General features: G+C 72.5%; 51 protein-coding genes (2 of these 51 running past the window's edge). 27 read left to right on the top strand and 24 right to left on the bottom strand.

Features of this window, described 5'->3' with window-relative positions:
- From ACFPA8_RS08965 to ACFPA8_RS08985, 5 genes are all read right to left on the bottom strand, one after another.
- On the bottom strand, positions 1–791 hold the beginning of the coding sequence (locus ACFPA8_RS08965; RefSeq protein ID WP_386446259.1) for an ABC-F family ATP-binding cassette domain-containing protein. The gene continues 1,117 nt to the left of window position 1, outside the view; 791 of the gene's 1,908 nt are visible here — the first part of the coding sequence; the start codon lies at positions 789–791; the stop codon falls past the left edge of the window.
- 439 nt (positions 792–1,230) lie between these two features.
- Positions 1,231–2,127, bottom strand: a complete 897-nt coding sequence (locus ACFPA8_RS08970) for an EamA family transporter (RefSeq protein WP_386444999.1) — start codon at positions 2,125–2,127, stop codon at positions 1,231–1,233.
- Positions 2,124–2,645, bottom strand: coding sequence for a YbaK/EbsC family protein (locus ACFPA8_RS08975; protein ID WP_386445002.1), 522 nt, complete (start codon positions 2,643–2,645; stop codon positions 2,124–2,126). Before ACFPA8_RS08975 ends, ACFPA8_RS08970 begins: the two co-directional genes overlap by 4 nt.
- A gap of 223 nt (positions 2,646–2,868) precedes the next feature.
- Entirely contained in the window at positions 2,869–4,497 is a 1,629-nt protein-coding gene (locus tag ACFPA8_RS08980) for a penicillin-binding transpeptidase domain-containing protein (protein WP_386445004.1), read from the bottom strand.
- 212 nt (positions 4,498–4,709) lie between these two features.
- Entirely contained in the window at positions 4,710–6,467 is a 1,758-nt protein-coding gene (locus tag ACFPA8_RS08985) for a dolichyl-phosphate-mannose--protein mannosyltransferase (protein WP_386445007.1), read from the bottom strand.
- 238 nt (positions 6,468–6,705) lie between these two features.
- Here ACFPA8_RS08985 and rsmI point away from each other — a divergent pair, with 238 nt between their 5' ends.
- The 5 genes from rsmI (at position 6,706) to ACFPA8_RS09010 (ending at position 12,360) form a co-directional block, all read left to right on the top strand.
- Entirely contained in the window at positions 6,706–7,590 is an 885-nt protein-coding gene (gene rsmI, locus ACFPA8_RS08990) for a 16S rRNA (cytidine(1402)-2'-O)-methyltransferase (RefSeq protein WP_386445010.1), read from the top strand.
- A gap of 241 nt (positions 7,591–7,831) precedes the next feature.
- Positions 7,832–8,659: a TatD family hydrolase gene (locus tag ACFPA8_RS08995; protein ID WP_386445013.1), complete on the top strand. Its 828-nt coding sequence runs from the start codon at positions 7,832–7,834 to the stop codon at positions 8,657–8,659.
- Between the two features lie 196 nt (positions 8,660–8,855).
- A complete protein-coding gene (locus ACFPA8_RS09000) occupies positions 8,856–10,433 on the top strand; it encodes a ubiquitin-like domain-containing protein (RefSeq protein WP_386445016.1) in 1,578 nt (525 codons plus the stop codon).
- 140 nt (positions 10,434–10,573) lie between these two features.
- A complete protein-coding gene (rsmA, locus tag ACFPA8_RS09005; RefSeq protein ID WP_386446262.1) occupies positions 10,574–11,410 on the top strand; it encodes a 16S rRNA (adenine(1518)-N(6)/adenine(1519)-N(6))-dimethyltransferase RsmA in 837 nt (278 codons plus the stop codon).
- Positions 11,407–12,360, top strand: a complete 954-nt coding sequence (locus tag ACFPA8_RS09010) for a 4-(cytidine 5'-diphospho)-2-C-methyl-D-erythritol kinase (RefSeq protein ID WP_386445019.1) — start codon at positions 11,407–11,409, stop codon at positions 12,358–12,360. Before rsmA ends, ACFPA8_RS09010 begins: the two co-directional genes overlap by 4 nt.
- A 36-nt stretch (positions 12,361–12,396) precedes the next feature.
- Here ACFPA8_RS09010 and ACFPA8_RS09015 read toward each other — a convergent pair whose 3' ends face one another.
- The 4 genes from ACFPA8_RS09015 to ACFPA8_RS09030 all read right to left on the bottom strand — a co-directional run bounded on the left by ACFPA8_RS09015 (position 12,397) and on the right by ACFPA8_RS09030 (position 15,708).
- Entirely contained in the window at positions 12,397–13,233 is an 837-nt protein-coding gene (locus tag ACFPA8_RS09015) for an SDR family NAD(P)-dependent oxidoreductase (protein WP_386445022.1), read from the bottom strand.
- 142 nt (positions 13,234–13,375) lie between these two features.
- Complete coding sequence (locus ACFPA8_RS09020; RefSeq protein ID WP_386445025.1) at positions 13,376–13,669, bottom strand: hypothetical protein; 294 nt, start codon at positions 13,667–13,669, stop codon at positions 13,376–13,378.
- A complete protein-coding gene (locus ACFPA8_RS09025; protein WP_386445027.1) occupies positions 13,666–14,481 on the bottom strand; it encodes an SAM-dependent methyltransferase in 816 nt (271 codons plus the stop codon). The genes ACFPA8_RS09020 and ACFPA8_RS09025 overlap by 4 nt, the downstream gene beginning before the upstream one ends.
- Before the next feature lie 345 nt (positions 14,482–14,826).
- Positions 14,827–15,708, bottom strand: coding sequence for a helix-turn-helix domain-containing protein (locus ACFPA8_RS09030; protein ID WP_386445030.1), 882 nt, complete (start codon positions 15,706–15,708; stop codon positions 14,827–14,829).
- A gap of 182 nt (positions 15,709–15,890) precedes the next feature.
- Between ACFPA8_RS09030 and ACFPA8_RS09035 the strand changes: the two genes are divergently transcribed.
- Positions 15,891–16,325, top strand: coding sequence for an ATP-binding protein (locus tag ACFPA8_RS09035; RefSeq protein ID WP_386446264.1), 435 nt, complete (start codon positions 15,891–15,893; stop codon positions 16,323–16,325).
- Positions 16,326–16,512: 187 nt separating this feature from the next.
- Here ACFPA8_RS09035 and ACFPA8_RS09040 read toward each other — a convergent pair whose 3' ends face one another.
- The 4 genes from ACFPA8_RS09040 to ACFPA8_RS09055 are packed head-to-tail and all read right to left on the bottom strand — an operon-like array spanning position 16,513 to position 20,760.
- Complete coding sequence (locus ACFPA8_RS09040) at positions 16,513–17,910, bottom strand: serine hydrolase domain-containing protein (RefSeq protein ID WP_386445033.1); 1,398 nt, start codon at positions 17,908–17,910, stop codon at positions 16,513–16,515.
- 47 nt (positions 17,911–17,957) lie between these two features.
- Entirely contained in the window at positions 17,958–18,770 is an 813-nt protein-coding gene (locus tag ACFPA8_RS09045) for an energy-coupling factor ABC transporter ATP-binding protein (protein ID WP_386445036.1), read from the bottom strand.
- Positions 18,758–19,546, bottom strand: coding sequence for a cobalt ECF transporter T component CbiQ (gene cbiQ / locus ACFPA8_RS09050; RefSeq protein WP_386445039.1), 789 nt, complete (start codon positions 19,544–19,546; stop codon positions 18,758–18,760). The genes ACFPA8_RS09045 and cbiQ overlap by 13 nt, the downstream gene beginning before the upstream one ends.
- Positions 19,543–20,760, bottom strand: a complete 1,218-nt coding sequence (locus ACFPA8_RS09055; RefSeq protein ID WP_386445042.1) for an energy-coupling factor ABC transporter permease — start codon at positions 20,758–20,760, stop codon at positions 19,543–19,545. Before ACFPA8_RS09055 ends, cbiQ begins: the two co-directional genes overlap by 4 nt.
- A gap of 338 nt (positions 20,761–21,098) precedes the next feature.
- On the opposite strand from ACFPA8_RS09055, the gene ssgD reads away from it, so the two are divergent.
- Both ssgD and ACFPA8_RS09065 read left to right on the top strand, forming a co-directional pair.
- A complete protein-coding gene (gene ssgD, locus ACFPA8_RS09060; RefSeq protein ID WP_386445045.1) occupies positions 21,099–21,512 on the top strand; it encodes a spore wall synthesis regulator SsgD in 414 nt (137 codons plus the stop codon).
- Between the two features lie 440 nt (positions 21,513–21,952).
- Positions 21,953–25,384, top strand: coding sequence for a S41 family peptidase (locus tag ACFPA8_RS09065; protein WP_386445047.1), 3,432 nt, complete (start codon positions 21,953–21,955; stop codon positions 25,382–25,384).
- Positions 25,385–25,445: 61 nt separating this feature from the next.
- On the opposite strand, the gene ACFPA8_RS09070 is transcribed toward ACFPA8_RS09065, so the two are convergent.
- Genes ACFPA8_RS09070 through ACFPA8_RS09080 form a run of 3 tightly spaced genes read right to left on the bottom strand, consistent with a single transcriptional unit; the run spans position 25,446 to position 28,917 of the window.
- Entirely contained in the window at positions 25,446–26,330 is an 885-nt protein-coding gene (locus tag ACFPA8_RS09070; RefSeq protein ID WP_386445049.1) for an SDR family oxidoreductase, read from the bottom strand.
- A complete protein-coding gene (locus ACFPA8_RS09075) occupies positions 26,327–27,325 on the bottom strand; it encodes an alpha/beta fold hydrolase (RefSeq protein ID WP_386445052.1) in 999 nt (332 codons plus the stop codon). The genes ACFPA8_RS09070 and ACFPA8_RS09075 overlap by 4 nt, the downstream gene beginning before the upstream one ends.
- Positions 27,325–28,917 (bottom strand): flavin-containing monooxygenase, encoded by a 1,593-nt coding sequence (locus tag ACFPA8_RS09080; protein WP_386445055.1) that lies wholly within the window; start codon positions 28,915–28,917, stop codon positions 27,325–27,327. Before ACFPA8_RS09080 ends, ACFPA8_RS09075 begins: the two co-directional genes overlap by 1 nt.
- Positions 28,918–29,211: 294 nt before the next feature.
- Between ACFPA8_RS09080 and ACFPA8_RS09085 the strand changes: the two genes are divergently transcribed.
- Entirely contained in the window at positions 29,212–30,120 is a 909-nt protein-coding gene (locus ACFPA8_RS09085) for a MerR family transcriptional regulator (RefSeq protein ID WP_386446266.1), read from the top strand.
- 498 nt (positions 30,121–30,618) lie between these two features.
- On the opposite strand, the gene ACFPA8_RS09090 is transcribed toward ACFPA8_RS09085, so the two are convergent.
- Entirely contained in the window at positions 30,619–31,794 is a 1,176-nt protein-coding gene (locus ACFPA8_RS09090; RefSeq protein WP_386445058.1) for a LysR family transcriptional regulator, read from the bottom strand.
- Positions 31,795–32,017: 223 nt separating this feature from the next.
- On the opposite strand from ACFPA8_RS09090, the gene ACFPA8_RS09095 reads away from it, so the two are divergent.
- The 6 genes from ACFPA8_RS09095 (at position 32,018) to ACFPA8_RS09120 (ending at position 39,545) form a co-directional block, all read left to right on the top strand.
- Positions 32,018–33,154 (top strand): aminotransferase class I/II-fold pyridoxal phosphate-dependent enzyme, encoded by a 1,137-nt coding sequence (locus ACFPA8_RS09095; RefSeq protein WP_386445061.1) that lies wholly within the window; start codon positions 32,018–32,020, stop codon positions 33,152–33,154.
- A 98-nt stretch (positions 33,155–33,252) separates the two neighbouring features.
- A complete protein-coding gene (locus tag ACFPA8_RS09100) occupies positions 33,253–34,296 on the top strand; it encodes a polyprenyl synthetase family protein (protein WP_386445064.1) in 1,044 nt (347 codons plus the stop codon).
- Positions 34,293–35,465 (top strand): UbiA family prenyltransferase, encoded by a 1,173-nt coding sequence (locus tag ACFPA8_RS09105; RefSeq protein WP_386445067.1) that lies wholly within the window; start codon positions 34,293–34,295, stop codon positions 35,463–35,465. Before ACFPA8_RS09100 ends, ACFPA8_RS09105 begins: the two co-directional genes overlap by 4 nt.
- The gene (locus ACFPA8_RS09110) at positions 35,459–37,291 is read left to right on the top strand and encodes a prenyltransferase/squalene oxidase repeat-containing protein (RefSeq protein WP_386445070.1); all 1,833 of its coding nucleotides are present in this window, start codon (positions 35,459–35,461) and stop codon (positions 37,289–37,291) included. The genes ACFPA8_RS09105 and ACFPA8_RS09110 overlap by 7 nt, the downstream gene beginning before the upstream one ends.
- The gene (locus ACFPA8_RS09115) at positions 37,288–38,577 is read left to right on the top strand and encodes an FAD-dependent oxidoreductase (protein WP_386445073.1); all 1,290 of its coding nucleotides are present in this window, start codon (positions 37,288–37,290) and stop codon (positions 38,575–38,577) included. Before ACFPA8_RS09110 ends, ACFPA8_RS09115 begins: the two co-directional genes overlap by 4 nt.
- 65 nt (positions 38,578–38,642) lie before the next feature.
- Positions 38,643–39,545, top strand: coding sequence for a TauD/TfdA dioxygenase family protein (locus tag ACFPA8_RS09120; RefSeq protein ID WP_386445076.1), 903 nt, complete (start codon positions 38,643–38,645; stop codon positions 39,543–39,545).
- A 51-nt stretch (positions 39,546–39,596) separates the two neighbouring features.
- Here the strand turns inward: ACFPA8_RS09120 and ACFPA8_RS09125 are convergent, their stop codons facing one another.
- Positions 39,597–40,658 (bottom strand): sulfotransferase, encoded by a 1,062-nt coding sequence (locus ACFPA8_RS09125; protein WP_386445079.1) that lies wholly within the window; start codon positions 40,656–40,658, stop codon positions 39,597–39,599.
- Positions 40,655–41,458 (bottom strand): exodeoxyribonuclease III, encoded by an 804-nt coding sequence (locus ACFPA8_RS09130; RefSeq protein ID WP_386445082.1) that lies wholly within the window; start codon positions 41,456–41,458, stop codon positions 40,655–40,657. Before ACFPA8_RS09130 ends, ACFPA8_RS09125 begins: the two co-directional genes overlap by 4 nt.
- Before the next feature lie 23 nt (positions 41,459–41,481).
- Here ACFPA8_RS09130 and ACFPA8_RS09135 point away from each other — a divergent pair, with 23 nt between their 5' ends.
- Positions 41,482–41,958, top strand: a complete 477-nt coding sequence (locus ACFPA8_RS09135) for a GNAT family N-acetyltransferase (RefSeq protein ID WP_386445085.1) — start codon at positions 41,482–41,484, stop codon at positions 41,956–41,958.
- On the opposite strand, the gene ACFPA8_RS09140 is transcribed toward ACFPA8_RS09135, so the two are convergent.
- Positions 41,940–42,881 carry an acyltransferase domain-containing protein gene (locus ACFPA8_RS09140; RefSeq protein WP_386445088.1) on the bottom strand — a complete coding sequence of 314 codons (942 nt, stop codon included), beginning with the start codon at positions 42,879–42,881 and terminating at the stop codon, positions 41,940–41,942. The two genes, ACFPA8_RS09135 and ACFPA8_RS09140, sit on opposite strands and share 19 nt — an antisense overlap.
- A 374-nt stretch (positions 42,882–43,255) precedes the next feature.
- Here ACFPA8_RS09140 and ACFPA8_RS09145 point away from each other — a divergent pair, with 374 nt between their 5' ends.
- The 5 genes from ACFPA8_RS09145 to ACFPA8_RS09165 all read left to right on the top strand — a co-directional run bounded on the left by ACFPA8_RS09145 (position 43,256) and on the right by ACFPA8_RS09165 (position 47,037).
- Positions 43,256–44,065, top strand: coding sequence for an SAM-dependent methyltransferase (locus tag ACFPA8_RS09145; protein WP_386445091.1), 810 nt, complete (start codon positions 43,256–43,258; stop codon positions 44,063–44,065).
- The gene (locus ACFPA8_RS09150) at positions 44,062–44,829 is read left to right on the top strand and encodes a hypothetical protein (RefSeq protein WP_386445094.1); all 768 of its coding nucleotides are present in this window, start codon (positions 44,062–44,064) and stop codon (positions 44,827–44,829) included. Before ACFPA8_RS09145 ends, ACFPA8_RS09150 begins: the two co-directional genes overlap by 4 nt.
- Positions 44,830–44,938: 109 nt before the next feature.
- Positions 44,939–45,454, top strand: a complete 516-nt coding sequence (locus tag ACFPA8_RS09155) for a GNAT family N-acetyltransferase (protein ID WP_386445097.1) — start codon at positions 44,939–44,941, stop codon at positions 45,452–45,454.
- Positions 45,455–45,569: 115 nt separating this feature from the next.
- Positions 45,570–46,067, top strand: a complete 498-nt coding sequence (locus ACFPA8_RS09160; protein WP_386445100.1) for an HIT family protein — start codon at positions 45,570–45,572, stop codon at positions 46,065–46,067.
- An 85-nt stretch (positions 46,068–46,152) separates the two neighbouring features.
- Complete coding sequence (locus tag ACFPA8_RS09165) at positions 46,153–47,037, top strand: phosphatidylinositol-specific phospholipase C (RefSeq protein WP_386446269.1); 885 nt, start codon at positions 46,153–46,155, stop codon at positions 47,035–47,037.
- Between the two features lie 140 nt (positions 47,038–47,177).
- Here the strand turns inward: ACFPA8_RS09165 and ACFPA8_RS09170 are convergent, their stop codons facing one another.
- Together ACFPA8_RS09170 and ACFPA8_RS09175 are read right to left on the bottom strand one after the other, a co-directional pair.
- On the bottom strand, positions 47,178–47,480 hold the full coding sequence (locus ACFPA8_RS09170) for a hypothetical protein (protein ID WP_386445103.1): 303 nt from the start codon (positions 47,478–47,480) through the stop codon (positions 47,178–47,180).
- Positions 47,481–47,579: 99 nt separating this feature from the next.
- A complete protein-coding gene (locus tag ACFPA8_RS09175; protein ID WP_386445106.1) occupies positions 47,580–47,828 on the bottom strand; it encodes an SCO4226 family nickel-binding protein in 249 nt (82 codons plus the stop codon).
- Between the two features lie 702 nt (positions 47,829–48,530).
- On the opposite strand from ACFPA8_RS09175, the gene ACFPA8_RS09180 reads away from it, so the two are divergent.
- The 5 genes from ACFPA8_RS09180 (at position 48,531) to ACFPA8_RS09200 (ending at position 54,190) form a co-directional block, all read left to right on the top strand.
- Entirely contained in the window at positions 48,531–49,895 is a 1,365-nt protein-coding gene (locus tag ACFPA8_RS09180; protein WP_386446272.1) for an MFS transporter, read from the top strand.
- A complete protein-coding gene (locus tag ACFPA8_RS09185) occupies positions 49,892–50,854 on the top strand; it encodes a shikimate dehydrogenase (RefSeq protein WP_386445109.1) in 963 nt (320 codons plus the stop codon). Before ACFPA8_RS09180 ends, ACFPA8_RS09185 begins: the two co-directional genes overlap by 4 nt.
- Positions 50,855–50,916: 62 nt before the next feature.
- Positions 50,917–52,731, top strand: coding sequence for a bifunctional sugar phosphate isomerase/epimerase/4-hydroxyphenylpyruvate dioxygenase family protein (locus tag ACFPA8_RS09190; protein ID WP_386445112.1), 1,815 nt, complete (start codon positions 50,917–50,919; stop codon positions 52,729–52,731).
- A gap of 90 nt (positions 52,732–52,821) precedes the next feature.
- Positions 52,822–53,514, top strand: coding sequence for a TetR/AcrR family transcriptional regulator (locus ACFPA8_RS09195; RefSeq protein WP_386445115.1), 693 nt, complete (start codon positions 52,822–52,824; stop codon positions 53,512–53,514).
- Positions 53,515–53,677: 163 nt separating this feature from the next.
- Positions 53,678–54,190: a hypothetical protein gene (locus ACFPA8_RS09200; RefSeq protein ID WP_386445118.1), complete on the top strand. Its 513-nt coding sequence runs from the start codon at positions 53,678–53,680 to the stop codon at positions 54,188–54,190.
- Between the two features lie 19 nt (positions 54,191–54,209).
- On the opposite strand, the gene ACFPA8_RS09205 is transcribed toward ACFPA8_RS09200, so the two are convergent.
- Positions 54,210–54,716, bottom strand: coding sequence for a metallophosphoesterase family protein (locus tag ACFPA8_RS09205; RefSeq protein ID WP_386445121.1), 507 nt, complete (start codon positions 54,714–54,716; stop codon positions 54,210–54,212).
- A 745-nt stretch (positions 54,717–55,461) separates the two neighbouring features.
- On the bottom strand, positions 55,462–56,505 hold the full coding sequence (locus tag ACFPA8_RS09210; protein WP_386445124.1) for a GAF domain-containing protein: 1,044 nt from the start codon (positions 56,503–56,505) through the stop codon (positions 55,462–55,464).
- 948 nt (positions 56,506–57,453) lie between these two features.
- Between ACFPA8_RS09210 and ACFPA8_RS09215 the strand changes: the two genes are divergently transcribed.
- Positions 57,454–57,534: the 5' end (the start) of a beta-ketoacyl synthase N-terminal-like domain-containing protein gene (locus ACFPA8_RS09215; RefSeq protein ID WP_386445126.1), read on the top strand. Its footprint extends 1,917 nt past the window's final position; only the first 81 of its 1,998 coding nucleotides appear in the window; the start codon lies at positions 57,454–57,456; the stop codon falls past the right edge of the window.

A 57,534-nucleotide genomic window follows, 5' to 3' on the forward strand; every position in this document is an offset into this window, starting at 1 on the left:
GCGTTGGCCGCCTCGACGCGGAAGCGCGGCTTGCTCGTGCGCGCGGGGGCGCCCCGGCGCAGCCACGCGAGCTCCTTGCGCACGAGGTTCTGCCGCTTGCTCTCCTCCTGGGCGGCGATGCGTTCCCGCTCGGCGCGTGCGAAGACGTAGTCGGAGTAGCCGCCTTCGTACTCGTGCACGGAACCGCGCTGGACGTCCCACATGCGCGTGCACACCTGGTCGAGGAACCAGCGGTCGTGCGTGACGCAGACGAGCGACGAGCGGCGCGAGCGCAGATGCCGGGCCAGCCAGGAGATGCCTTCGACGTCGAGGTGGTTGGTGGGCTCGTCGAGGACGATCAAGTCCTGCTCGGCGATGAGGAGTTGCGCGAGGGCGATGCGGCGCCGCTCCCCTCCGGAGAGCGGGCCGACGACCGTGTCGAGGCCCTGGGCGAAGCCGGGCAGGTCGAGGCCGCCGAAGAGACCCGTCAGCACGTCGCGGATCTTCGCGTCGCCCGCCCACTCGTGGTCGGCCATGTCCCCGACCACCTCGTGCCGTACGGTCGCGGCGGGGTCGAGCGAGTCGTGCTGGGTGAGCACGCCCAGGCGGAGGCCGCCCGAGTGGGTCACGCGGCCGTCGTCCGCCTCCTCCAGCTTCGACAGCAGCCGGATCAGGGTGGTCTTGCCGTCCCCGTTCCGCCCGACGACGCCGATGCGGTCGCCCTCGCTCACCCCGAGCGAGACACCGTCGAGCAGCGCCCGGGTGCCGTAGACCTTGCCCACGGCTTCCAGATTGACGAGGTTGACGGCCATTTCTCTCCTGTCGCGCGCTGCTCCCCCGGCCTCGGGCACGGGAAGCTCCAGCATCAGCCCTCCAGGGTACTGAGGTGGCCGCCGGCTCCGTCTGCCGCGCCGGGTGGAGCCCGTCCGGCGCGGGAGAACCGGTCCGCGGACGGCCCGTCTTCCGGGAGATGCGTGCCGACAGGCAGCCGGAGAACGGTGCGACCGGAGAGGACGTGGCCGGGCGCGACCGGAGAGGACGCACCGGAACCCCGCCCCAACCCCGCCGCGCAGCAGCCCGGTTCGAGCGCAGGGGGACGGCGGTCCTGAGCGCCGCACAGACCGAGGGGCCCGCATCGTGTCCGTGCGCGTGGCTCCGGTCACCGGTCACGCCGGCGTCGGCGCTCCCTTCCGGGCCGACGCGGCTGCCCGGCCGTCCCGGCCGTCCCGGCTGCGGGTCCGGCGTCCGCGCTCAACTCCCGTGCAGCATCAGCGCGATGCCGCCGACCATCAGCACCGACGCGGCGACCCGCGGGGTGCCGAACCGCTCCTTGAAGAAGAGCGCCCCTATGACCGCGCCCGCGATGATCGACGACTCGCGTAGAGCGGCGACGGGCGCGAGGGGCGCGCGGGTCTGCGCCCACAGCACCAGCCCGTATGCGACGACGGAGAGTGCGCCCGCCGTCAGGCCGCGCAGTGCGACGGGGCGCAGCCGGGCCCGGAGCGCACCGCGACGGGTGAGGAGCGCGTACACGGGGATGGGGACGCCCTCCAGCAGCATCAGCCATGCGACATAGCTGAGGGCTGAGCCCGAAGCGCGCACGCCGACGCCGTCGATGACGGTGTAGGAGGCGATGGCCAGCCCCGTGGCCACGGCGGCGGACAGCGCGGGCAGCCGGGAGACAGCACGGGGGGAGGGTTCCGGCCCGCTGCGGGCGGGGCCGTCGGCGGGGCGTTCCCGGCGTATCCCCCACAGCGCGACTCCCAGCAGTCCCGCCGTGGCGAGGGCCACCCCGGTCGACTGCCAGACGTCGGGCCACTCGTGGAGGAAGACGGCGGCGAGGACGGTCACGACGAGCGGAGCCGTACCACGCGCGATCGGATACATCTGCCCGAAGTCCCCGAGCCCGAACGACCGCATCAGCAGCAGCTGGTAGACGACGTGGAGCGCCGCGGAGAGCAGCAGCGGCGGCCACGCCGCGGCGGCGGGCGCGGGCACGGAGAAGGCGAGCACCAGGCCGCAGAGCGCCCCGCCCGATCCCACGAGGGTGAAGGCGATGAGCTGGTCCTCGATGTGGTGCGCCAGGGCGTTCCACGAGGCGTGTGTGACCGCGGCGGCCAGGACGGCCGCGACGACCAGCGGCGTCACGACACGTCGGCGGGCTGCTCGCGCACGTCCACGACCGACCCGCGGGCGTGGGCGATCAGCGCGTCGGGGGCGAGCGCGAAGACCGTGTGCGGAGTGCCCGCGGCGGCCCATACGACCTCGTGGTCGAGCAGCCGGCGGTCGGCGAGCACCCGCATGTCGGTCACGTGTCCGAAGGGCGGCACACCGCCGATCGCGTAGCCGGTCGCCTCGCGCACCAGGCCGGCGTCCGCCCGCTGCACGCTGCGGACGCCCAACTCCGCCTGTACGAGCCGCACGTCGACGCGTGAGGCGCCGTCCATCAGCACCAGGACCGGTTCGCCGTCTGCCGCGAAGACCAGCGATTTGACGATCTGGCTGAGCTCGCAGCCGATGGCCCGGGCGGCCTGCGCGGCGGTGCGGGTGGCCTCGGGGAAGGCACGGATCTCGACTTCGCCCGGGGGTCCCCCCGGCGAAGCGAGGGGGCCCAGCGCCGACAGGGCGGCGACGAAGCGGGGGTGGGCTGACGGTGCCTGGTTCATGCGGCCGACGCTACCTCCCGGCGGCGGACGGGGGCGACGCGGTTTCGTGCCGTCTGTCTCGGGCGCGTGTTCCCGTACGGGCGTCGGTTCCCGTGCGGGCGCGGAACCGCACTGGCCGCAACGTGCCGCGAGCGGCGCCCCCTTGGGGGAGCGCCGCTCGCCGTGCGTGTGGCCTGCCGGCCGCGCTGCTGCGCCTCGGTTGCGGCGCAGTCGCGGGGCGGGGTCAGCCCGCCGCCGCGTCCAGGATGTCGCGGACGACCGGTCCGGCGTTGTCACTGCCGTGGCCCGAGGCCGGGACCACCGCTGCCGCCGCGAGGTCCCCGTTGTACGCGGTGAACCAGGCGTTGGGCTTCTTCTGGCCGTCGACCTCCGCGGACCCCGTCTTGGCGCCGACGTCTCCGCTGAGCCCCGCCATGGGCTTGGCTGCCGTACCGCTGGCGGCCGTCAGTTTCATCAGGTTCTTCAGGTCCGCCTGGGTCTGCGGCTTCATGTTCCTGGCCGCCTTGGCGATCGTACGGTCGTCCAGCGACGGCGAGACGATCAGCGGCTGCTTGAACGTGCCGTTCTGGACGGTCGCCGCGACGGAGGCCATGTTCAGCGGGTTCATCCGCACGGCGCCCTGCCCGATGAGGGACGCGGCCATCTGGGCGTCCGACTGGGTGGGCACGCTGCCGTCGAACGTGCCGGTGCCCACCTGCCAGTTCTGGCCGATGCCGAAGACCTCGCCGGCCTCCTTGCTCAGGTCGGAGTCGTCGAGCTTCTCGGCCTGGCTGATGAAGGCGGTGTTGCAGGAGCGGGCGAAGCTCTGCGCGAACGTGCCGTTCTCGATCTCGAACTTGTCGTCGTTCTGGAACTTCCAGCCGCCGTACGTGTGGTACTTGGGGCAGGGGTGCGCCTTGCCGGGCGACGCGAGGCCCTTGTCGAGCAGCATCGCGCTGGTGATGACCTTCATCGTGGAGCCCGGCGCGAGGGAACCGCGCAGCGCCGTGTTGAAGCCGTCAGCCGGCGAGTTGGCGATGGCGAGCACTTCGCCGGTGCTGGGCCGGAGGGCGACCGCGCCGGCCTTGGCCTTGCCCTTGACCGCCTGCTCGGCGGCGACCTGGAGGTCCTTGTCGAGGGTGGTCTTGAGGGTGCCGGGCTCGCCCTTGGAGAGGGTGCGCAGGGTGGTGCCGGTGTCCTCGCCCTTGGCGTCGACGATGCGCGTCTCGACACCGGGGGTGCCGTCCGTCTTGTCGCCGTAACGCTTGCGCAGGTCGTCGAGGACGCCGGCGAGCATCGGGTGAGCTTCCTTCGTGAGCGGGGCACCGTTGCGGTCGACGGCCTTGATGGGCGGGGTGCCCGCCTTGCCGGTCCTGACCGACTGGCCTTCCTTCAGCTTCGGGTTGATCACCGTCGGCTTCCAGTCCACGACCGGGTCGCCGCTCTTCTTGTCGCGGACGACTTCCAGCGAGGAGCTGTAGTTCCAGGTGGCGCGCTGCTTCTGGTACGCGACCTGCGCGTTGACGTCGAAGGGAACCTTCGCTCCGGAGGCGGAGCCCTGCGACAGCCCGACCTTGGAGACGTGGGCCTCGTCGCGGTAGCCCTTCAGTTCCTTCGCCGCGGCGGCTGTGTCGTCGGTGAGCTTCGCGGCCTTCGCGGGGTCGCCCGAGGACCAGGCCGCGAGGAACCGCTTCGCCGTGGTACGGACCTCCGCCGCGCTGGGCGGTCCCGTCTCGACCTTGTCGGGGCCCTTCCCGTCGGACGAGGCGACGCCTCCGTTGCCGCCTTCCTTGCTTTCACCTCCGACGAGGGCATAGACGCCGAAGCCGGTGGCGGCGACGACGACTGCGGCGGCGCCTCCGATCAACGCCATCTTCTGAGTGTCACGCATTAGAGATTCTGCCCCTCCACCCCGCCTCAGCCGACGCGCCAAGGACCTGTGCGAGGCACCCTAGAGCACGCGGGCAACATCACGTACCCCGCGTATCCCTGTTAGGGCGCATATGGCCGGGAAGCGGATTCGAATAATCACCGGATCGAGACTCCGGACGCCGAACACACCCTACGCGAGCGGGAGTCGGGTGATCAGATCCAGGTGTCGAACCACATGCGCTGCTGCCACTCGTCCATGGGAATCGTCTGCCCGGTGTAGATCGGCCAGAAATAGATGAAGTTCCACACGATGAGCAGCACGAGTACGCCGGACGCGACGATTCCCGCCGTGCGTCTGCGCTCCCCCACTCCCGGCGGACCGGCGAGCGCGCCGATCATCATGCTCAGGGCAAGGCACAGGAACGGCACGAAGACGACCGCGTAGAAAAGGAAAATCGTCCGCTCCTGGTACATGAACCAGGGCAGATAACCGGCCGCGACGCCGCACAGCACGGCACCCGCACGCCAGTCCCGCCTGAAGAGCCAGCGGTAGAGGACGTAGAGCAGGGCGAAGCAGGCGGCCCACCACAGCAGCGGCGTTCCCAGGGCGAGGACTTCGCGTGCGCAGCCCTCGCCCTGCGCGGTGCAGCCGTCCTTGCCCGCCTTGGGCGACTCGTAGAAGTAGGAGACGGGACGGCCGAGCACCAGCCAGCTCCACGGGTTGGACTCGTAGGTGTGACCGGACGTGAGGCCCACGTGGAACTCGTAGACCTCCGACTCGTAGTGCCACAGGCTGCGCAGCGGCCCGGGCAGCCAGCCCCACGGGCCGGCCGCCCCCGCCTTGTCCGCCCAGTCGCGGAAGTAGCCGCCGGAAGTGGCGAACCAGCCCGACCAGGACGCGACGTACGTGCCGAACGCCACCACGACGAGGGAGGCGAAGGCGGGCAGGGAGTCCCGCCGGACCATCGCCGCGAAGGGCCGCGGCGCCCCCGCCGTGCGGCGGGCGCCCATGTCCCACAGGACGGTGAGGAGCCCGAACGCGGCGAGGATGTACAGGCCGTTCCACTTGGTGGCGCAGCCGAGGCCCAGGCAGAGACCGGCCAGGAGCCGCCACGGGCGCGGGCCGAGCCGCAGCCGGGCGCCGGTCCGGGCGTCGGGACGGACGCCGGCCCGGCCTGGCCGGGCCCCCGGGTCCCGCGGCTCGGGAGGATCGTCCGCGGGGAGCGCACGGGCGACGGCGGCGCGGGTTCTGTCCCGGTCGATCAGCAGGCAGCCGAAGGCGGCCAGCACCCAGAACATCAGCACCAGGTCCAGCAGCGCGGCGCGGCTCATCACGAAGTGCAGGCCGTCGACGGCCATCAGCGCGCCCGCGAGGCAGCCGAGGACGGTGGAACGGAACAGACGCCGTCCGATCCGGCAGAGCATCAGCACCGACAGCGTGCCGAGCAGGGCCGTCATGAAGCGCCAGCCGAAGGGGTTCAGTCCGAACATCCACTCCCCGAGGCCGATGACCCACTTCCCGACCGGGGGGTGGACGACGTAGGCGCCCTCCGGTGAGAGCGGGATGCGCTGGGGGTCGTCGAGGATGCGCTCGTTGGCCTTGTCCGGCCAGCTGCCCTCGTAGCCGTGCTGGAAGAGGGACCAGGCGTCCTTGGCGTAGTACGTCTCGTCGAATATCACGGCGTGCGGGGAGCCGAGCTGCCAGAAGCGCAGCACCCCCGCGAGCAGCGCGACCAGCAGCGGGCCGCCCCATGCCGCCCAGCGTGCAAGGCGGGCGGCGGCGTACGGCGAGAGACCGAACAGAGCGCCGATGCGCAGGTCCGGCCCGGGGAAGGGCGGCACCAGCCGCTCCCGTGTGCCGACGCGCGGGCGTCCCGCATAGCCGAAACCGCGCAGCCGGGTCTGCCAGGTCGGCAGGCTCTCCGGGGTCTCCGCGCGTGGGACGTCTGCCGCGGTGTCACTGGTCGTCACCGGGCCATCGTAGGGAACGCTCCGGCGCTGGGGGTGGCCGCACGGGAACACGCGCAGCGCCGCACAGCATGAACTGCGCCCGGCGGGGGGCCGCCCGTCCCGTGCTGCCGGACGGTCCGGCGGTGCCGCACCCCGCGCTCCGGCGGGGTGCCGGCCGCGGCGTACGCCGTCCCGGGGCGGGCCCGCAGCGTCCCCGGCCACGTCCCGGCGGCGCCTCCCGTGCTGGGAGGATGGAGGGGTGACTGGAACGCTCGTACTCGCCGGAACGCCCATCGGGGACGTCGCGGACGCACCGCCGCGCCTCGCCCGTGAGATCGCCGGGGCGGACATCGTCGCCGCCGAGGACACCCGGCGGCTGCGGAGGCTCACGCACGCGCTCGGCGTACGGACCGGGGGCCGGGTCGTCTCCTACTTCGAGGGCAACGAGGCGGCCCGTACGCCCGAGCTCGCCGAGGCCCTCGCCGGTGGGGCGCGGGTGCTTCTGGTGACGGACGCCGGCATGCCGTCGGTGTCCGACCCGGGGTACCGGCTCGTGGCCGCGGCGGTGGAGCGGGGAATCGCCGTGACGGCGGTGCCCGGGCCGTCGGCGGTGCTGACGGCGCTGGCGCTCTCGGGGCTGCCGGTCGACCGGTTCTGCTTCGAGGGCTTCCTGCCGCGCAAGGGCGGCGAGCGGCAGGCACGGCTGCGGGAGGCGGCGGGCGAGCGGCGCACGCTGGTGTACTTCGAGTCGCCGCACCGGCTCGAGGCCACTCTCACGGCGATGGCGGAGGTGTTCGGCACCGGCCGGCGAGCCGCGGTGTGCCGGGAGTTGACGAAGACGTACGAGGAGGTCCGGCGCGGGCCGCTCGGGGAACTGGCGGACTGGGCGGCGGCGGGCGTACGCGGTGAGATCACCGTCGTCGTCGAGGGCGCCGCGCAGGAGGACGGGCCGCAGCCGGACGGACCGGAGCTGGCGGGCAGGGTGGCCGTACGCGAAGAGGCGGGTGAGCGCCGCAAGGAGGCGATCGCCGCCGTGGCGAAGGACGCGGGCGTACCGAAGCGCGAAGTGTTCGACGCGGTCGTGGCGGCGAAGAAGGCGCCGCCGGGGCCGACTTCACCGGGCACGTCCGGGGGCGCGCCGTAGCAGGCCCGCCGCGGCACCTCGTGGAGAACGGCGCGGACCCACGTCATTCGCGAAGGGCCGGACCCGACGGATCGGCTCCCGACCCGGCTCGCCCGTCCCGGGGTCGGGCTTCCGCACCCGCGACTGCCCGGCCGGCTCCAGCTGTCGGCTCGCCGACGTTCAGCCCCCGCCGCCGCCTTCGACCGCGGGGGCCGTGCAGGGCCCGTCCGGGCCCGGACGGGCAGGTCCTAGGATCGCGGGCATGCCGACTTCCACGCAGCAGCCCGCACCTCCGCTGCCCGAGCCGCTCCGCGTGCCGGTCGCCGACTCGCACACCCACCTCGACATGCAGGACCCCTCCGTCGGGGAGGCGGTCGCGGCAGCCGCCTCGGTCGGGGTGACCACGCTCGTCCAGGTCGGCTGCGACCTCGAACGCTCCCGGTGGGCCGCGGAGACGGCCGCCGCGTTCCCCTCGGTGCACGCCGCCGTGGCCCTGCACCCCAACGAGGCGCCGCGCGTGGGCGACCGGGCCTCCCTCGACGCGGCGCTCGCGGAGATCGAGAAGCTGGCCGCGCTGCCCCAGGTGCTCGCGGTCGGGGAGACGGGCCTGGACTACTTCCGTACGGGCGAGGAGGGCGTCGCCGCCCAGCAGCACTCGTTCCGCGCGCACATCGCCATCGCCAAGCAGCTGGGGCGCGCACTCGTCATCCACGACCGCGACGCGCACGAGGACGTGCTGCGCATCCTCGACGAGGAAGGCGCCCCGGAACGCACCGTCTTCCACTGCTACTCCGGCGACGCGGCGATGGCACGGCACTGCGCCGCGAGGGGCTGGTACATGTCCTTCGCGGGGAACGTCACCTTCAAGAACGCGCAGCCGCTGCGGGACGCGCTCGCCGTCGCGCCCGCGGAACTCGTGCTCGTGGAGACCGACGCGCCCTTCCTGACGCCGGCTCCGTACCGCGGACGGCCTAACGCCCCCTACCTCGTTCCGGTCACGCTGCGCGCGATGGCGGAGACGAAGGGGATGTCCGAAGACGCCCTGGCAGAGCACGTGGCGGCCAACACCGCGCGCGCCTTCGGCTATTGACGAACACCCCCCTGTAGGCGCCGAATTCGGGTGAAGACAACTCTGTGTAGTGACTCCGCTTTGGAGAGTGACGCAAGTCCGGCTACAGTCCGCGCGACATCCCGCCGGAAGTTGGAGTGCGTCGTTGAGCCAGTCGCAGTCACAGGGAAGTCACCGCGCGGTGCGCCGTGCGGGGCGAGGCACGCGCGTGCAGGTCATGCCCGACCCGCGCGTGCCGGAGCAGGGGTACGGGCCCGCACCACGGGGACACGCCGTACGTCCCGGACGACCCGCGGTGTACGTCCCGCCGGTGTACGCGCAGCCCCCCGGCCGGCTCCTCGGACACGAACCCCGGCCGTACGGACGGACGTCCGGAAGCGGCGCCAAGCCTGAGCGCACGCCGCCGTTCCTCTCTCCCGACGGCTACGAGCGGAACCCCTACGACACGTACCGGCCGTCGTACGAGACCCCGCCGGCGTCCGGCGCGGACACCCGGACCGCCTCCGCACGAGCCGCCGCACGGCCGGCCGACGCGTCCCGCACCCGCTCCGTGCCCCGTCCGGGCGCCGTCCCCGTCCCCGGTCCGGGCCCCGTGCGCCGGAACGCGGAAACCGTCCGCGCGGCCCCCGCCCCGGTGGTGCGCGCCCCCGGCGGCAGGGCCGCCGCCCGCCGCGCCGAACGGGCCCGCAGAGCGGCCCGGCGCCCCGAGACGCTGCGCCGGCTGGTGCCGCAGGCCCTCGTCGTGGCCTTCCTGGCCGGCGGCACGACCGCCTTCGTCGCGCACGACAAGACAGTGCGGCTGAGCATCGACGGGCAGTCCCGCACCCTGCACACGTTCGCCGACGACGTCGGCGAACTCCTCGAGGAGCAGGACGTGCACGTGGGCGGCCACGACGACGTCGGCCCCGCCCCGCGGCAGGCCCTGGCCGACGGCGACGAGATCGCCGTACGCCACGGACGGCGCGTGGACCTCACCCTGGACGGCAGGCGCAGCAGGGTGTGGACGACGGCCCGCACCGTGACGGGGGCGCTGCGGCAGCTGGGGGTCCGCGCCGAGGGCGCTCGCCTGTCGACGGCACCCGACGCCCGGATCGGGCGGGACGGCATCACCCTGGAGGTCGTGACCGAGCGCAGCATCACGTTCCTCGCCGACGGGCACGAGGAGACCGTCACCACGAACGCGGCCACCGTGCTCGAAGCGCTCGGCGACGCGGGCCTCGAACTCGGCGGCCTGGACGTCACATCCGTGCCGATCGACAGTTTCCCGCACGAGGGGCAGACCATCACCGTCATGCGGATCACCGGCCGCGAGAAGGTCAAGGAGGAGCGCACCCCCTTCAAGACGCTGCGGCAGGCGGACCCGTCCCTGATGCAGGGCACGGAGGTCGTCTCCCGGGCCGGAAGGCCCGGCCTGCGGCGGGTCACCTACCGGCTCCGTACGGTCGACGGCGTGCGCGAGAAGCCGAGGCGCATCGCCGTCGAGGTGCTGCGCCGCCCTCGCGAGCAGATCATCCGCGTCGGCACGAGGCCGCTGCCGCAATCCGTGCCCGGCGCGGACCATCTGGACTGGACGGCTCTCGCGCAGTGCGAGTCGGGCGGCAGGCCGGACGCCGTCGACGCCTCGGGGCGCTACGGGGGGCTGTACCAGTTCGACCACCGCACGTGGAACGGCCTGGGAGGAAGCGGCCGTCCGGAGCACGCTCCGCCGGAGGAGCAGACGTACCGCGCCAAGAAGCTCTACGTGTCGCAGGGGGCGAGTCCGTGGCCGTTCTGCGGCCGTAAACTGGCGCGGTGAACGCAGTCCCCGCCCCCGGCCACCACCCCGGCCACCACCCCGACCGCGAAGCCGGTCCCGAAGCCGGTCCCGGGTCCGCTTCCGGCTCGGGTCCGGGACCGGACAGCGGCGGCTCCGACGCCCTCCTCGGCCCCTCCGACATCCGCGAACTCGCGGCGACACTGGGGCTGCGGCCGACCAAGCAGCGGGGGCAGAACTTCGTCATCGACGCCAACACCGTGCGCCGCATCGTGCGTACGGCCGAGGTGGGCGCGGACGACGTCGTCCTGGAGATCGGTCCCGGGCTCGGCTCGCTGACCCTCGCCCTGCTGCAGGCCGCGCGGCACGTGACGGCGGTCGAGGTCGACGACCAGCTCGCGGCGGCGCTGCCCGGGACCGTACGGTCCCGGCTGCCGCTGCGCGCCGGCGACTTCACGCTCGTGCATGCGGACGCGATGCAGCTGGACGTGCTGCCGGGCCCGTCCCCCACCGCGCTGGTCGCCAACCTCCCGTACAACGTGGCCGTTCCTGTGCTGCTGCACATGCTGGCCACGTTCCCGACGCTGCAACGCGTCCTGGTCATGGTCCAGTCGGAGGTCGCAGACCGGCTGGCGGCACCGCCCGGTTCGAAGGTCTACGGGGTCCCCTCGGTCAAGGCCGCCTGGTACTGCGAGGTCAAGCGGGCGGGCGCCGTCGGCCGCAGCGTCTTCTGGCCCGCACCGAATGTGGACTCCGGCCTCGTCTCGCTCGTACGCCGGGACCCTCCGCGCACGAGCGCCCGGCGGGACGAGGTCTTCGCCGTCGTCGACGCCGCGTTCGCCCAGCGCCGCAAGACCCTGCGCTCGGCGCTCTCGGGCTGGGCGGGATCGGCGGCCGCCGCCGAGGAGGCGCTGACCCGGGCCGGGGTCTCCCCGCAGGCGCGGGGGGAGGCGCTCACCGTGGAGGAGTTCGCCGCCGTCGCGGAGCAGCACGCACAGCACAGGGAGACAGCCGCGTGAGTGACGCCGAGCGCGTGAACGGCGCCGGGTACGTGACCGTACGGGTGCCCGCGAAGGTCAACGTCCAGCTCTCGGTGGGGGGTCTGCGGGCCGACGGTTTCCACGGCTTGGCGAACGTCTTCCTCGCCGTCGGCCTGCACGACGAGGTCACCGCCTCCCCCGCGGACGGTCTCCAGCTGACGGCCGAGGGCGCAGACGCGTCCCAAGTGCCGCTGGACGAGAGCAATCTGGCGGCCCGCGCCGCGCGGCTGCTCGCCCGGCGGCACGGACGGACACCCGGTGTGAGGCTGCACATCGCCAAGGACATCCCCGTCGCGGGAGGCATGGCCGGCGGCAGCGCCGACGCGGCGGGCGCGCTGCTGGCGTGTGACACGCTGTGGGGCACCCGTACTCCGCGTGAGGAACTCCTCGCCATGTGCGCCGAGTTGGGTTCGGATGTGCCGTTCTCCCTCGTCGGCGGTGCCGCGCTGGGGCGTGGCCGGGGCGAGTTGCTGACGCCCCTGGAGACCGGCGGCACCTTCCACTGGGTGTTCGCGGTCGCGGACGGCGGCCTCTCCACGCCCGCCGTCTACCGCGAGTGCGACCGCCTGCGCGAAGCGGAGGGCGGGGGCGCCACCGTCGAAACGGTCCCCGAGCCGGAGGCGTCGGAGGATCTGCTCGCCGCGCTGCGCAGCGGTGACGCCCGCGCGCTGGCGGGTGCGCTCTCCAACGACCTTCAGGCGGCGGCGGTTTCGCTGCGCCCGTCGCTCGCGGACACCCTCAAGACCGGTGAGGCCGCCGGGGCGCTCGCCGCCCTCGTCTCCGGCTCGGGCCCGACGTGTGCGTTCCTCACCGGGGACGCCGGCTCCGCCCGTGACGTGGCCGCCGCGCTGCAGGCCTCGGGACACTGCCGCACCGCACGGACCACCACCGGCCCCGCTCCCGGTGCGACGGTGGTCCGTACCGGCTGAGGGCAGCGGCGGCGCAGCGCCCCGGCCCTGCGGGGCCTACGCCCCGGCGTCCCGGGTCGCCTGCTGGAAACCGGAGTTGACGGACGTGATGCCGCCGTCGACGGGCAGGGTGATGCCCGTGATCCACGCGGCGTCCGCCGATGCCAGGAAAGCGACGGCGGCCGCGATGTCGTCGGGGCGGCCGACCCGGCCCAGCGGGTAGACGGAGCCGAGGTGCTCCAGCACCGCTTCCCGCCCTGCCCACGCGGCTGTGTGCACAGTGCCGGGTGCGACGAGGTTGACCCGTACCCCGCGGGGGCCGCCCGCTCCGGCCAGCGTGCGGGTGAGGCTCGTCAGCCCCGCCTTGGCCGCGCTGTAGGCGTGGTTGCCGAAGTCCTGGAGACCGTTGACCGAGCCGATGTTGACGATCGCGCCGCGACCGCCCGCCGCGGCGAGGTGCGGCATCGCCGCACGTGCGCAGCGGAAGGCTCCCGTGAGGGTGGTGTCGAGGTCCTGCTCCCAGGTCTCGTCCGGTTCGTCCTCCAGCAGCTCCGCGTCGGGGTGGCAGGAGTAGGCGTTGTTGACCAGGACGTCCAGACGCCCGAACCGCTCGACGGCGTGTGCCACGGCGGCCTCGACGCTGCGCCTGTCGCCCACGTCGCACACCAGCGCCTCGGCGGTGCCGCTGGAGCCGTTCTCCGCGTCCCCGACGGTCCCGCTCGCGCTGCCGCCGCTGTCGCGGCGGATCTCCTCCGCCGTGCGCCCGGCCCGTCCGCCGTCCACGTCCGTCACCAGCACCCGGGCGCCCTCGGCCGCCAGTCGCCGGGAGACGGCCGCACCGATGCCCTGTCCGGCCGCCGTCACCAGTACCGCAAAGCCCTCGAATCGCCGCATCGGGCGAGGTTAGCGCCGTACCCGGCCGGACGGCGAGGGGCGTACGGCGTGAGGCGTACGGCGAGGACCGGGCCGCGCGGGCCGGGCCGCGAGGACCCGGCACAACGCACCCCGCGCGGCGAGGGCCCGCGGCGCCCGGTTCTCAGTCCTCCCGCTCGCCGTCGCCCGGGTCCGCCGTGTCGTTGCGGCGTGCCCGTGTGAAGGGGAGGACCGCTGCCAGGTGTTCGGCCTCGGCGTGCGCGGGCTCGAAGCCGTAACCGGGCGCCGGGGCCACCGGTTCGGCCTCGCTTCCGTAGCGGCCCGCGCCCATGAACACCGCCAGCGCCTGCTCCAGGGTCTCCCCGGTCGTCCGGGCACGGATGCGGGCCGCCTCCAGCTGCTGCCGTGTCGGCCTGCGCCCGGGCCCGGGGGGACCCTTGCCGACCGGAGCGTTCATGGCTTCCTGCCCACACCCGCGTAGAGCGTGGCACTGCGCAACTGGTCGGCGTCGGCGGGGAGTTCATGCGTGCCGTCGGGGCGCCACTCGTGAGCCGCGGTCACCCCCGGTTCGAGCAGCTCCAGCCCGTCGAAGAAGAGCCCGACCTCCTGGTGGGAGCGGAGCTGCACCGTCGTGCCCGCCGCGTCGTAGACCTTCTTCACGCCCTGCCAGGCGGCAGCGTCGAAGTCGGTGGTGCAGTGCGAGAGGACGAGGAAGCTGCCGGAGGCGAGCCGGTCGAGCAGGCCGCGGACGATCTCGTACGGCTTGTTCTCGTCGGGGACGAAGTGCAGGAGCGCGACGAGGGAGAGCGCCACCGGCTCGTCCAGGTCGATGATCTCGCGCAGCCGAGGCGAGTCGAGGATGTCGTCCTCGCGGATGTCGGCGCTGATGTAGGCGGTACGTCCCTCGGGTGTGCTGCGCATGAGGACGTGGGCGTACTCGAGCACGGTGGCGTCGTGGTCGGCGTACACGACGCGGGCGTCGGGCGCCACGCCCTGAGCGACCTGGTGCAGGTTGGGCGAGGTGGGGATGCCGGTGCCGATGTCGACGAACTGCCGCACGCCGTACTCGGAGGCGAGGGTCCGCGTCGCGCGGTGCATGAACGAGCGGTTGGTCTCGGCGGTGAGGCGGATGTGCGGGCAGACCGTCAGCACCTTCTCGGCGGCCTCCTCGTCGACGGGATACCAGTCCTTGCCGCCGAGGTAGTAGTCGTACATCCGGGCAGAGTGCGGCCTGCTGGTGTCGATCTCCGGCTTGCCGGACGTGGTCATCGTTCATCCCTTTTCTGCCGTGTGGGCCGGCGGGAGCGCACGGCGAGTGCTCCCGCGCGACCGGTCGTGTGGTCTGTGGTTCCGGGGATGGTGCTGGGGACGTGCGCTGGTCGGGCGCTCGTCCTCGTTCTGGTCGGCGCCGGTCGGTGCTGATCGGTGCCGGTCGGTGCCGGTCGGTGCCGGTCGGTGCCGGTCTGCTATTGGTCGGTGCCGGTCCTGGTCCGTGCGGTGTGCCGCCGGCCCGGCGGGTGCCTGCCGGGCGGGCGGCGCGGCCGGGCGCCGCCCGCGGGTCGCCGCCAGGCGGCCCTCAGCCGTCGGGCGACCCGAACTCCGGTGCGGGAATCGTCATTTCGAGAACTCCTTGCGCAGGTTCATCAGGTACGTCTGCGGATCGGGCACGTACTCGGCGGCCAGCAGCGAGACGCGGGTCAGCGCCTCCAGGTGCGTGACCACGTCGGGTCTCTGGTCCAGGTACACGGCGCTGGTGAGTCCCACCTCGGTGTAGACGATGTCCTGCAACTCCCGTTCGCGGAAGCGGAAATACGTCAGATGACCGCCCGTCGCCGGATGGGCCCCCGCCGCCATGGGGACGATCCGCAGCGTGATGCTCGGATGCCCGGCCGCCTCTATGAGCCGGTCCATCTGACCCCGCATGACGTCCGGGCCGCCCACGTCCCGCCGCAGCGCCGCCTCTTCGAGCACCACCCACAGCGTCGGGGCGTCCGGCCGCTCCAGCAGCGCCTGACGGCGCACCCTCAGGTCCACGCGGTGCTCCAGCGCGTCCTCCGACGCGTTGGGGAAGCCCGCGCGGATGACTTCGCGCGCGTAGTCGCGTGTCTGCAACAGGCCGGTCACGTAGTGGGGTTCGTAGACCCGTATCACCTGGGCGTCGGTCTCCAGGCTGACGTACGCCCGGAACCAGTCGGGCAGTGCGTCGCGGAACGGGTACCACCAGCCGGGGGCGTTGGCCCGCTCGGCCATCGAGATGAACTCTCCGACCTCCGCGTCGCCGACGCCGTAGAGCCTCAACAGCTCCTTGACGTACGGGACTTTGAGGCCGACCTGCGCGTTCTCCATGCGTCTGATCGTCAGGTGGTTGACCCGCAGGACCTTGGCGGCGTCCTCCACGCGGACGCCCGATCCCTCACGCAGCTCCTTGAGCCGCTTTCCGAGGATGATGCGCAGCACCGTGGGGGCACTCGACCCGCTCGGCAGTGCATCAGTCACGCCCCACCTCCGGGGATCGGCGTCGACAGTGGTGCTTGTTCTCAGCGTCGCTGACAGTGTCGGACATCTGTCGGGGCGTCAACTTCCGTCTCTCCACTGGGTCTTCACTCTGAAATTATCAGAAGGAAGCTTGCGAGTTGAAGACCGCAGCGCTCATAGTGAACTCCGTGCTCCCCTTGAGCGTGCCCCCCACGCACCTCCCACCGCGCCATCCGTCCGACACGACCACGGATTCAACAGCGCTCCGGCTGCCGGCCGAGGACGTCAGCGTGCCTCGAGCCCGCCATGCGCTGGACCGCTGGCTCCGCGAACGGGGCGCCTCGCCCGACTTACGCGAGCAGGCGGCCCTCGTCATCTCGGAGCTGGCCACGAACGCCGTGAAACACACCGACAGCAGCTGGATCGTGTGCGCCGCCACCTCCTCGCCGTACGGCGGGGTGCAGGTGGAGGTCCACGACGACGACTCCGGCAGCCGTTCCCCCTGCCGCCGCACGCCGACGGCCGAGAAGGAGGGCGGCCGCGGGCTGCACATCGTCGAGGCGCTGGCGGAGAGTTGGGGCGCGACGGCGTCGGCCGTCACACGCGGCAACGTCGTCTGGGCCAGGCTCCAGGACTGACCGCGGCGCAGGCCCGCCGAGGGGACGGCAGGACGTCTGCCACGCTCCCCCGCGGGCTGCCGGTCACCCGTCCCGCACCGACGGCGTGCCGCGCCACCGCCACGTTCAGGGTCACTGCGCCGCCGGGCACGGCGGGTTCCGCCGGAACGTTCGCGTCAGCACCCCCGCCACCGGCGGCACGCCCGCGTCACAGACACGCGCGCAGCGCCCGCACCACGGCGTGCGTACGCGGGTCCGACGTGACCGAACGCTGCATGGCGGCGGTGACGTACGCGACGGCCGTGCCCGACTCCGGATCGGCGAACGCCAGCGAACCGCCGCGTCCCGGATGCCCGAAGGAGCCCGGCGCGAGCATGGGGGCCGAGGGGCTGTGCAGCATGAAGCCCAGTCCGAAACGGGAGTTGACGACGAGCACCCGGTCCGGCCCGCTGGACTCCTGCGAGCGGGCCTGAGTGAGCGTCGCGGGCGTGAACAGCCGTTTCCCGGACGCCTGTACGCTCCGCACCGTCCGCCGCCCCTCTCCCGCTCCCGGCCCGGCTCCTGGCCCCGCCGCGGGTACGGCGCCCTCCGCCACCGGCGCGCGGGAAGCGTCGGGCAGCGGGCCGATGAGCGCGGCGTAGAAGCGCGAGAGCGAGCGGGCGGTGGCGATCGCGCCGGAGCCCGGGAGCCCCGCGGCGAGGCATTCGGGGGCGTTCTCGTCGGGACGCGGGCCGATCGAGTCGAAGGCCCGCCGCGTCAGCGAGGCGTGGTCGCCGTACGCCTCGGTCACGGCCCGCTTCGGGCGTACGCGCAGCCCCGACGCGGCGGACGGTTCGGGGGTGGGCACGTCGGCGAGCCGGGCGAGGTCGACGGCGGCGGGTGCCGCAGCCGGTGCCGGCGGCGAAGCGGGCGCCTCGGAGGGGTGCTCGGCCGCGCCCGTTCCCGGGCGGGGGAGGCCGAACCAGATGTCGAGTCCCAGCGGCCGGGCGACCTCCTCCGCGAACCAGCGCCCCAACGGGCGTCCCGTGGCCCGCTGTACGAGCTCGCCGAGCAGCCAGCCGAAAGTGTGCGGGTGGTAGCCGTGCTCCGTGCCGGGTTCCCAGAGAGGCGCCTGGGCGGCCAGCGCGGAGGGGCCGCTGACGCCGTCGAAGGCCTGCTCCGGGGTGAGGGGGGCCTCCAGCGCGGGCAGTCCCCCGCGGTGCGCGAGCACATGCCGTACCAGGAGACGGTCCTTGCCGTTCGCCTTGAACTGCGGCCAGTAGGTCGCCACGGGCGCGTCCAGGTCCAACTGGCCGCGCTGGTGCAGCAGATGGAGTACGGCCGCCGCCGGGCCCTTGGATGCGGAGCGTACGACGGCCGCGGTGCCGGACTGCCAGGCCCCGCTCCCCGTCCCCCGGTCGCCCTCGGCGTCCGGTGCGGGATTCCTGCTGCCGCCCCACAGGTCGACGACGATCCGTCCCTCGCGGTGCACCGTCAGCGCGGCGCCGGTCTCCCCGCGCGTGCGGAAGTTCTCGGCGAACGCCTCACGGACCGGCTCGTATCCGTCCGCCACCTCGCCCTGGACGTCCACAGCGTCATCAGCGTTCCCAGCGTTCTGCGCGCTCACGCCCTCGTCCGTCCGCTCGTGCCGTCTGCCTGTGCCCCTACATGGTGCTACCGGCCCGGGACCGTCACCGATCCGGGGTCGAAGCCGAAGGGCAGCTCGAGACGGTGCTGGACCATCAGCCCTTCGTCGCACAGGAGTTGCTGCGTACCCCCGTCGGCGACGATCACTCCGTCGCTCAGCACCACGGAACGGGGGCACAGCTGAAGGGCGTACGGCAGGTCGTGGGTGACCATGAGCACCGTGACGTCCAACGTGCACAGGATGTCCGCCAGTTCGCGCCGGGAGGCCGGATCGAGGTTGGAGGACGGCTCGTCCAGCACGAGGATCTCCGGCTGCATCGCCAGCACCGTGGCCACGGCGACACGGCGCCGCTGCCCGAAGGAGAGGTGGTGCGGCGGCCGGTCGGCGTGCGCCTCCATGCCGACCTGTGCCAGTGCGTCGTGGACCCGCGAGGCCAGCTCCGCGCCGCGCAACCCTGCGGTGGCGGGTCCGAAGGCGACGTCCTCGCGGACCGTCGGCATGAACAACTGGTCGTCCGGGTCCTGGAAGACGATGCCGACGCGGCGTCTGACCTCGGCGACGTTGCGCGGCTCCAGGGGCAGTCCCGCGACGCTGACGGAGCCGGCACCGGCGGTGAGGATGCCGTTGAGGTGCAGCACGAGGGTGGTCTTGCCCGCGCCGTTGGGGCCGAGCAACGCGACGCGCTCACCGCGCCGGACGGTCAGGTCGACCCCGAACAGCGCCTGGTGGCCGTCCGGATAGGCGTAGGCGAGGCCGGAAACCTGGAGGGAGGGCGGCAGTTGCTCCTGGGGCTGCGCGCGGCCGGTGCCAGCGTCGTCGGTACTCGTCACAGCGTCCATCCCAGCAGACACACCGCGAGCGCCGCGAGCGGGAGGGCCGCGGCCCGGCCCCACTGGGCGCGCGTCGCGTCCACCTCGTCGATGACGGGCATCGTGCCGGCGTAGCCGCGGCTGACCATGGCGAGGTGGACGCGCTCCCCACGCTCGTACGAGCGGATGAACAACGCGCCCGCCGACTTGGCGAGGACGCCCCACTGCCGGACACCGCGCGCCCGGAAGCCCCGGGACAGGCGGGCGACGCGCATCCGCCGCATCTCGTCCGCGATGACGTCGCCGTAGCGGATCATGAAGGAGGCGATCTGCACCAGCAGCGGCGGCAGCCTCAACCTCTGGAGGCCGAGCAGCAGTTCCCGCAGCTCCGTCGTGGAAGCGAGGAGGACGGACGCGGCGACGCCCAGGGTTCCCTTGGCGAGGATGTTCCAGGCGCTCCACAGCCCGGACACCGACAGGGACACCCCGGACAGCCCCGGCACACCGCCCAGTTCGGTGTAGGGGCCCTCCGCGACGAACGGCATCAGCAGAGCGAAGCCGACGAACGGGACCTCGATCAGCAGCCGTTGGAGCAGATGCCCGTACGGCACCCGGGCCGCCGCGGCGACCGCTGCGAGCAGCACCGCGTACAGCCCGAACGCCCACACCGCTTCGCGCGGCGTCGCGACGACGAGGAGGACGAAGGCGAAGACGGCGGCGAGCTTGCAGTGCGCGGGGAGGGAGTGCACCGGTGAGTGGCCGTGCAGGTAGAGCTTGTGCGCATGGCCCGCGTGACGGGTGCTCATGTGCCGGTGCGGGCGGCGTCGGCGTGCGCACCGGCGTCCGCGGCGTCGGGAGTGGTCTCCGGCTGCCTGCGGCGTACGGCCACGAAGACCCCGCTGCCCACGGCGAGGGTCACGCCGGCACCGATGACGCCCGCCAGTCCTCCGGAGAGGCGCGCGTCGGCGATGTCCTCGATCCCGTAGTCGGCGAGCGGGGAGTCCGCGGCGGCGTGGTCCCGGGCCTTCTCGTCGATGCCGTTGTCCGCTGCGACCTTCTCCAGGCCGTCGGGACTGGCGGACGCGTAGAAGCTGACGATGCCCGCGCAGAGCACCGTGACCAGCAGACCGCCCAGCCACAGGCGCCGGTTGCTGCGGGGCGGGGCCGGCGCCTGCGCGGGCTGCGCGGGAGCCGGGTCCGCGGGCTGCGCGGGAGCCGGGTCCGCGGGCTGCGCCGCCGGCGGCTCGGTGCGCCCGGCACCGCTCGGCGTCCCGGCGGTGCCGTCGCCCGGTGTCGCGACCGCAGCGGTACGCAACTTCAGCGGACCGGACGCCAACTCCCGTGCCCCGTACACGAGATCCGGACGTACGGCGATGACCGCACCTACCGTGGCGGCCGTGATGGCGGCCTCGCCGAGGCCGATCAGCACATGCACACCCGCCATGGCGGCGAAGACCTTGCCCAGAGCCACGTCGGCCGTGCCGCCGACCGCGTAGAGCCCCGTGAAGGCGATCGCCGACGCGGGCACCGAGACCAGGGCGGCGACGAAGGAGGCGGCGGTGACGCTGCCGCGGCGGCGCGGCAGGACACGGAGCAGCCCGCGGAGCAGCCCGTAGGCGACGAGGACCGTCACCACGCCCATGAGGACGATGTTCACGCCCAGGGCGGTCAGTCCGCCGTCCGCGAAGAGCAGGCCCTGCATCAGCAGGACGACGGAGATGCAGAGCACGCCCGTGAACGGCCCCACGAGTATCGCGGCGAGTGCCCCGCCGAGCAGGTGCCCGCTGGTGCCTGCCGCGACGGGGAAGTTGAGCATCTGGACGGCGAACACGAAGGCGGCGACGAGCCCGGCCAGGGGTGCCGTGCGCTCTCCGCCCATGGCCGTGCTCGGGCCCAAGGCGCCGCTGCCGCCGCCCAGTTCACGGCGGGCGCCGCGCAGTGAGAGGGCCACCGCGCCTGCGGCGACCGCTCCCGCGGCGACCGACACAGGGGCGTCGATGAATCCGTCGGGGACATGCATTACGCCGCTCCGCTTCTCGAGCCAGCTGATGGTTCCGGACACTGCACAACTGTTTGATGATAGGGGCTACCTGCAAACGTATTGCAAGAGCGGTGACATGGCTGAAACCGCCGGTACGCAATCACCGGAGGGGGTTGCGAACCATGCGGAGGCACTGAGACGGGTAGAGGGGGGTGGGGGAATTCGCGGCCGGCGACCGGTCACTCACCCCCAAACCGGACTCTGTGGCGTAGCTCACCCGGGTTTTCAAGTGACTCTTGGCGCCTTCGCGCGTCTAGCAGCGAGAAGGGGCAACCCAGTTCTGAGCGGCCAGCCGCCCGACGACAGAGGAGCAGAGGATGTCCGCAGTCTTCGATCAACGCGTTCAGGCACGGCTGATCGCGGAACCGCCCGCCGACCGGTACTTCGACGCCCGCCTCCGCTACGACGAATCCGACCCGCTCGCCGTCCGGCTCGTCTTCCCCGCCGACGCCTCGCTCGACGGAGCGGAAGTCGCCTGGGCCTTCGCCCGTGAACTGCTGGACGCCGGACTGCGGGAACCCGCGGGCGAGGGGGACGTGCACGTCTGGCCGCGGGACGGCTCCCGCACCGTTGTCGAGCTGCTCTCCGAAGAGGGCGTCGCCGTGGTCGAGTTCACGAGTGCGGACCTGCGCCGTTTCCTGCTGCGCACCTACGACATCGTGCCCGCCGGGCAGGAGCACGGCGAACTGGACGTGGAGAACGGGCTGGCCGTACTGCTGCGCGGCGTCTGAGGCATACGGGCGCCGCACGGAACGCGGGACGGGGCCGAAGCCTCGCCGCCCCCGGCTCCTCGGGGCGAGCGACACGTACCGGCCGTGAACAGAAGTTGCGGTCCCCCACCGGACGTCCGCCGATGACGGACCGGGGCGGCCGCACAGTCCTCCGCCGGGACCTCCCGGCGCGGAGCGCGCAACCCGCTCGTCCCAGCCTCGTCACACCCCGACCCCCACCGGGGCGTGGCGGCACCTCTCCGGGGCTGCCACGAGTTGCCGGTGCACGCACCTGCTCGAACCATGGCAGACATGGCCATGCGCAGCGAACCCCGGTCGCATACCGGAAGCACTCACAGGGTCCGCCACCGGATGCCCCGACGCCGCGCGCCCGGGGAGGGCCCGCCCGCCGGTCCGCCGTCCGCGGGCCGCCCCCTCCGCAGGCCCCGGCGGGGCCCGTCGTGACCGACGCCGACGCCGACGCCACGGACCCTCCGTATCTGCGCTTCCCGCATGTGCACGGCGACCTCGTCTGCTTCGTCGCCGAGGACGACGTGTGGGTGGCGCCGCTGACGCCGGGCGTCTCCCGCGGCGGCGAGGGCGGCAACCGTGGCCGCGCCTGGCGGCTGACCGTGGACCGGGCCCGCATCAGCTTCCCGCGCTTCTCACCCGACGGGCGGCAGATCGCCTTCACCTCGTGGCGCAGCCTCGACCCGGAGGTCCACCTCGTCCCCGTCGGCGGCGGTCCGTCCCGCCGGCTCACCTACTGGGGCGCGGGGGAGGCCCGTGTCTGCGGCTGGACCCCCGAGGGCGACGTACTCGCCGTCTCCTCCCACGAACAGCCCTTCAGCTACCACACCTGGTCGTACCGCCTCCCCACCGACGGCAGTCCGGGCAGCCGCCTGCCCTGGGGCCCGGTGGCCGACATCGCCGTGGCCGGACTCGACGGGACACGCCGCACCCTGCTCCTGACGGGGAAGCCGCCGCACGATCCCGCCTCCTGGAAGCGTTACCGCGGCGGAGCCATGGGACGGCTGTGGCTGCACGGCGAGCGGCTGCTGCCCAAGCTCGAAGGGCATCTGGACTCGCTGATGGTCCTGGAGGGCTCCCGCATCGCCTTCCTCTCCGACCACGAGGGCGTGGGGAATCTCTACTCCTGTCTCCCCGACGGCTCCGACCTGCGCCGCCACACCGACCACGCGGACTTCTACGCCCGCAACGCCTCCACCGACGAGGGGCGCGTCGTCTACCAGTGCGGCGGCGAGCTGTGGATCGTCGACGACTTCTCGCCCCGGGGCAGGCCCCGCCGTCTCGACATCGCGCTCGGCGGCTCCCGCTCGGGACGCCGCAGCTACCAGGTGCCCGCCGCCTCCCACCTGGACTCGCTGGCGGTCGACACGACCGGCCGCGCCAGCGCGGTATGCGTGCGGGGCAGCCTCTACTGGCTCACGCACCGGGACGGCCCGGCCCGCGCCATCGTCGACACCCCGGGCGTACGGGTCCACACGCCGCACATGCTCGGCGACACGGGAAAGATCGCCTACGTCACCGATGCGACCGGCGAGGACGCCGTGGAGATCGCGGACCTGCCCCGGGCGACAGGGTCGGGACCGCCACGGCGGCTCGCTGACGGACGGCTGGGCCGGGTGCGGGAGCTGGTGGCCTCCCCCGACGGGGGCGTGCTGGCGGTCGCCACGCACGACGGGCGTCTGCTGCTGATCGACGTGGCACAGCACACCGCCGCAGGTCCGGGGGCCGGCGACGGCCCTGGCCGCGACGTCACCCCCGGCGCCGGTGACGCGAACGCCGCCGAACCGCCGGACTCCGGCGGCCTCGTCGAACTGGTCCGCTCGCACAACGGCCCCGTGCACGACCTGTCGTTCTCCCCCGACTCACGCTGGCTCACCTGGGCGCACCCCGGGGTGGGCCGTTCACTGAGCCAGATCAAGATCGCGAGGCTGGAGGCGGGCACGGACGGAAGCCGTACCGTCCTCGACGTCACCGACGGCCGATTCGAGGACGAGCAGCCCGTCTTCACCCGGGACGGCCGCTACCTGGCCTTCCTCTCGTGGCGCGGCTTCGACCCTGTGTACGACGTGCACACCGGCGACCTGTCCTTCCCGCTGGGCTGCCGCCCGTACCTCGTGCCGCTCTCCCCCGCCACCCCCTCGCCCTTCGCCCTCTCCCCCGAAGGCCGCCCCGCGCCGGGCGGCCTGGACCCGCAGGACTGCGGCGGTGAGGACGGTTCCGTGCTCGTGGACGCCGAGGGTCTGGCCAGCAGGGTCACGCCGTTCCCCGTCACCGCCTCCAAGTACTCGTCGCTGCGCGCGGTCTCCGGCGGCGGACTCGTCTGGCTGCGCTACCCGATCTCGGGTGCGCTGGGTGAGACGTTCGCCGACCCGGCCGACACCTCCGGAAGCCCGACCCTCGAACACTTCGACCTCGCCAAGGCCAAGCGCACCGAACTCACCGGCGACATCGACTGGTTCGCGGTCAGCGGTGACGGTTCCCGGCTCGTCGTCAACGACGGTGGCGACCTGCGCGCCGTCCCCGCGGACGAGGCCGCCGAGGAGGAGAACACCACCCACATCGACCTGCGGCGTGTGATGCACACCGTCGATCCCGCCGCCGAGTGGCGGCAGGCGTACCGGGAGGCGGGCCGGATCGTGCGGGCCCACTTCTGGGAACCCGGGATGGGCGGCATCGACTGGAGCGCCGTGCTCGACCAGTACGCGCCGCTGGTCGAACGGGTCGCCTCCCCCGACGAGTTCGCCGACCTGCTGCGCGAGGTCCTCGGCGAGCTCGGCACCTCACACGCCTACGTCTCCCCGGCACGCCGCGACGAAGGGCCGGCGCCCTACCACCGGCCCATCGGCCTGCTGGGCGCGAACCTCGCCCGTACCCCGTCCGGGGAGTGGCACATCCAGCGCATCCTGCCGGGCGACTCGTCCGACTCCAAGGCGCGTTCGCCGCTGGCGGGTTCGGGCGTACGGGAGGGGGCGGTGCTCACCCATGTCGACGGACGTCCTGTCGACCCGGTCGCCGGACCGTGGCCGCTGCTGGCGGCAGCCGGAGGGACGACGGTCGAGATCGGTTTCCGCCAGCCCGACACGGACGAGAGCGACGCCACCGTGCACGCCGGCCCGTCCGGTCCGCCGCTGCCGCCCCGCCGGGTGGCGGTACTGCCCCTCATCGACGACCGCCCCCTGCGCTACCAGGACTGGGTCGCCCAACGGCGGCAGGTCGTCCGGGAGTTGAGCGACGGACGGTGCGGCTATCTGCACATCCCGGACATGGGCGGCTCAGGCTGGGCCCAGTTCAACCGCGACCTGCGCATGGAGGTCGCCCGTCCGGCTCTGATCATCGACGTACGGGGCAACGCGGGCGGTCACATCAGCGAACTGGTGGTCGAGACGCTCACCCGCACCATCCTGGGCTGGGACCTCACCCGGGACGCCGAACCCGTCAGTTACGCCGGGAACGCGCCGCGCGGGCCGATCGTCGCGCTCGCCGACGAGATGACGTCCTCCGACGGCGACATGATCACCGCCGCGTTCCGGCTCCTCGGGCTGGGACCGGTCATCGGGGCCCGCACGTGGGGCGGCGTCGTCGGGGTGACGGGACGGCACCGGCTCGTCGACGGGACGTCCATCACGGTCCCCATGCACGCCGCCTGGTTCGACGCCTACGGCTGGTCGGTGGAGAACCACGGCATCGCCCCGGACATCGAGGCGCTGCGGTCGCCGGTCGACTGGGCGGAGGGGCGGCCCCTGGTGCTGAAGACGGCCGTGCGCACGGCGCTGGAGCTGCTGGCGCGGCACCCGGCCGCCGCGCCGCCCGGCTACCGCCGTGTACCCGACCTGCGACGCCCCTCGCTGCCGCCCCGGCCCTGACCCGCGGTACGGCGCAGTCTCTGTGCGGGCGCACCCCGATGAGGGGCGCGCCCGCACGGCGTCACCGTCCGGCGGCGCGCTCGCTCTCGTCCGCGGCGCCTCCCGCGCCCACGAGTCCCCGGTGCGTGCCCGCCGAGAGACGGGGCTCGAAGCGGCGCATCTCCCGCTGCCCGACGAGCCCGATGATCCCGGGCAGGTACCCGCGGACGCTCTGCATGCCGCGCAGCCACCACTGGGCGTACACGTGGTGTGCCCGGCGTTCGATCCCCGCGACGACGCGGTCGACGGCCGGGCCGAGCGGATAGGTCCGGTTCGCCGGCCACGGCAGCCGCTTGCGCAGGTCCCGCATGACCTCGTCCTGGTCGGCGCCGCGGACCATGTCGGTGTCCGTCCAGGAGAGGTAGCCGACGCCCACGCGTACGCCCTTGTGCCCCAACTCGGCGCGCAGGCAGTGCGCGAAGGCCTCCACTCCCGACTTCGACGAGCAGTAGGCGCTCATCATCGGTGCCGGGGTGATCGCGGCGAGCGAGGCTATCTGAAGGAAGTAGCCGCGGGACGCGATGAGTTGAGGCAGGAAGGCGCGCGCCGTCACAGCACCGCCGATGAGGTTCACCTCGATGACGCGGCGCCACGACTCCGGATCGGAGTCGGCGAAGGGGCCGCCGCTGGCGACTCCCGCGTTCGCGACCACGACGTCGACCCTGCCGAAGTGCTCCCCGACCTCCGCGGCGGTCCGGGCCATCGCGTCGTGGTCGGTGACGTCCGCGTGCCAGTACGCGGACTCCGTGCGCAGGGACTCCCCGACCCGCCGCAGCTCGTCCGGTTCCAGCCCGATCAGTGCGATCTTCGCGCCTCGCGCGGAGAGTTTGCGCGCGAGCAGCTCACCGACGCCGCGGGCGGCACCGGTGACCACCGCGACCTGCCCGTCCAGACTCCGACGGCTCACGGGGCCTCCTCCTTCTTCTTCGCTGCGACGGGTTCCGTCCCGCCGCTCCGGGCTCCGGGGATCTTCCCCGCTTCCCCGGCGAGGTGTTCGCGCACCGACTCCCGCAGTACGCGGCTGACTTCTCCGGGGCTTTCGACGGGCGTCATGTGGCCCAGACGCGGCAGTTCGTGCAGGCCCGTGCAGTGCGGCAGCGCCTCGACGATGTCGTGGGCGAGCGGCGGCGGCGTGAGCCTGTCGTGCGTGCCGACGATGACGGCGGTGGGGAACCGCAGCCGGGAGACCTGGCCCTGGATGTCGAGCCGCGCGAGCACGGAGCCCCACGCGCCCCGCACACGCGGCGGGCAGTCGTGCACGATGCGCGCGACCACGGAGACCTGGTCGGCCGTGGCGTCCGGGCCCAGCGTGCCGTACTTCAGGACCTTCCTGGAGACGGGAGTGACCGGCCCGAGGGGCAGTTTCGAGAGCACGAGGAGCCGGTGCGCGCGTACCCGTGCCTTCTCGGAGCGGAAGGAGAGCACCCTCGCTCCGGACAGCAGCCGGTGCGCGCCGGTGCTGCACAGGACCAGTGCCGCCGCACGCTGTTCGAGCTGAGGGCGGCCCGCCGCCGCGACGAGCGTCATCGCACCCATGGAATGGCCGCCGAGCACGGCCCGTTCGCCGGGGGCGAGCGCCGCGTCCAGCACCGCGCACAGGTCGTCGGCGAGGACCTCCGGACTGTAGGCGCGCGTGTCGGCCGCGGGTGAACGTCCGTGTCCGCGCTGGTCGTACACGACGACGCGGTGCCCCGTAGCGGTCAACTCCCTTATGACGGGGGCCCAGAAGGCCGTCTTGCACGTCCAGCCGTGGACGAGGACGACGGCCGGGTCCTCCTCGCGTCCGTGCACCTCCACGTGGAGGCGGGCGCCGTCGGCGGAAGTGACGGTCGACTCCCGTGCGGCGGGCGGCGGATCGTACGGTCCCCGTGCCCTGCCCGATGATGCAGTGAGACGTGCCATCAGCCCTCCTCCGCCGCGTGGAAAGCGGCTGTCGCAGCCCCGCGTCCGGCCGCGCCGGAGACGCTCTTCACGGTCTGTCCGCCCGTGCCGCCGGAGCCCGGCGGCGTCTGCCGCCTGACCTCGTACTCCTCGAGCCGCAGCTCCCTGGTGACCCTCCGGAACTCGGAGGTCGTCCCCGGCCACACCGTCGTGTTGCGGCCGTTGGCGTCCAGGTACCAGCTGTCGCAACCCGTGTTCCACACGCTGCGGCGCATGCGGTCCTGGATGTGGTTGTTCCACGCCTCGACGGCCTCGGGGCGTGCGTCGAGCGCCACCTTGCCGGATTCGCCGCCGAGGGCCTCCAGCTTCTCGACGTAGTCGACCATGTAGTTCAACTGCGACTCGATGATCAGGATCATCGAGCTGTTGCCGAGGCCGGTGTTGGGCCCGATGACGGTCATGAAGTTGGGGAAGCCGACGGCCGAGCATCCGCGCAGCGCCTCCATGCCCCCGGCCCACTTCTCGGCGAGAGTCGTCCCGTCGGCGCCTTTGACGCGGTGCGCGATCGGCATGTCGGTGACGTGGAATCCGGTGCCGAAGACGACGGCGTCCACCTCCGCCTCGGTGCCGTCCGCCGCCACCAGGGTGTTGCCGCGTATCTCCTTCAGCCCGGAGGCGACCAGGTCCACGTTGGGCTTGACCAGCGCGGGGTAGTAGTTGTTGGAGAGCAGGATGCGCTTGCAGCCGATGCGGTAGTCCGGGGTGAGCTTGCGCCGCAGCTCCTTGTCCTTCACCGCGCGCTTCATGTGGGCGGTGGCCAGCGTCTCGATGAGGCCCAGCACGTTCGGGTGCTTGGCGAACGCGGATACCTGCATCTCCCGTACGGCCCACAGCAGTTGACGCCGCAGGTAGCGCGTGGCGGGCACCTTGTCGTGCAGCCAGCGTTCCGCCCCGCTGATCTTGCGGTCGGCCCTGGGCATCACCCACGCCGGAGTGCGCTGGAAGAGGGTGAGTTTTTCCACCTCGGGCTGGATGGCCGGTACGACCTGGATCGCGGAGGCGCCCGTACCGATGACGGCGACACGCTTGCCGCGCAGGTCGTAGTCGTGGTCCCACCGTGCGGTGTGGAAGACCTTGCCGCTGAACCCTTCGATGCCGGGGATGTCGGGGATCTTGGCGTCGGAGAGCGGCCCCGTCGCGTTGACGACGAAGTCGGCCGTGTACTGGTGGCCTTGGCCGGTGGTGATCGTCCAGTGCAGCTCGTCCGGGTCCCAGCTCATGAGCTCGACCTCGGAGTTGAAGCGGATGTGCTGCCGCAGCCCGAAGTTGTCGGCGACGCGCTCCAGGTAGGCCCGGATGTGCTCCTGGCCGGAGAAGTTGCGGGGCCAGTCGGGGTTGGGCGCGAAGGAGAAGGAGTAGAGGTGCGAGGGCACGTCGCACGCGCATCCGGGATAGGTGTTGTCGTGCCAGGTGCCGCCCACCGCTTCTCTGCGTTCAAGGACGACGAAGTCCGTCACTCCGGCGCGGCGCAGCCGGACGGCCGCCCCGAGGCCGCCGAATCCGGATCCGATCACCGCCACCCGTACGTGCTCGTGTTCGCGCTCGGCCGCCATGCCGTCGCCTCCCGGGGTCTGCTGTTGCCGGCTCTACAATGCGCCAGTAATCACTGGCACGGTTGGAGCGTAGAGGAGAGGCTTACCGATGGGTAGGGGTCGCGCGGGGAAAGTTACCGCCGGTTGCACCTGTCGCCGCTGGAGGAGCCGCACCCGGTGCTCGGCGGAAGCACGGTCGGCGCCGCTGGTTAAGCTGCGACCGTGACCGACGACAGAAGGCGAGCAGAGCGAACGGGCCCGGGCGGCACGGACGAGACCGGTCACGCCCAGGACGACCCCGCCCGCAAGGGGAGCATCCGGAACGGAGACGGCACCGGACCCGGCGACGGCCCGGCGGACGACGGGGCGGCGGGCGACGGGGCCGCAGACGGGGAAGCGGGCACGACCGCGCAGGGCACCCGCGAATTCCGCACGGCCGAGCTGGCCGAGCTCGCCGGCATCACCACCCGCACCCTTCGCTTCTACCGGGAACGCAAGCTCCTGCCGCCGCCCCGCCGCGAGGGCCGCATCGCCTGGTACGACGAGCACCACCTCGCCCGCCTGCGCACCATCTCCGGGCTCCTCGCCCGAGGTCACACCCTGGGCGGCATCGCCGATCTGCTGGGCGCGTTCGAGAGCGGACGGGACTCGCACGGCACTGCCGAACTGCTCGGCCTGGAAAGCTCGATGATCACTTCGCTGTTCGCCGAGGAGACACCGATCCGTCTCACTCCCGAGGAGCTGGCGGACTACTTCCAGGGCGAGGTCAGCGTCGAGAACCTGGCCGCCTCACTGGACATCGGCTACATCGCCGTCGACGGCGACGAGTTCGTGCACACGAGCCGCCGCCTCCTCGACGCGTCCTCCGCACTGGTCGAGAAGGGCATCCCGCTCGCCGCGGTGCTGGCCGCGGGACGTGAACTGCGCACGCAGACCGAGGCGATCGCCGACGTCTTCACGGGGCTCTTCCGTACCCATCTGCTGCCGAAGGAGCAGGCCGCCGCCCCCGACGGCCTCGACGCGGACCGTCTCGGCGAACTCCTCACCCAGCTGCGCCCGCTCGCGAAGCAGGTCGTGGAGGCCGAGTTGGGCCTCGCTCTCGACCGTCGCGTACGGGCCGAGGTCGACCAGTGGATCGCGCGGGGCGACGTGACAGCACCCGGTGCCGGACCCTCCGCGGACGCAGGGGCCGCACAGGAGGAAGAGCAGCCGCGGCCCGACTGACCGGCTCCGCCGGAACCGGGCCGGCGCCGCGTGCGGTGCCGCCGGCGGCCGGTGGCACACGCCAGGCGGCGCACAGCAGGGGAGGCGCACGCCAGGCGGCGCAAAGCAGGGGAGGCGCACAGCCGCGGAGGCGCGCACCCGGGGAAGCGCTCGGAGAATTGCGGGCACGGAATGCGGCCCTGCGGGCATGCCGCAGCCCTTGCGCACCGAAGCACCCGGCGGCGGATTCCCGTCCCCCTCCGGCCAATTGACGCCGGACTCACGGCCGCACCGGAACGGAGGCCGTCGCGGGCGAATGCGGACACGGCTGCTCAGGCAAGTCATGAAGCATGGCAGGGCAATTGCCGTGCACCGTGCACAGGAATTCCGGATATCCCGGTCCGCGGCGGCTCATAGCGAATCACAGCGGGAAGGAACGGCGATCCGGGCACCCCACCGGCACGGGGAAAACGGGCACGGAGCCACAACGGAAAAGCACGCACGGGCGGCGTCCCGCCCTCAGGCGAGTGCGGCCCCTCGCGGCGTACCCTCACCGCCCCTTCGCCGGACCGCCGCCGGCGGAACGACGAGAGGGGGGAGCCGCAGGCCGGCCGGGGCACCGGCTCCTGCCCCGCCGGCAGCCGGCCCGGCTGATGCGGTCCGGTCCCCGGGCCCGCCCTCCGGTTCGCCCGCCCGCGCCAGCAGTTCCGTCGCCTCCGTCCGAACTGCCGCCACCAGCGCGGTGACCGGGGGAACCGCCGTACTGTCAGGGGTCAGCAGCAGAGACACACAACGGTCGGGCCAGTGCTCCAGCCGCCGCGCCGTGACCCGCGAGTCCCCCCGACCCGCCTCCGCGGCCCGGCAGTTCGCACGGGACGAGACGGCTTGCGGGGCACACGGGACGGCGTCGAGACCGTGGGCCAGGGCGATGCCCGCGCCCTCCGCCACCAGTTCGTGGGCGACCGCCTGCTCGTCGGTGGTGGCCGCCACCCGCGGCTCGAACCCCGCGTCGGCGCAGGCGTCGAGGAAGCGGCTGCGTCCCGTCCGGAGTATCCAGTGCTGTTCGGAGAGTTCGGCGAGCGAGAGGCTGCTGCGGGCCGTCAGCGGATGCGCGGACGGCAGCAGTACGCAGGGCCGCTCCGTGAGCAGCGGGAAGCGCAACAGCCCCGCACCGCCGACGTCTTCGGGCGCCCGCCCGTCGAGCAGGGGCGAGGGCGTTCCGCCGGTGCGGTGACGGCAGCCGCCGGTGCTCTCCGACACGAGCGCGAGGTCGGCGCGGCCTTCGCACAGCAGCCGGTAGGCGTCCGCGGAAGGCAACTGTCCCAGCGTCACCTCGACTTCGGGCTCCGCGGTCCGGAAGCGGGCGACGGCAGCGGCCAGCAGGGAAAGGCAGGCACCACGCACCGAGGCCGTACGGATCCTGCCGCCGGACTTCCGGGTGCCGCCGAACTCGCCCTCCATGGAGCGCAGCGCGGCGAGCACCTTCTCGGCCCGCTCGGCCAGCTGACGCCCTGCGGAGGTGAGCCGCATGCCCCGGCCCTCCTTGACCACCAGCGGCAGCCCGACCGCACGCTCCAGCGAACGCATGCGGTAGCTGACCGCGGGCTGGGTGCAGCCGAGGGAGCGGGCGGCGGCCGTGTACGAGCCTGCCCTGGCCACGCTGACGAGGACCGTCAGCTGTTGCACGTCCAACACCTGAATACCGTAAGCGAGTTTATGCGTCCGGAAGGAACTCCTATTGGACGTCGGGTGCGGGTGTGACCAGAATCGGGTACGAGCTCGAAGCGGAGTGGCGTCCCCGCCGGGTTCACCGGTCCGCCGGTCCGGGCCTGCGGGAGAGGCCCGGCAATGTCACCGCCGGCGCGGTCCGCCCGCTTCCGGGAATTACTCCGACGATCCTCCGCGGATGGGACGGAAAATGGACGAAGAAGACGGCTGGAACAGAATGCAGCCGGTCATCGGCCCTGGTTCCGTCACGCACCAGATGTCTCTCAACGAGACCTATTTCCCACCGGCCCCGGATGTTCTCCGGGCCGTGCGGGAGACCGCCGCCGAATCGCACCGCACGCTCGACGCCCTCGCCTCCGGCCTCACGGCACGCATCGCCGCGCACCTGGACGTGCCGGCGGAGCACGTGCTGCCCGGTCCGGGGTCCGCGGCACTGCTCCAGCAGCTGTTCAGCACGCTGACCGGCCCCGGTACCGGCACTGTGCACGCCTGGCCCTCGTGGGAGGCGTATCCCATGCTGGCCGCCAACGCCGCCTCCGGCACCGTGCCCGTACCGCTGCGCGACCAGACCCACGACCTGGACGCGATGGCGGCCGCCGTCACCGGCCGCACCCGCATGGTGCTGCTGTGCAACCCCAACAACCCCACGGGGACCGCCGTCGGACACGAGGAGGTCGAGCGCTTTCTCGGCCGGCTGCCGTCCGGTGTCACCGTCGTCATCGACGAGGCGTACCGGGATTTCGCCGACGACGCGGAGGCCGCCGACGGCATCGCGCTCTACAGGAACGACGAACGCGTCTGCGTGGTACGGACGTTCTCCAAGTCCTACGGTCTGCTCAGCCAGCGCGTCGGCTACCTGGTCGGCCACGAGCGCACTCTCGGACAGCTGCGCGGGCTGCAGCTCTTCCTGCGCGTGAGCAACACCGCGCAGGCCGCCGCAGTCGCCGCCCTCGACGATCAGGCCGAGTTCGCGCGCCGCTGCGGGGCGACCGCCGAGGAACGTGAACGGCTGAGGAGCGTCCTGCTCGCGCAGGGCTGGACGGTGACGCCCAGCCAGGCCAACTTCCTCTGGCTGCCCATGGAAAGCGGCGTGGAGGAGCTCACACAGTTCTGCGCCGACCACGGAGTGCTCGTCTGCGGGAAGCCGGGTGAGGGAGTACGCGTGACGATCGGCGGACGGGAGGCCGACGACGCCTTCGCCGAACTGGCGGGCAAATGGCGCGCGGAGACGGCCGGAGCGCCCGGGCCCGAAGTGCCGCCGGCGCACGGCCGTCCCCCCGGGAGAGCCGACGCCACTGGCAGCGACGCCGGCACGGGGAGCACCTGAGCCGGAGCGACAACTGGCCGACCTGTGCCCGGCCCCGGCGCCGGGCCCGTTCGTCCCCGAGACCCGGACGCCCTCGCCGTCCCGGAAGTGATGGCCGCATGACTCCTCTCGACTCGCCCACCGCACAGGCACGGACAGCCGGAGACGACCTCGTCCGGCGTCTGCCCGACGCCCGGCCGTCCCTCGCGCTGCTGCACCGGGAGATGGAGCGCCGCTGGCCGGCCGGCCTTCCCGATGTGGACCGGATCTCCCGGTACGCGCTGCTGCCCGCCGGCAAGCTGCTGCGTCCGCTGCTGGTGACGGAATCGGCTGCCGCCGTCGGCGGCGATCCGGAGCAGGCCGTGTCCGCCGCGCTGGGAGTGGAGTACCTGCACGTGGGGTCGCTCGTCCACGACGACGTCATCGACGGGGACGCGACACGGCGGGGCCGGCCGAGCGTGGCAGCGCACTTCGGCACCGCCGACGCGATCGTCACGGGCGACGCGCTGATCTTCGACGCCGTCCAGGCCGCCGCCGGATGCACCCGCGACCGGCTCCCCGCGGAGACCCTGCTCTCCGTCGTCCGCACCCTGGCAGGCGCAGGCATCGAACTGTGCCGCGGCCAGACGCTGGAGGCGGAGTTGTGCGGCGACACGGAGTGCGGCATGGAGCGCTATCTGCGGATGATCGCGCTCAAGACGGGAGCCCTCTTCCGCGCCGCCTGCCGGATCGGGGCATTGCTCGGCGGCGCCACAGCCCGGCAGGCCGACGCCCTGGAGCAGTTCGCCGCCCACTGCGGGCTCGCCTTCCAGATGTCGGACGATCTGCTGCCGCACACCGGTGACGGCACGGCGAGCGGCAAGCCGCCTCTGAGCGACGCCGCGAACGGCAGGCCGACGTTCCCCGTGCTGCTGGCCCACGAGCTCGCAGGTCCCGCGGAGAGACGGCGGTTGGCGGCTGCCCTGGCCTCCGGTACGCCGGCTGCGGAGGCCCAGCGGACCGTCCGGGAAGTGCTGGAGACCACCGGGGCGCTGCGCGCGGCTCGTGAACGGGTGCAGTCGGAAGCGGCGTCGGCGGAGAACTCCCTGTCGGTCCTCGCGCCTTCGCGCTCGCGGAACGTCCTCGCCGGCGTGGCGCGCATGTCCGTGGACCGGGACCGGTGAGCCCCGCGGAGGCGGGGGCCGAGGCCGTCGCCGCAGCGCACGCCGGGGACCGCACGCAACAGGCGCCCCGGGAACAGGGGTTGAGGACGCCGGAGCGCGGCGGCGGCGGGACCGGCCGCCGAGGCCCAGTCCGGCGAGGGGCGCTGCGCAGCGCGGTACGGGCCCACCTGGAGACGTGGCGTCCGTACACGCTGGCCTACCCGGGTCTCGTCGGCCTCGGCGGGGCCGCGCTGAACGGCGGTTCCGTCCCGGGCGGCGCCCACGGGGCGGCTCCCGTCCTGGTCGCCTGGGCGGCTCCGACGCTCGGCTGGCTCAGCGGCCACTACCTCGGTGACTGGTTCGACCGGCGCCTGGACGCCGTCAGCAAACCGCAACGGCCGCTGCCCTCGGGGCGGTTGAGCCCCCGGACAGCCCTGACGTGCGGTGTGGTCTGCGCCCTGGCCTCGACGGGGGCGGCAGCGGCGGTTAACTGGCGGGCCGTGCTGCTGGTCGGGATCGCCATGCTCGGCATCGTGGCCTACAGCAAGGTCTTCAAGGGCCGGGGCCTGACGGGCAACGCCGTGCGGGGATCGCTCACGGCCACGACGGTGCTCTTCGGGGCGATGACGGTGGAGACCCTGCCGAGCCGGCACGTGCTGCCGTTCGCCGTGGCGTTCTGGTTCCAGGACACCGCTTCGAACCTGGTCGGCACCCTCCGCGACGTGGACGGCGACCGCGCGGGCGGCTGCCGCACGGTGCCCGTACGGCACGGAGTACGCGTAGCCGTCCGTGCCGCCGCCCTGCTGCATGCGGTCGCCCTGGCCGTGGCCCTCGCCGCCCTGCCGCTGGTACCGGGGGACCGCGGCAGCTCGGCCGTGCTCCTGCTGTGCGCGGTCGGCTGCGGGACGGCGGCGTTCCTTCCGCTGCTGCGCGCAGCTCCCGGCACCCTCACTCCGAGACGCGCTCTGCGCGCGCACGAGATCCTGGTGACCGAACGCATGCTGCTGGCGGGGGCGTTGCTCGCGGGCGGCTGGACGCTGCTGCCCGCGCTCGCCGTCGTCGTGCCGCTGTCGGCCGTCAGCCTGCTGGCTCAGGCGCGCATGCGCGCACGGCACGAATTCCCCCCGGCAGAGGACGCTTCGGCACGGACGCCGCACGACGGCACACGAGGTGATGTCGCACCATGGTGACGCAGGAACTCGCCCGAGCCGTGGACAGAGCGGTCGGTACCGGAGCCGAAGCGCTGTTCGCCCGGCTGCGCCCCGACGGAGTCTTCGCGCCGCGCGGTGACCGCTTCTCCCCCGCCAACACCGCCGCCGCGATCGTCGCGCTCCACCACGCCACGGAGCAGCCTCCGGACCGTACGGACGGACCGGCCGGCACGGACAGCACCGACAGCACCGACAGCACGATCGCACGCGCCGTGACGCGGCTGTGCGACTCCCAACGCCCGGACGGCGGCTGGGCGATGGCCGGCGTCCCCACCGAGTTGCTGGCCACGGCGGTCGCCACGGCGGCGCTGCGGCTGGTCGCGCCCGAGCGTGCGGCGAAGGCCGTACGTGCCGGCGAGGAGCTGGTGACGCGACTCGGCGGCGCGGCGGCACTGCCGGAGCCGACGATGACGGGCCTGGTGAGGCAGTTCGACGCCCTGTCCGGGGTCGGGAAGCTGTCGGAACTGCCCCGGCTTCCCATGGAGTTGATGCTGCTGCCGGGCCCGGCCCGGCGGCTGCTCAGCCTGCGTCTGCCCATCTTCGCGAGCATGGCCCTCGCCCAGGCGGCCCACCGCCCGCAGGGCCGGGCCCGTGCGCTCGTGAACAGGGCCGCAGGCAGGGCAGCCCTCCGCGTGGTCCGGGAGGCGTACGAACGCGAGGGCTCCACAGGGGAGTTCAGCACCGATCCGTGGCTGACGAGCCTGATCGCACTCGGCATCGCACGCTCGGGCACGGCCCCCGACATCTCCCGCGCCTCCGCGCACAGGCTGCGCGCCATGGCACGGCAGGACGGGTCCTGGGATCTGATGCCCCTCGATGTGACCTGGTCGTCCTTCGCGACGGCCGCGCTGCTGGAGGCCGGATACGCAGCCGACCCCCGGCTGACCGCGACCCGCGCCATGTTCCACCGGCGGCAGCAGGACGAGCCGTTCGCAGCGCTCGGCTGCCCTCCCGGCTTCTGGGGCTTCTCCAGCGTCTCCAGTTGGCCGATGGCGCTGGAGACGGCCGAGGTCAGCTCGGCCCTCCTGCAACTGCCGGGCGGCCGTGAGGACATCCACGCCCGGCGCGGCATCGACTGGCTGACGGCGATGCAGGACCGCAGCGGCTCGTGGAGCCTCGCCGTCCGCGGCAGCAGGCCCGGCGGATTCGGCCCGTGCCCGCACATGACCGCGAAGGCCGTGCGCGCACTTCTCGACCACGGCGTGCCGCCCCGGGACCGGCGCGTCGTCCGTGCGCTGGAGTGGCTGGCCCGGGTGCAGCACGAGGACGGCTCCTTCGAGGCCATGTGGTACCGCGGACCGACCCCCGGCACGTCCGTCGTGCTGGAGACGCTCTGCCGCGCCGGCCGGAGCGGGAGCAGCCAGGCGCGGCGGGCCCGGGACTGGCTGCTGCGCACCCAGGCGGCCGACGGTTCGTGGGCGTCCGGCGAGGACGGTCCCGACGCGCCGCGCGGCACCGTCGAGGAGACGGCCTGGGCACTGCACGCCCTTCTCGCGGCAGGCACCGGTCCCGACAGCCGAGCCGTCGTCGCCGCCGCGCGCCGGCTGACCGACGCACAGTGCACGGACGGGAGTTGGCAGGGCGCCGCGGTGAACGAGTACGTGCGGCGGTGCTCCCGTTACGCCGACGACGGCATCGCCTCCGGGCTCGCCCTCCGCGCCCTCGCCCGGCTGCGCACGGTGGCGGGGACGGACGGCGCAGGCACGGGCGAAGGCCCGCCTCGGACTGCACAGCCGACCCGGCCGACACAGCCAACACAGCCGACCCGGCCGACGAACCCGACGCAGGAGGACGGCACTCCGTGAGCAGCGACTACGACGTGGTGGTGTGCGGCGCCGGCGCCGGGGGACTCGCAGCCGCACGCGCGCTCGGTGAGATCGGGCTGCGCGTCCTCGTCGTCGACAAGCAGCGCAGCCCTCGCCCCGTCGCGAAGGGCGAGGTGCTTCAGCCCGGTGCGCTGCGGGTGCTGCGTCGCTGGGGCGCCGAGCGGCTGCTGGAGTCCCGGGGCGCACTGCGGCTGGGACGGCTGGTGGTCCGCGACGCGCACGGCGCGCCCCTCATGGAACTCGACTACGGCCAACTTCCCGCCGAAGACCGGTCGTTGCTCGCTCACGACCACCTCAGCGTCCTCGACGCACTGACGGCGGGCCTCGGGGAGTCGGTGGAGGTGCGCCGGGGCGTACGCGTCGAGGAGGCCCTGCGGGACGGCACCGGACGCGTCGTCGGCGTACGGCTGGCGGAGCGCGGCCAGGGGCAGCCCCGGCAGGCTCAGCAGCACGACGTGCACGCACCGCTCGTCGTCGCAGCGGACGGCATCGGCTCACGGCTCCGCCGCGCCGCGGGCGTCGGCGGACGGCGCAGCGAATACCCGCACAGGCTGGTCTCGTTCGAGCTGAACGGAGTCGCCGCGCGCCCCGACGACTTCTCGGCGTACCTCACGGCGCGGGGTCTGCGCCTGGTGTATCCGCTGCCGGACGGCCGTGTACGGCTCTACGTGCAGGCGCGTCCGGAAGAGCTGCGCGGCCTGGACGGCGCGGAGTTCGCACGGTGGAGCGAGGCAGCGGTGCGCGAAGTGCCCGCCCTCGCGCCGCTCGCCGGGGCCCTGCCCGCAGCCGCCGGCACCCGTCAGCTCTTCCCCGTGGCGCGTTTCCTCGCCGAGCGGCTGACGGCGCCGGGCCTCGCCCTCGTCGGGGAATCCGCCTACGCCGTGCACCCCATGGCCGCGCAGGGCATGAACACCGCCATCACCAGCGCCGGCGCGCTCGCCGACTCCCTCGCCTGCGGGACGGGCGAGTTGAGCCCCGAGACCGTCGACGCGGCGCTGCGCGCCTACGAACAGGACAGGCTTCCCGTACTCGCCCAGGCCGCGCGGACCAGCGACAACGCGGCCCGCATGGTCACCGATCTCTCCCTGCCGGGACGGTTGCTGGGCCGCCGGGCGGTCCGCTGCAGCGGCGCCAACCCCCGGCTGCTGCACACCATCACGTACAACATGGCGGGCCTGGGCCCGCGCCCGCTGACCCTGCTGGACCGCCTGCAGCAGCTCGGGCTGCTCCCCGACCCCCGCTCCCACCGCGTCCCGCCGGGATGAGTGCAGCGGCACCGCTCCCACCACCACCCGACCCCGACAGGCCCGACAGGCCCCAGGAGAACGGCATGTCCCTCGACGAAGCGCTCAACTCCCCCGCTCAGTCCGCCGGGCAGGCGGACCGGATACGGGTACGCCCCGTCTCCGGCGCCCTCGGCGCGGAGCTGCACGGTGTGGATCTCACCGCGCTGGACGACGAACTCTTCGCGCGCATACACGAGTTGCTGCTGCGCCACCTCGTCCTGTTCATCCCCGGCCAGTCCGGTCTCACCCCGGAGGCCCACGTCGCGCTGGGGCGGCGGTTCGGCGAGGTGGAGGTCCACCCCTTCCTGCCGAAGCTCGAAAGCCACCCCGAGGTGACGCTCATCGAGTCGGACAAGGGCGGAAAGGCCGACGAGTGGCACATCGACGTGACGTTCAGCCCGAACCCTCCCGTCGCCTCGATCCTGCACCTCGTCACCTGCCCCGAGTCGGGCGGCGACACGATGTGGAGCAACCAGTACCTGGCCTACGAGACGCTCTCGGGTCCCTTCCGCGAGATGCTGGACGGCCTCACCGCGGTACACGTCCTCCAGGCCCCGCAGGTCGGGACGCTCTCCGCCGAACACCCGGTGGTGCGGGTGCATCCGGAGACGGGAAGGCGCTCGCTGTACGTCACCCGCATGTGGACGTCGCACATCCCGCAGCTCAGCCGCAACGAGAGCGACGCCGTCCTGCAGTACCTCTTCGAGCACTCCGAGGCGCCCCGCTTCAACTGCCGCTACCGCTGGGAGCCTGGCGCGGTGGCGATCTGGGACAACCGCGCCACCCAGCACCTCGCGGTCAACGACTACCAGGAGTACCGCAGGGGCCGGCGCGTGACGGTGCTCGGTGATCACCCGACCGGTGACGCACCCCGCTGGGAGCCCTACGAACGCAGGGGGGACGAGCGGTACTACCCGCGGCGGGTGAACGCCCGCTCCGGCTACTGAACGCGGCACTTCGTCCCGGCGGACAGCCGGAGGCAACGGCCGCGGAACGCCTCAGGCCGGGAGTCCGCTCCCGCCGCGGTCCAGGGCTCCCGCCGTGCTCAGTGCGCGCATGCCCGGCGTGCAGCTGCGGCGCAGCCTGTCCAGCTCGTCGCCGGGCAGTGCCTCAGCCGCACCGCGCCGTGCCCCGTCGAGGAGTCCGCTCCCGGCGGCGAGCCAGCCGGGGTCCGGCTCCACGCCGATGTGCCCGGCCAGTTCGGTCAGCCGGCGGACGGGGTCGGCGAGCAGGTCCTCGTAGGAGAGAGAGGTACGCAGGGGGGCGGGAACCTCGTCGAGGTGGGCGAGCCCTTCGGTGATCATTCCGCTCCACAGCTCTCCGAAGCGTTCCACCGGCAAGGGCCGTTCCAGCACCCCCCGCAGGTCGAACGCGTCGTCCGCCATGAGGTCCGCCAGGTCGGCGGCGAGATCCTGCTCGGCCGGGCCGTCGGCGGCGTGCGCCACGGCCAGCAGCAGGCGGAAACCCGCGTGGCGGCTCATCGAGAGCGCGCAGTCGGGCCCGTCACGGTGCAGGTGGACGAAGCGCGCCTCCGGGAAGGCCGCCCTCAGCCGCGGCACCGTGCCGAGGGAGAACCCGGAGCGCTCCACCACGGCCCGGCGGCCGAACCGTTCGGCCAGCATCCCGAAGAGGGCCCGGTAGTGGGCGGCGGCCGGAGCACGGCCACGGCCCTCCAACACGGGCCGCAGGTCGTCGTGGAGCGTGTCGGGGTCGTCGGTGAGGTGCGGCAGCGTCGTCAGGCAGACGGCGGGGACGCCGCCGTCCCCGGCCGAGAAGCGGCCGCCCGGCAGACGCGGATAGAGATGCTCGGGCAGGGGCGTCCCCTCCCGGATCATGCGGTCGGCGAAGGGACGGCTGGAGGACAGGAGCGCCCAGAACTCCTTCCCCGTCAGCGGCTCCCGGGGCAGGGCGCCCGGCTCGACGCACGCGAAGAGTTCGCTGAGGCTGAGCACGTCGGGGTGGAGCCGCAGCACGCGGGAGAGCGCGGTGGACCCGCACCTGCCGGTGCCGACGACGAAGGTCAGCGGCCGGGAGGCGGTGCCGGGGCCCGTCCCGCTCACAGCCCGAAGTCCACCGTCACCGGAGCGTGGTCGCTCCACCGCTCGTCGTGCCGGGCGGCCCGCTCGACCACCGCCTTCACCGCCCGGGCCGCCAGCCGGGGCGTCGCCGCCTGGAGGTCGATGCGCCAGCCCGAGTCGTTGTCGAAGGCCCGGCCGCGGTAGGACCACCACGAGTACGGTCCGGCGACGTCCGGATGCAGCGCACGCACGACGTCCGCGTAGCCGCCGTCGGAGGCGTCGAAGACCCGGGAGAGCCACTCGCGCTCCTCCGGCAGGAACCCCGACGAACGGCGGTTGGCCCGCCAGTTCTTCAGGTCCGCCTCCTGGTGGGCGATGTTCCAGTCGCCGCACACCAGGACGTCCCGGCCGTCTGCCGCCGAACGCTCGCGCAGCCGACGCAGATAGGGCAGGAAGGCCGCCATGAAGCGTTCCTTCTGCGCCTGCCGTTCCGTGCCGACCTCCCCCGAGGGCAGATAGAGGCTGGCGACGGTCACGCCCGGCAGGTCGGCCTCCGCGTACCGGCCCGAGTCCTCGAACTCGGCCGCCCCGAAGCCGATCCGCACCCGCTCGGGCTCGCGGCGCGTCAGCAGGGCCACGCCCGCGCGTCCCTTGTCGGCGGCGGGCGCGAAGACGGTGTGCCAGCCCTCGGGGGCGCGTACGTCGTCGGGGAGCTGGTGCGGCTCCGCACGGACCTCCTGGAGGCAGACCACGTCCGCCTCGGTGGCGGCCAGCCACTCCCGGTAGCCCTTCTTCGCCGCCGCGCGCAGCCCGTTCACGTTGACCGTCGTCACCTTCAGCATCCGGGTCACCCTACGATGCGGGCATGCGAATCGTCCGTGCGCGTTACGACCATCCCGATGCGATGAAGCTCAACGACGCCGTGCAGCAGGAGTACGCCGTGCGCTACGGCGACGAGGGCGACGTGACGCCGCTCGAACCGTCGATGTTCGAGCCCCCGCAGGGGCTCTACCTGCTGGCGTACGACGCGGACGAGCGTCCCGTGGCCTCGGGCGGCTGGCGCACCCAGGACCGCGGTGCGGAGGGCTACGCGGACGGCGACGCCGAGATCAAGCGCATGTACGTGGTGCCGGAGGTGCGGGGACGGGGACTGGCCCGGCAGATCCTGGCTCTGCTGGAGGACGACGCCCGCGAGGCCGGACGTACCCGCATGGTCCTCGAGACGGGCACCGCGCAGCCCGAGGCGATCGCGCTGTACACCTCCTCCGGGTACGAGCCGGCGGAGAAGTTCGGCCACTACCGCTTCGAGCCGGAGAGCCGCTGTTACGCGAAGCCGCTGTGACCGCTCCACGGGTCGTCGCCGCCGGCTCCGGCGTGGCCGCCCCCGCCGGCCTCGGGGCCGGCCTCGTGGGCCGGGCCGCCTCCCGCGTGACCTGACGGGCTCCCCTCATGAGCCGAGCCGCCGGCCTCGCTGCCCCCGGTCCCGCCGGGGCCCGCCGGCCGCGCGAACTCCGCGGCGTCCGCGAGCCCGTACTCCTCCACCGACACGACCCGCATGCCCGGCACCGCCGCCGTCCGGCTCGTCAGGGCACGCCCGGGCGGCAGCTCCACACAGCACGCCGCCCCTTCGTCCGCGAGGGCCGCCGCCACCTTCTCCCAGGGCACGGGACGGGCCACTGACCGGGCGAGCTCGTCGAGCACCGCGTTGGTGTCGCCGCGCAGACTGCGTCCGTACGCGCCGCTGACGTAAGGCACCCTCTGCGGGCGCCGCTCGACGGTCGCCAGATGCTGCGCGAGGCGGATCGCGACGTCCCCCTCCGGCTCCTCGGCACGCTCCAGCAGTTCGCCGCGCAGCCGTACCGCCCTCAGCGCCTCCTCCAGAGTCAGCACCTCCGCGATCACAGCCGCCGCGTAGCCGCCGACGTCCTCACCGGCGACGAAGGCGGGCGTCACCGCCTCGTCCTCCGACATGGCCCGCGCCCCCGCGACACCCGCGACCAGCAGCGCGACGTGACAGGCCACCGGCGACTTCTCCAGCGCCTCCGCCGTGTCCAGTTCCGCGATGCCGTCCGCGTACTCCCTGCCCGCGGTGCCGGCCCGACCGGCTGCTCCCGCCGCGTCGGCGGACCCCGCCCGGGCCGCGAGCCGCCGCAGCGCCCAGTCCGCCTCGGCCAGCACGGTCGCGGACGCCGCCGTGTCGGGCAGCCGGTGCAGCATGCCGGGTCGCTGCGAACCCCGGCCGGGGAAGAGGAAGGCGATGCTCATGGGGGTCAGCCTGGCGCGCAGGGCACCCGCCGCGCCAATCGGGTCCGCCCGGCCGCGGCGGTGAACTCCCCCGTCAGCACGGCGAATCGTCGCCGGTGCCCTCCGCGCAATCACCCGGGCGAGGGACGTGTCCGACGACGGGACGGGCCGGCGCGGCGGCCGGGGGACGGCGGGTGCGAGGTCCGGCGGCGGTCCCGGCGGGGGTCCCGGCGGAGGTCCCGGCGGAGATCCGGCGGAGGTCCGGCGGCGTTCCTGCGGAGACCGGGCGCAGGGGACGCGGCGCACCGGCTGGCACGAAACAGCCGAACAGGACGAACGGCCCGGGTGCGACCGAACCGCCCACGCCCCGGCGCCGGCCGTGTGAAGCTGACCCCATGGACACCCCCGAGGACCCGCAGCTGGCCGAGAAGCTCCAGGCGGACAGGCCCCATTCGGCACGCGTCTGGAACTACCTGCTCGGCGGCAGGGACAACTACAGCGCCGACCGCATGGCCGGCGACATGATCCTCCAGACGTTCCCCGACATCGCCCGGATCGCCCGCCTCCAGCGGTACTTCCTCGCCCGCGCGGTCCGCTTCCTGGCCGGTGAGGCGGGGATCCGCCAATTCCTGGACGTGGGCACCGGGTTGCCGACCGTGGACAACACGCACGAAGTGGCACAGCGGGTCGCGCCGGAGTGCAGGATCGTCTACGTGGACAACGATCCGCTCGTGCTCGTCCACGCCCATGCGCTGCTGACCAGCAGCAGCGCCGGCTCCTGCGACTACATCGACGCCGACGTCCGCGACCCCGAGGCGATCCTCGAAGGGGCGGCCCGCACCCTCGACTTCAGCGAACCGGTCGCCCTCACACTGCTCGGCACGCTGGGGCAGCTCCCCGACTCCGACGACCCCTGGTCGATCGTGAGCCGGCTGATGGAGCACCTGCCGCCCGGAAGCCACCTGGCGCTGAGCGACGGCACCGACACCAACAAGGCGCTCAACGACGCCATCGCCGTCTACAACGACAACTCCGCCAGCGAGTACCACCTGCGCAGCCCGCAACGCATCGCCCGGTTCTTCGACGGCCTGGAGCTGCTGGAGCCCGGAGTGGTCCCCACGACGAACTGGCGCCCCGAGATGGCGGACCCCGACGACGACTCCTCGCAGGTGGACGCCATCTGCGGCGTCGGACGCAAGCCGTGACAGCGGGGCGGACCGAGGCCGGCACACTTCCGCGGCCGGCATGCCCCGGGGAGCAGGCGGATGCGCCGCACGGGAGGGGACCGCACCCGCTGCTGCGTCTCCTCCTCGCCGCCGCCGACGGGCACTTCCCGCCCGCCGACGGCGGCGTGACCCTGCTCGGTCCGCTTCCGCGGGGGCTGGAGTGCTCGGTGGCCTTCACCGGGCACGCCGTGATCGCGACCGCGCTCCCCGCCGGCGTGATCCGCCGCATGAACCCCGACGGCCACGGCGCCTCCCTGGCCCCGGACCTGCTGCGTGCCCTGGCCGGGCCCGAGGGCGTCATCGACGTCGTCGACGTCACGCTGGCCGCCCACGGCACCGGCAGCACCGGCACCGGGTCCGGGTCCTCGCCGCCGGCGCCGGGGCTGCCGGAACGCACGGACCTGCACGACCATCCCCGCGTCCGGTACGCACGCGAACTGCGGTGCCGGGTACGGACGTTCGGCGACGAACGGGGCCTCGTCACACTCTCGGACGGGCTGGCCGGGCGCCGCGAGGTGAGCATCGAACTGGCCGAGCCGGACGAGGGCGCCCGCGGTCTCGGACGCACCCTGCTGCGGGACGTCCTCGCCCAGGTCCCGGCAGGGGAACCGGTGTTCGCGGCCGTGTCCCCCGGCAACGCGCGGTCGCTGCGGTCGTTTCTCGCCGCCGGCTTCACGCCGCTCGGCAGCGAGGTGATCATCCGTCCCGGACGCCGCGCCGGAGAGGAGCCCGCGCACACATGACGCACCGGCTGCCCCGTCACCCCCGCCCGCACCCGCATCGGCGCCCGCACCCGCATCCGCACCCGCAGTCACAGCGGCGCACGGTGGCCACCCGCGCCCGGCAGGCCCCGTGATCACGGCCGAGGCTGTCCCCACCGAGCGGCTGATCCTGCGGCCGTTGCGTGTCGAGCACGCACGCGAGATGGCCGGGGTGCTCTCCGACCCGGAGCTGTACGCCTTCATCGGCGGCGAGCCGCCCTCCGTCCAGTCGCTCCGGTCCCGCTACGAGCGATGGGAGGCGGGCTCCGGCGATCCAGCCGAGTCCTGGTGCAACTGGGTCGTCGAGTCACGCGAGGAGAACTGTCTGACGGGGACGGTCCAGGCGACCGTCACGCGGGAGGACGACGAAAGCCTCACCGCCGAGATCTCCTGGATCGTCGGAACGGCGTGGCAGGGCCGCGGTGTCGCCACGGAAGCGGCCCGTGCGCTGGTCGGCTGGTTGCGTCAGCGGCACGTGACGCGGATCGTCGTCCACGTCCACCCGCGTCACGGTGCCTCTGCCGCCGTGGCGGCGGCAGCGGGGTTCACGCCCACGGACCACTGGCACGACGGCGAGATCCGCTGGCGGCACACAGTTCGCCACTGACCGCGATGAGCTTCAACTCACGCGGAGAAGAGGGGACTTGTCTGCGGAGGCTCCGCCGTCCGGCGCCGGGTTTCCGGGGACGGCGAGCAGCAGGGGAAAGGGGCAGGTGACAGGGATGGCGGAGAGCCGTCGGCCGGTGGATCTCGACGCGTACGAGGCTCGGGCCCGCTCCGGCCCGTGTTTCGTCTGCGCCTTCGCCGCAGGCGACCCGGACTATGCCCACGAGACGGTCTACGAGGACGACGAACACCTCGCGTTCCTCGACCGCTACCCGACGCTCCCCGGCAAGGTCCTCGTCGCCCCGAAGAGACACATCGAGCACGCCGTACGGGATCTGGACGAGGCCGCCTATCTGCGCCTGATGACGGTCGTGCGCAGGGTCGCCCTGGCGGTCGAGGACGTGATCGCCCCCGAGCGCACGTACCTGCTGACCCTCGGCAGCCAGCAGGGCAACGCCCATCTGCACTGGCACATCGCAGGGTTGCCCCACGGTGTGCCGTACGGGCAGCAGCAGTTCCACGCGCTGATGACGGAACACGGCGTACTGTCCACGACCCCTCAGGAGACGGCCGACCTGGCCGCGCGACTGCGCGAAGCGGCAGCCGCGAGGTGACACCCCGCGCCGTCCGCCCGCTCCGTCCCACCCCCCGAGGCACCCTGTGCCACCGCAGCGATCCGTGCTTGTCTTGAGCATGACGATGAGACGTCGGCACTTCCTCCAGTCACTGACCGCGCTGTCGACCACCGCCGTGCTCACCACCGCGACGTCGGGCACGGCGAGCGCAGCCGCCACCCGCGCACCCGTCCCCGATGCGTGGATGTCACAGCTCCCCGACGGTGCGCTCCTGCGTGAGCTCACCATCCCCGGGACGCACAACTCCGGTGCCCGCCACGGCGGTCCGTGGACGGAGTGCCAGAACACCGGCATCGGTGAACAGCTCTCCGCCGGAATCCGCTTCCTCGACGTGCGCTGCCGCCTCTTCGAGGGTTCCTTCACCATCCATCACGGCCCCTCCTACCAGCACCTCAACTTCGACGACGTGCTGGGCTCCTGCCGCGACTTCCTCTCCGTCCGCCCCTCGGAGACCGTCCTGATGCGGGTCAAGCAGGAGTACTCGGAGGAGAGCGCGGAGAGCTTCCGTGCCGTATTCGACGACTACCTGGACGGCCGCGGCTGGCGCTCGCTCTTCCAACTGGACACGTCCCTGCCCACGTTGGGCGGAGCACGCGGCAAAGTCGTACTGCTCGGCGACTCGGACGGCCTGCCAGGAGTGCGCTACGGCGACGGAGCCCTCTTCGACATCCAGGACGACTACATGGCCGAGCCGGAAGCCAAGTACCCGCTCGTCGCGGACCACTTCCGCAAGGCCGCCGCCCAACCGGGCAAGTTGTACGTCAACTTCGTCAGCACCGCGGCGCTGCTCCCGCCCCGCTCCAACGCGGACCGTCTCAACCCTCGTGTGCGGGACCTGCTCACGTCGCCGGACAACGCCTCCTGGACGGGACTCGGCATCGTCCCGATGGACTACCCCGGCGAACACGCCGTCGTCGAAGCGCTGTTGGCCCATCAGCCCGCCGGCTGAGCCGTCGTGGGGCCCGCCGGCGCCCGCGGATGCCCGGGTTTCCGGCGAAGAGGCCGCCTGCCTCTCCGTAGCCGTCGGCTGCCCCTTGAACAGGAGCAGCCGACGGCGGCAGACCGCCGGACGGGGCCGACGGAGCGGCGTCAGGCGCGCACCGGCTCTTCGCGGGCGACCTCCAGGTTCACGAAACGCGGTTCGCCGTCGCACAGGGAACGCAGCCGCTCGGCCACGCGCTGCGTCTCCGGCAACTCGTTGTTCCTCATCGCCGCCTCGTAGGAGGGGAATTCGACGATGTCCACGTAGTGGCCCGGCTTCTCACGGTCCCGGGTGTGCAGTTCCTGCACGACGGTCCGCTTGCCCTCGCTGGCGGCCAGCCACTCGTCGAAGGCGTCTTCCAGCTCGTCCGCGCGGGATGTCTCGTACTCGATGATCTGGACGAATGTCATCGTGACAACCTCCTGTTCCCGTCTGTCCGATGCTCGCGCTGCTCACGCGTCATCATCTGTTCGCGGCTTCCGTCTCGTCGCGGCCGCGGCGTCCTCGCGTCACAGACCGAGCCGCACGCGGTGGATCTCGTCGGCCGCGTGTCCCGCGCGTTCGTGGACGCGCCGGACGGCCGCCGCGGAGGGGCTCTCGGAGAGGCAGAAGACGGTCCCCGTCTCCGGATCCGCCCATGTGTGCTCGAAGTGCACGCCCTCCGCCTTCCCCTGTTCGAGGTCGGCGTTGTGAACTGCTTCCAGCTGTTCCGCCGTGATGCCCTTCATCCCGTGGTGTACGTCCATGAACTTGGTCACAGCTGCACCTCCGGTTGATCGTTCCGGGCTCGTACTGCCGTCGCCGGGGTCTGCCGGCGATCGACGCCCTGCCGAGCCCTCATCCTCCATGGTGCTCCTCGATCGCCGGAGGACCAAAGAGCTCCCCACGCACTGGAACCGGCTCCGACCTGCTGCTTCTCACCACCGGCAAGACCGTGGCGGCCTTGCCGGGCCGTGGGGACGCCCGACGGCGAGACGGACGACAGGCAGTTCGGGCACGACGCCGAAACCTGTGAAGTCACCGGCGATGCGGCCGAGTTGCACGTTCGGCTCCCCCCGCCCCCGCCACAGGGCCTCGCCGACAACCTCGTCCCCGGTCCGGCCGGGCGGGCGTCGGACGGCTCGCCGCGTGCCCGGACGGGAGCCGCGAGGACTCTTGACAGCGGAAGCAGCCGGGCGCAACATCCCTGGAACCATTAATTAACTATCTAGTGCGTTAACTACTCCGCCGTGCCGGGAGCGAGCCGCCCGGCCCGTACGCTCCACAAGAGCACCGGAGAGGGCAGTGCCGCCGTCCCGCACGTCGCACACGGCGCCCGCCGCGCACCTCACGTCCCTGCTCCCTCCCGCGTTCCCCGGCGGAACGCGGGACCTCCCCGGAGGAGTCAGTCCGTGTCCTCACATCCGGCCGACCCCGCACCCACACCTCCGCCCGAGAACGGCCAGGGCGGCCCCGACGGCCTGCACGCCCCGGCCGCCCCCCAGGGCAAGCCGCGCAAGGCCGCCATCGCCGCCTGGATCGGCAGCGCCCTGGAGTACTACGACTTCTTCATCTACGGCAGCGCCGCCGCCCTGGTCTTCCCCAAGGTCTTCTTCTCCCCCGACGACCCCGCCACCGCGACGCTGATCTCCCTGGCCACCTTCGGCGTCGCCTACGCGGCCCGCCCCGTCGGCGCCCTCTTCCTCGGGCACTTCGGCGACCGCCTCGGCAGGCGGAAGATCATGGTGCTCACTCTGATCCTGATGGGCCTCTCGACGTTCCTCATCGGCGTCCTGCCCACGTACGCGCAGATAGGGACGGCCGCGCCGGTGCTGCTGGTGCTGATGCGGGTCCTCCAGGGCCTCTCCGCCGCGGGCGAGCAGGCCAGCGCCAACTCCATGACGCTCGAACACGCCCCCGAGCACCGCCGCGGCTACTACGCCAGCTTCACGCTGAACGGCACACAGGCGGGCCAGATCCTGGCGACGCTCATCTTCATCCCGGTCGCCGCCCTCCCCGACGACCAGCTCTACTCCTGGGGATGGCGCATCCCGTTCCTGCTGAGCGCGGTCGTCGCCGTCGTCGGATACGTCATCCGCCGCACGCTGGAGGAGACACCGGTCTTCCAGCAGGTGGCGGCCGGGAACGAGGTGGCGAAACTGCCGCTCGTCGAGCTGGTCAGGGGCCACTGGGCCGACGTGCTGCGCGTCGTCGCCGCGGCGCTGATCGCGACGGTGAGCACCATCTTCACCGTGTGGGCGCTCTCGTTCGCCACCAGTGACGCCGGCGGCCTGGAGGACTCCTCCATGCTGTGGGTCGGCGTACTCGCCAACGCCGTGGCCCTGCTGGCGATCCCGCTGTGGGCGAAGCTCTCGGACCGCATAGGCCGCAAGCCGGTGTTCCTGACGGGGGCGCTCGGCTCCGGCGTGATGATCTTCGTCTATCTGTGGGCGATCTCGACGGGAAGCCTGCCGCTCGTGCTGCTGACCGGGATCGTCTTCTTCGGCGTCGTCTACAGCGCCGCCAACGGCATCTGGCCGTCCCTGTACGGCGAGATGTTCCCCGCCCAGGTGCGGCTGTCCGGCATGGCCGTCGGCACCCAGCTCGGCTTCGCCATCGCCGGGTTCGCCGTGGGCTTCGCGGAGCAGATCGCGGGTCCCGGAGGGGACGGCTGGATCGGAGTCGCCGCCTTCACCGCCGCCATCTGCGCCGTCAGCGCACTCGCGGTGGCCACGGGCCGCGAGACGCACCGCGTACCGACCGCGGCTCTCGGCCTCAAGGAGCACCACGCTCAGGAGCGCACCGGCCGCACGTCCGCCGAGCGGCCGTCCGGAGCCGCCAGGTGACCTCCAGCACCCCCGGCTCCTACCTCACCGGCCTCGTCGGCTCGGGCATCGGCCCGTCGCTGAGCCCGCTCCTGCACGAGCGGGAGGCCGACCGGCACGGCCTGCGTCTGGTCTACCGCACCCTCGACCTCGAAGCGCTGCCGTGGCCACCGGGGCTCGGATCCTCGCCCGGCGACGGGCCCGGCCCGGCCGCCGAGCCCGGCCGGGCCGCCGCCCGGCTGCTGCACGCCGCACGGACGGTCGGTTTCGACGGCCTCAACATCACCCATCCCTGCAAGCAGTCGGTCATCCCGCATCTCGACGAACTGTCCCCCGACGCAGCAGAGTTGGGCGCCGTCAACACCGTCGTCCTCCGTGCGGGCACGGCCGTCGGCCACAACACGGACGTGACCGGCTTCAGGCAGTCCTTCACCCGGGGACTGCCCGGCGCCGCCCTGCGCCGCGTCGTCCAGCTCGGTGCGGGCGGGGCCGGAGCCGCCGTCTCCCACGCCCTGCTCGGTCTCGGTACGGGCCGCCTCGTCCTGGTCGACACGGAGACGGCCCGCGCCGAGCGTCTCGCCGCCTCCCTCACCGAGCGCTTCGGCGAGGGCAGGGCGACCGCTGCGGGGCGGCAGGCCCTGGAAGCCGAACTGGCCGATGCGGACGGCCTGGTGAACGCCACCCCCGTGGGCATGGCCGCCCACCCGGGGACACCCCTGCCGGGCGGACTCCTCCATCCGGGTCTCTGGGTGGCCGAGGTCGTCTACCGGCCGCTGGAGACCGAACTGCTGCACCAGGCCCGCCTCCTGGGCTGCCGGACCCTCGACGGCGGAGGCATGGCCGCCTTCCAGGCGGCGGACGCCTTCCGGCTGTTCACCGGCCTGGAGCCCCACACCGACCGGATGCTCCAGGACCTCGCCGACCTCGTCGGCACTCCGCCGGAGGCCCGGACGTACGCACGCGGGACGGGCAGCCGCTGAACAGGCGGGTTTCCGCGAGGAGTTCAGACGAGGCAAGAGCACCGGAATCCGAGGAGAACGTCATGCGGAAGTCCATCGCCACGGTCTCGCTGAGCGGTTCGCTCTCCGAGAAGCTGACCGCCGTGGCCGCAGCCGGGTTCGACGGCGTGGAGATCTTCGAGAACGATCTGATCGCCTCGCCCCTCACCCCCGAGGACGTACGGGCGCGCGCCGCCGACCTCGGGCTGGCCATCGACCTGTACCAGCCGTTCCGCGACTTCGAGGCCGTCCCGGACGAGGTGCTGGACCAGAATCTGCGCCGCGCCGAGAGCAAGTTCGAGGTGATGGAGCGGCTCGGCGCGGACACCCTCCTCGTCTGCTCCAGCGTCTCGCCGGACGCCGTCGACGACGACGGGCTCGCCGCGGAGCATCTGAACCTCCTCGCCGGCCGGGCCCGGGAGCACGGCATCCGCATCGCCTACGAGGCCCTGGCCTGGGGGCGTCACATCAGTACGTACGACCACGCGTGGCGCGTGGTCGAAGCGGCGGACCATCCGGCGCTGGGGACGTGCCTGGACAGTTTCCACATCCTCTCCCGCGCCTCCGACCCGCGCGGCATCGAGGAGATCCCCGGCGAGAAGATCTTCTTCCTGCAGCTCGCCGACGCCCCGCTGATGGCCATGGACGTCCTCCAGTGGAGTCGCCACTACCGGTGCTTCCCCGGTCAGGGCGGTCTGGACGTCGCGGGGCTGCTGGCGCACACCGTGCGGGCCGGATACCGGGGGCCGCTCTCCCTCGAGGTCTTCAACGACGTCTTCCGGCAGGCCGACGCGGGCCGTACGGCAGTCGACGCGATGCGTTCGCTGCTCGCCCTGGAGGAGTCCGCGGGGCTGGCGGCCCTGCCCGAAACCGTCGTACCGTCCGGCTTCGCCTTCGCCGAACTGACCGCGGCGGACACCGAACCGCTGACCGGCATGCTCGGTTCGCTCGGCTTCGCCCGTACCGGACGGCACCGCGGCAAACCGGTGGAGCTGTGGGAGCAGGGCGAGGCACGGGTGCTCGTCAACACCTCGGGCTCGGACCGGCGTTCGGGCCCGTCGCTGGCGGCCGTCGGACTGGAGTCCGCCGATCCGGACGCCGCCGTACGCCGTGCCGAGACCCTGCTCGCACCCGTGGTGCCACGCCGCCGCGGAGCGGACGATGTCCCCCTGGACGCTGTCGCGGCACCCGACGGCACAGAGCTGTTCTTCTGCCGCACGGGCCGGTCGGGCCATCCGAGCTGGACGGACGACTTCACACCCGTGGCGGCGCGGACGGCCGGGACGGCGGACGACGGCGACCGCGCCGGCGTCACCGGCATCGACCACGTGGCGCTGCCCCAGCCCTGGCACCACTTCGACGAAGCAGCCCTCTTCTACCGCAGCGTCCTGGGACTCAAGCCCGACGAGAGCCAGGACCTGGCCGATCCGTACGGCCTGTTCCGCAGCCGCGCCGTCGCCGGCCCCGGAGGCACGCTCCGCATCGCGCTCAACGTCGCGCCCAGCCCGGAGGGCGAGGCGACCCGCAGCCAGCACATCGCCCTGGCCACCGACGACATCGTCGCCACCGCGAGGCGGCTGCGCGGCCGGGGCACGGCGGTGCTGCCCATCCCCGCCAACTACTACGACGACCTCGGCGCCCGCTACGGCCTGCCCGCCGAACGCCTCGGCGTGCTGCGCGAGCTGGACATCCTCTACGACCGGGACGGCAGCGGCGAGTTCTTCCACTTCTACACGGTCACGGTGGGGAGGGTCTTCTTCGAAGTGGTCCAGCGCACCGGTGGTTACGGCGGGTACGGCGCCCGCAACGCCACTGTCAGGCTGGCTGCCCAGCACACCGCTCAGCTCGGCGCCGTGTGACGGCCGCGACCGCATGTCCGTAGCCTGTCGGGACCGGTGCACGCCGGACCGGCAGACCACACCGCCGAACTGAACCCGCCGAGGAGCAGCATGTCCGCCGCCGTCTCCGGGCCCTCGCCCTCCCAGCCGTCGCCGTCCCGCCCCGCCAGGCGCACCAGGGACGCCGCCCGCACGCGGGCCGAGATCCTCAAGGTCGCCACACGCGAGTTCGCACGGCTGGGCTACGCGGGGGCGAGGGTGGACGAGATCGCCGCGCGGATCCAGACCACGAAGCGGATGATCTACTACTACTTCGGCAGCAAGGAGGGCCTCTTCACCGCAGTGCTGGAAGAGGCGTACGCGGTCATCCGCCGCAAGGAACAGCAGCTGGACGTCGAGCACTCGGACCCGGTCGCCGCGATCCGGCGCCTCGCCGAGCTGACCTTCGACCACCACGAGGCCCACCCGGACTTCATCCGCCTCGTCGGCATCGAGAACACCCATCAGGCGGAACACCTCGCCGCTTCCGAGACCCTCGGCTCGCTCAACTCGCCCGCGATCACGGTCATCGAGCGGATCCTGGAGGCGGGCAGGGCGGAAGGGGTCTTCACCGCCGACGTCGACGCTCTCGATCTCCACGCGATGATCAGCTCGTTCTGCTTCTTCCGCGTCGCCAACCGCTACACGTTCCGTGCGATCTTCGGTCGCGACCTCACCGACCCGGCCCGGCATGAGCACTACCGCACGATGCTGGGCGACATGGTCATCGCCTATCTCACCTCGGGAGACCGGCCGGCGGCCTGAGCGCCGTCCGCCGTCCCGCGCCCGGCCGCCGAAGCCTCTTCATCGCGCCGTGCGGCCGTCTCCGCGAAGCGGGCACGAAGTTTTCACTCTGATGACAAAGACGGCCCCATCCGCGGCGCCCGTCCTAAAGTCGGAGACCGCTTTCCCGTTCACAGGAGCGCTGATGAGAGACCAGTTGCCACCTGCTCAGGCCGACCGTGCCCGGCAGCGCGAGGAGGGGGCACCGCCGCACGAGGGGGCACCGTCCCGGCCCGCGTCGCGTGCGTGGCCACACAGGTTCGCTCTTCCGGCCCTCGTCGCCGCCGCTGCCGTGGCACTGCTCGGCGGGTGCAGCGACTCGGGTGACGGAACGGCGTCCGTGAGCGCGAAGGGCACGCCGCCCAGCGTGGAGAAGCTGGGTTCCGCGCTGGAGTGCAAGGTGAAGGTCACCAAGAAGGTCGAGGACTACCGGCTGGGCAGCTGCAAGAAGGACAAGACCCTCTTCACGATGGTCACCTTCAAGGACAACAGGGCGAAGCGCGGCTGGCTGGACTTCTCCAAGCCCTACGGCGGCACCTACCTCGTCGGTTCCCGCTGGCTCGTGCTCGCCGACTCCGACAAGAAACTCATCCCCGTACAGGCGAAGTTCGGCGGGACGATCGAAGAGGGCGCAGCCCACGGACACGGTCGCAGCTGACCGTGTCCGGCCGGGTCGCTCAACGGCGACGAGGCAGCCGATGCAATCGCACTCCGCTCAGCGCACCGTCCTCCACCCGGGCCGTCATGTAGGTGCAGTACGGCTGGCGGCGGCGGTCCGTCGGCGAGCCGGGGTTGAGCAGGCGCAGCCGCCCGTCGTCTGTCGTGGTGTCCCACGGGATGTGGCTGTGCCCGAAGACCAGCACGTCCCGTCCGGGGAACCGTTCCGCACAGCGGCGTTCCCGGCCCTGCGCGGGACCCGTCTCGTGCACGACGGCGAAACGGACTCCCCCGAGTTCCACGTCCGCGGTCCCGGGCAGGCGCGCCCGGAGCTCTGGGCCGTCGTTGTTGCCGTACACGCCGACGAGTCGCCGGGCACGTGCCTCGAACAGGTCGAGGGTGGCGGTGTCGACCCAGTCGCCGGCGTGGAAGACGGCGTCGGCGCGGTCGAGTTCGTCCAGCAGCGGTCCCGGAAGCCGTCCGGCCCGCTTCGGCAGGTGGGTGTCCGAGGTCAGCAGGAGTCGCACATCGCGACCATAACGGACACCGGCGAGGCGTCGGCAAGGCCTTTCGATCCGGTGTCCGGCACCGTCGTCCACCCGGCGATAAAGGTGATACGGGGAGGAACAACTCGATAACGGACCTGCAAGTCATTCCTTGGATATGGCCTGATACCCGGACGTCATTTTCCTCGGGATCTGGCTTATTGTGTTCGAGCACATATTCTAATACGTGCCTCGATGAGTCCTCTTCAAAGCCTCAGCGCTGAAGAAATCAGGCACACCGCCACAGGGTCGCCATTTCGGCGCGGGACCACTCACACCTGACACGGCATCGGGCGCACACGCGGGTACGGCCGACGAATCCGGCACCCCGCGCCCGGAGAATTCACGAGAGACCGGGGCGGGCGCGTACACCAGGAACAATCACAGGTCACGCACAGCATCGGCACAAATGAGCCGCCACTTTTCCAGTGATGGTCGACGGCTTTCCGCGGTGCTCCGCCATTCGGCCGGAATCAACCGCCTGAAAAAGCACGGAATCTCCCTTCGCACCCGGCTGCCGACGCAGTCCCCGAACACCACATCAGGGGATCACGGCGCAGCGCCGCGGAAAGCCGCGGTGAAACCAGGCTCCCGCCCGCCCCGCGTCCGGGAACCCTCCGGTCACAGCCCGTCCGTCCAGGCCCTGTCCGACAGATGACCCCGCCCGCCGTAGGCCGTGCTCGCGGCGGACGGCGCGAGCCGCGAGGCGAGAGGTGTCAGACAGGCCCTAGCGCAGGCTGACGCCGTTCTCGCCCTCCTGGCCGCCCGAGGGCCAGCCCTGGCCGATGCGCTCGAACTGGGAGGTCAGGTCCGCTGCGAGCTTCTGCTCGCTGCCGCTGGGCGCCTGCCCTGTGATGTTCATGGCCACGGTCAGAACCCCGCTGACCGGGGCGGTGGGTGTGAGCCGTACGGGAGTGCAGGTGAAGGTGAAGACCTGCGGCTCCTCGTAGTCGTAGGAGGCGATGCGCGCCTCGGCGAGCGTCGCCGTCTGGCCCGAACTCAGGGCGCGGTCCATGGTCTTGAAGACGCCCACGGAGTCGAGCCCCGGGAGGACCTGCCGCCCCTGGCTCAGCTGCTGGACCCGGCCGAAAGCAGCGCCCTGCTTGGCGTTGGCGTAGCGCAGCACGTGGTCGGAGCCCTCGGTGAGCATGATGGGGAAGGGCGCCCCGTCGAAGATGGCGAACATCTCCTGCTGCTGGGCGAGCAGGCTGTCCCGCAGCTGGAACTCCGACAGCAGGGTCGACGCCAGGTTCTGCATGCTCTCCATGTGATCGGAGCTCCACTGGCGCGGCCGCATGTCGGCCACGCAGACGGTGCCCAGGATCACGCCGGTGTGGTCCAGGAGGGGTGTGCCGAGGTAGGACCGCACGCCCATCTCGTTCACCAGCGGGTTGCCCTTGAAGCGGGGGTAGTCGAAGACGTCGTCGAGGGCGAGCTGTGACTTGTCGGCGACCACATGGGGGCAGAAGCCGTAGTCGATGGGTGCGTCGCGGGCGACCTCGGGGAGGTTGCTCAGGTCGAACGCGATGCTGCGGTCCTCACCGGCGCCGTTCTCGTCGGCCGTGGGCGGCACGTACATACCGCGGAACATCTGACGCTCGTCGTTGATGAAGTTGACCATCGCCAGGGGGGCTTGGGCGAACCGGCCGGCAAGCCGGGCGACACGGTCGAACTTCGCTTCGGGGTCCGAGGTGTTGAGGCCGAGTATCTGCAGCCGACGCCGGCGCTGCTCGCCCTCTTCCGGGGCTGGGTTGGGTGTCCGGGGTTCCATGAGTGCACATGAAACCAGACCCAGGACCGTACGTACCGTCCCCGAAGCAACTACGGGTACTTCCGGTCACAACTCCCCCACAGCGACGCCGTGTTGACGGTCCGTACACGGGGACCGCCGGTGCCGGGAGCCGCCTGTGAAGGGTCAGTCTGGCATTCTGTCCAGTTTTCTCCTTCCGAACCGGTCGACGATCACTTCCCGCCATTCCATCGAGCGCTATCGAGCATGAACGGTCTCGCATATGACAATGGGTGCCGCGTGTTTGACGTGTGATCGGAGACACGCGGTTGTCCTTGCGGCGGATGTGACCGGAGAATGCCGGCCCCCGGTGCAAGGGCGGGGTGTGACCCCCTCCCGCCGGCAAGCGGCGTGAGGGACCGGACTGAGCCAAGGCGTGAGGAGGGAGCGAAGCGTGGCGAGCCGCGTACGTCACTCCACGGGGAGCATCGTGCCGCAGGCTTCCGCAGCAGGGCCCTGTCAGTGAAGCGGTTATGAGCTATCTCCTAAGAACTCCACGAATTCCTACGAGGCTTGCGGCAACGGTGCGCCTCCCACGCATCTGCCGGATCGGCCCACCCCCACGAAGCACCCGCCGCACCGGCACCATCGGCGAGGACGGATCTGCCGGCCACACCGGCAGGAGCTGCGCCGAAAGGGCGGTCCCCCCACGGCCGTGCCGTGCACGACGCCGCCGTACACGTGCGCCCGAGCGCAGAGCACGTACGGCTGAGTACCCGGCAAGACACCTGGCCGGGTGCCGCTGACCCGCACAAGTCAGAGTCATTCACCGAGTGGCGAGTTCCTGCCTGCCCGTTCCCGGGGTGCCCTCCCCGGCGCGGCGGCCGCGAGGGAGCACCAGAAGCCTTCGTGCCACTGCCCGTCGGGAGTAGCGGCGCAGGTGAACGCACCATCGCAGGGACATCAGGGAAGCATTGAAGGGGTGTACGGGTGAAGAGGTCGAAGGCGGACATCGAAGCACGGTCGGTGGCTGTGATCGGCATGGCGTGCCGGTTCCCGGGCGCGTCCGGA

The organism is Streptomyces ovatisporus (assembly GCF_042653885.1).
GTDB lineage: Bacteria > Actinomycetota > Actinomycetes > Streptomycetales > Streptomycetaceae > Streptomyces > Streptomyces ovatisporus.

Coding starts and splice junctions, on each gene's coding strand:
- ACFPA8_RS09080 (WP_386445055.1), bottom strand. CDS start 28,917: ATGGCGGCCGAGCGCGAACACGAGCACGTACGGGTGGCGGTGATCGGA.
- ACFPA8_RS09145 (WP_386445091.1), top strand. CDS start 43,256: ATGGACACCCCCGAGGACCCGCAGCTGGCCGAGAAGCTCCAGGCGGAC.
- ssgD (WP_386445045.1), top strand. CDS start 21,099: ATGTCCGCAGTCTTCGATCAACGCGTTCAGGCACGGCTGATCGCGGAA.
- ACFPA8_RS09190 (WP_386445112.1), top strand. CDS start 50,917: ATGCGGAAGTCCATCGCCACGGTCTCGCTGAGCGGTTCGCTCTCCGAG.
- ACFPA8_RS09170 (WP_386445103.1), bottom strand. CDS start 47,480: ATGACATTCGTCCAGATCATCGAGTACGAGACATCCCGCGCGGACGAG.
- ACFPA8_RS08975 (WP_386445002.1), bottom strand. CDS start 2,645: ATGAACCAGGCACCGTCAGCCCACCCCCGCTTCGTCGCCGCCCTGTCG.
- ACFPA8_RS09055 (WP_386445042.1), bottom strand. CDS start 20,760: ATGCATGTCCCCGACGGATTCATCGACGCCCCTGTGTCGGTCGCCGCG.
- ACFPA8_RS08980 (WP_386445004.1), bottom strand. CDS start 4,497: ATGGCGTTGATCGGAGGCGCCGCCGCAGTCGTCGTCGCCGCCACCGGC.
- ACFPA8_RS09025 (WP_386445027.1), bottom strand. CDS start 14,481: ATGACCACGTCCGGCAAGCCGGAGATCGACACCAGCAGGCCGCACTCT.
- ACFPA8_RS09100 (WP_386445064.1), top strand. CDS start 33,253: ATGACTCCTCTCGACTCGCCCACCGCACAGGCACGGACAGCCGGAGAC.
- ACFPA8_RS09000 (WP_386445016.1), top strand. CDS start 8,856: ATGCCCGACCCGCGCGTGCCGGAGCAGGGGTACGGGCCCGCACCACGG.
- ACFPA8_RS09075 (WP_386445052.1), bottom strand. CDS start 27,325: ATGGCACGTCTCACTGCATCATCGGGCAGGGCACGGGGACCGTACGAT.
- ACFPA8_RS09160 (WP_386445100.1), top strand. CDS start 45,570: ATGGCGGAGAGCCGTCGGCCGGTGGATCTCGACGCGTACGAGGCTCGG.
- ACFPA8_RS09140 (WP_386445088.1), bottom strand. CDS start 42,881: ATGAGCATCGCCTTCCTCTTCCCCGGCCGGGGTTCGCAGCGACCCGGC.
- ACFPA8_RS09110 (WP_386445070.1), top strand. CDS start 35,459: ATGGTGACGCAGGAACTCGCCCGAGCCGTGGACAGAGCGGTCGGTACC.
- ACFPA8_RS09095 (WP_386445061.1), top strand. CDS start 32,018: ATGGACGAAGAAGACGGCTGGAACAGAATGCAGCCGGTCATCGGCCCT.
- ACFPA8_RS09195 (WP_386445115.1), top strand. CDS start 52,822: ATGTCCGCCGCCGTCTCCGGGCCCTCGCCCTCCCAGCCGTCGCCGTCC.
- ACFPA8_RS09135 (WP_386445085.1), top strand. CDS start 41,482: ATGCGAATCGTCCGTGCGCGTTACGACCATCCCGATGCGATGAAGCTC.
- ACFPA8_RS09200 (WP_386445118.1), top strand. CDS start 53,678: ATGAGAGACCAGTTGCCACCTGCTCAGGCCGACCGTGCCCGGCAGCGC.
- ACFPA8_RS09165 (WP_386446269.1), top strand. CDS start 46,153: ATGAGACGTCGGCACTTCCTCCAGTCACTGACCGCGCTGTCGACCACC.
- ACFPA8_RS09015 (WP_386445022.1), bottom strand. CDS start 13,233: ATGCGGCGATTCGAGGGCTTTGCGGTACTGGTGACGGCGGCCGGACAG.
- ACFPA8_RS09020 (WP_386445025.1), bottom strand. CDS start 13,669: ATGAACGCTCCGGTCGGCAAGGGTCCCCCCGGGCCCGGGCGCAGGCCG.
- ACFPA8_RS09120 (WP_386445076.1), top strand. CDS start 38,643: ATGTCCCTCGACGAAGCGCTCAACTCCCCCGCTCAGTCCGCCGGGCAG.
- ACFPA8_RS09045 (WP_386445036.1), bottom strand. CDS start 18,770: ATGGACGCTGTGACGAGTACCGACGACGCTGGCACCGGCCGCGCGCAG.
- cbiQ (WP_386445039.1), bottom strand. CDS start 19,546: ATGAGCACCCGTCACGCGGGCCATGCGCACAAGCTCTACCTGCACGGC.
- ACFPA8_RS08995 (WP_386445013.1), top strand. CDS start 7,832: ATGCCGACTTCCACGCAGCAGCCCGCACCTCCGCTGCCCGAGCCGCTC.
- ACFPA8_RS09130 (WP_386445082.1), bottom strand. CDS start 41,458: ATGCTGAAGGTGACGACGGTCAACGTGAACGGGCTGCGCGCGGCGGCG.
- ACFPA8_RS09210 (WP_386445124.1), bottom strand. CDS start 56,505: ATGGAACCCCGGACACCCAACCCAGCCCCGGAAGAGGGCGAGCAGCGC.